Genomic DNA, 57671 nt, shown 5'->3' with positions numbered 1-57671 from the left:
ATTAATAATTTAAGTGAGCGCTACACCGCTGATAAAGCGCATGCAGCGCGTGTTGCTGATACTGCTATTTGGCTCTATAAACAGTTAAAAAATGTATGGCATTTGGATAATAACGACGATATTGCTTTGTTAACGTGGGCAGCAAAATTACACGAAATTGGTTTATCAATTAACTCATCGGGGATTAACAAACACAGCGCTTATATAGTGGCGAATAGTCAATTACCCGGTTTTACGCAGCAAGAGCAACTTATTTTAAGCTCACTTATACGCTTTTATCGTAAAAAAATTAAACTGACTGAGCTGCCAGAGTTTTTAACTATTTCTCAAAAGCACGTGCTTAAACTGATTGTTATTTTACGCTTGGCCATTTTATTTAATCAAAAGCGCCAAGTGAGCTTAAAGCCGGATATGGAAATAAGCGCAAGCAACCTAGGCTTATTTATTAAGTTTAGTAACAGCTATTTGCAAGAGCATACATTGCTACAAGCAGACCTAGAGCAAGAGCAGCTCTATCTTAAAAAAGCAGGGATTCAGTTTGAGTGCGTTTAATTTTATAAGGCTATTAAAAGCCTGTGACATTGTTTGTTCTAAAGTAATGTAATTGCGACACGCGCTTTTTAAAGTGAGCTTGCTGCTTTATTTACACCCATGTAAAGCACACATAATAAAGCGCCCTTGGGGTAAACTCAAGGGCGTTTGAAGCTTTACCGATAAAGATAAAACCAGGTTATTTTATCAGGTTTACATATCCATATGGCGGTTTGAGCTTTGCATCATTTGCTTAACGCCTTGCTTTTCAAGCTCTAAAATTTGCTCGAGCTTTTCTTTACCGTTTTCTGTCTCAGCGCGCTCTAATAAGTACTCGTAAAGTTCGATTACTTTTTTGTGCTGCTCAGAGAGGTAGTTTTGAATCACCTTTTCATCAAATTCTTGGTCTTTGCTAATATCGTTAAACGTAATTAACTCGGGGTTATCTGCAAAGTATTCGTAGCTGTAAGTATCTAAGGTGTTGATCTCTGTAATTGCTTTAAAGCCAACTAAGTCTTCAGCTAACTTTTTTTCATAATCTAAATAATAGTCCACTAGCATCGCGTTACGTTCATCAAGTAACTCCTTAACGCTGTAAAAATTTGCCGCCATTTGTGTGTGAAATAAAACGGTCCAATCGTACACTTCTTTAATTGTTTTAACTTGCATGTGCATTCCTTACTAAGTTGACTGTATAAGGTATAGGTTGCGTAAACCGTGCCAACATAAACTCAATTAAAAACAATGTATTAAAAATAAAAAAACAGCAGCTAGGCGGGTTATTTGGTACAAGTTACAAAATACGGGTAATTTTTATAGGGCAATAAAACAGGTATTGCCCACAGTGTGCTATTAGAGCCTGCTGAAACAGGGGCAGCTATCATACTCACGAGGGTACAAACCGTACACCGCGATTTAACCGCCCCTACATTCAGCAAGTTTTAACTCACAAAGCACAACACCTATTGACTAATATGCTGCTTTTTCCACAGTAAATACACCGCTGGTATAACCAATAACGTAAGTATAATTGCGCTTAGCATCCCACCTACCATCGGCGCAGCTATTCTGCTCATCACTTCGCTACCGGTGCCGGTGCCGTATAAAACGGGTAATAAGCCAGCAATAATGGTAGCCACCGTCATCATTACGGGGCGCACTCTTAACCCTGAACCTTGCATAATAGCGTGTTGTAGCGCTTGTAAGTTAAATGCAGTTCCAGTTTGCTCGCACTGCTGGCGCTGCTCTGTATAAGCTTGGTTTAAATATACAAGCATTATGACGCCTATTTCTACGGCAACACCGGCCAATGCAATAAACCCTACACCCACTGCCACTGAAAAGTTAAACGCTTCAAAGTACATTAGCCAAATGCCGCCCACCATAGCCAAAGGAAGGGTGGCAATAATAATAAGTACTTCGCTTAGGCATTTAAAATTAAGGTATAGCAGTATTACAATAATCGCGAGTGTAAGCGGGATCACATAAGTAAGCTTTGCTTTTGCGCGTTGCATGTATTCGTACTGCCCTGCCCAAGTAATTGAATAACCAGCGGGTAATTGTAGGTTATCGCCAAGTACTTGCTGAGCTTGTGCTACATAGCTGCCAATATCACTGCCTTTAATATCAATTAAGCTCCAGCCATTTAAACGCGCGTTTTCGCTTTTAATACCGGTAGGGCCATCTTCAATAAATACATTAGCAACATCGCCAAGTGCAATATGTTGGCCTGAAGGTGTAATAATAGGTAATAATTTTAAATCTTCAGGCGAAGCACGAAAGCTCTGCGGGTAGCGTAAATTTACCGGGTAACGCTGTTGCCCTTCAATTGTTTCAGTCACGTTTGAGCCGCCAATTGCAGTAGCTACAACCTGTTGTATGTCGGCTATATTTAGATTATACCGTGCTGCTTTTTCGCGGTTTATATCCACTTTAATATAACGCCCTGTGGCTACACGCTCTGAATACACTGAGGCTGTGCCGGGCACATCTTTTAACAATTGCTCAATTTGCTGCCCAATGTTTTGAATTTCTAACAAGCTTGGGCCCGCAATTTTAATACCCACAGGCGTTTTAATACCGGTGGCAAGCATATCAATTCGCGTTTTTATTGGCATAACCCACGCATTTGTAAGGCCCGGTAATGTAACTAAGCTTTCCAGCTCGGCTTTAATTTTTTGCTTCGTCATGCCCTCTCGCCACTGTGATTTGGGCTTAAACTGAATAAAGGTTTCAATCATTGTCAGTGGTGCTGGGTCGGTTGCGGTATCGGCGCGCCCTATTTTACCAAATACAGTTTTCACTTCAGGTACAGAGGCTATGAGCTTATCTGTTTGCTGTAAAATTTTTCGCGCTTCGCCAATAGAGAGCCCAGGGTAAGTTGTAGGCATATACATTAAGTCGCCTTCATCTAGCAAAGGAATAAACTCACTGCCTATTTTATTTACCGGATAAAAGCCTATAACCGTCACTATAAATGCAATAAATAACGTACTTTTTGGAAATTTAAGTACGGTGGCTAACAACGGTTTATACCCTGCAACCAAGGCTCTATTAACAGGGTTTTTATGCTCAGAAATGACCTTACCCCGAATAAAGTAGCCCATTAGCACCGGTACTAAGGTTATAGCTAAACCGGCAGAGGCTGCCATCGCATACGTTTTTGTATAAGCAAGCGGGGCAAACATGCGCCCTTCTTGCGCCTCTAAAATAAATACAGGCATAAAACTTACAGTAATAATGAGCAAACTAAAAAATAACGCAGGGCCTACCTCGGTGGCCGATTTAGTCACTATTTGCCAGCGGTTTTGCTTGGTCAGTGGCGTTTTTTCCATGTGTTTATGCATGTTTTCTATCATTACGATAGCACCATCTGTCATAGCGCCAATAGCAATAGCAATCCCGCCTAACGACATAATATTAGCGTTTACACCTTGCCAATACATCACAATAAAAGCCATTAATATACCCATAGGCAAGGTAATAATAGCCACCAGCGATGAGCGCACATGAAATAAAAATACCACGCACACTAAGGCTACAATAATGAGCTCTTCAAACAATTTATTGCTCAGGTTATCGACCGCGCTTTTTATTAACGTGGAGCGGTCGTAAACCGGAATTATTTCAACCCCTTCGGGTAACCCTTGTTTTAAAGACTCAAGTTTTGCTTTTACCCGAGAAATCGTTTCTTGGGCGTTTTCGCCATAACGCATCACCACAATGCCACCCGCAACCTCGCCTTCGCCATTTAGCTCTGCAATGCCTCTTCGCATTTGAGGACCTAAGCGTACATTTGCTACATCTCGTAATTGTAATGCACTTCCTTGGGCGTTAATTCCTAATGGAATGGCTTCTAAGTCGGCGACACTTTTAATATAACCTGTGCTGGTTACCATGTATTCGGCTTCAGCCATTTCGATTACTGAGGCGCCAGTTTCTTGATTACCTTGGCTAATTGCAGTTTGTATCAAACTAAGAGGAAGGCCATAAGCACGTAACTTAACGGGGTCTACAACCACTTGGTACTGCTTTATCATGCCACCTACAGCGGCTACCTCAGATACACCTTCAACGCTTTGCAGTTCAAATTTTAAAAACCAATCTTGCAAGCTACGAAGCTGGCTTATATTGAGCTGATTTGTTTTATCGACTAACGCATATAAATAAACCCACCCCACTCCTGTGGCATCGGGCCCAAGTTGTGCCTTTGCACTTGCCGGCAAGCGGCTTTCTACCTGACTTAAATACTCTTGTACGCGGCTTCGGGCCCAGTAAATATCGGTATTTTCATCAAAAATAATATACACATACGAGTCGCCAAAAAACGAAAAACCGCGCACCGTTTTAGCACCAGGCACAGACAGCATTGCCGTGGTGAGCGGAAAGGTAACTTGGTCTTGCACTACTTGGGGCGCTTGGCCTCGGTAGCTGGTTTTAACAATTACCTGCACGTCCGATAAATCCGGAAGCGCATCAACGGGTGTCTGTTTTACACTGTAAATACCCGCGCCAAATACAATAATACTCAGTAACAAAACGAGAAAACGATTAACAACCGACCAGCGAATAACAGCAGCTATCATAATGACTCCCCATGCATTGAATGATGAGCTGCGCCTTCGTCAGTAGGGTGCTCAGCAATTTTGCTTACTACAAATTCGCCCTCAATAATGCTAAATGTAAAATGAACCTGCTGATCAGGGGAAAGCGCACTAATATCAAGCTCTTTAGCAAGTATAAAGTCCATAGTAGCAGGGCCTCTGTTCCATTTAGCAATAGCCTCTCTGCTAATATTAATAACCCGCTGCGCTGCGTTTATATTATTTATGGTCCCCATTACTGTAGCTGTTTGAACCGCTTCTGCCTTGTCCATTTCCATGTTAGGCATGTCGCTCATGGCATGAGTGCTCGGTGCACTCATACGCTTAAAGTCCGAGTCTTTACTCGATTCAGAGTCTATTAAAAACTGCGCAGCAGTCACAACACGGTCTTCTTTGGTAATGCCCGATAGAATAGCCACCTCATGTTGGCTAATTTGCCCTACTTTTACCGCCACCGATTTAAAACGCCCATCGCCTAGGGCAAGTACTACTCGGTTTTGTGCACCTGTACGAATAAGCGCTTGCTTAGGTATAACTAATTGCGGTGAATCACTGTGTGTGTGAATACTTACTTGGGCAAACATATTAGGTTTAAGTAGCCCTGCGGTATTTTCAAAACGCAGCCTTACACGTAAAGTGCGATTTTTAGCATTCAGCGCTGGGTAAATGTAATCTACTATGCCCTGCCACTGCTTACCTTGAATGTAATCAAGGGTCATTGTAACGGGAAGCCCTTTGCTCACTAAAGCTGCTTGGCGCTCAAATACTTCTGCCTCTACCCATACTTGATCTAATTTAGCGATGCTCATCATTGAGGTGCCAGGCTTAACATAAAAACCTTCTCGTATATTAAGCTCATCAAGCACCCCACTTTGACGCGCGTAAAATGTAATGTTTTGCATCACTTTTTTATTTTTTTCTAAGCGCTTAATAAAGCCATCAGACACATTTAGCGACTCTAAACGCGCCTTAGCAGCCCGGATCAATACGCTGTTTTTTCTATTTGCTGCGAGTAAAAATTCTTCTTGTGCGTTCACAAGCTGAGGAGAGTAAAGTGTGTAAAGAGGCTCACCGGCACTAACGGGCTCTCCTTGCGCTTTTACAAATAGGGTTTCTATCCACCCTTCTACGCGAGGATGAATATGGGTTAACTGATCTTGATTGTATTGCACATAACCGATTGTTTGAATATCACTTTGCAGTGTTTTAACTTGCACTTTACTGGTTTTAACGCCTAAGTTATTAACCACTTCAGGGGATATTTTTATAGTACCTGGGCTGTCGTTTTCAGCGTTTGCATATACAGGCACCAGCTCCATCCCCATTGGTGATAGCCCTGGTTCATCGCGCCTATAATTACTGTCCATGGGAGCAACCCAATACAGCGGCTTCGTTTTTTTATTATCCGCGGTTGTGGCTAAGTGCTCGGTATTATCAATCAACCAGCGATTAGCAATAAACATTAACGCGGCACCAATAAGCAGCGCTACAAGGTATTTTAAGTTAGTTTTCATTGTTTTATCCTTGTAACTCAGCCATTACTAGCGAGTCTAAACTGGCTGCGTAATAATTTAAGCGAGCAATAGTTATGTGTTTGTCTATTTGAATATTAAGGGCATCTATTTTGGCGTTTAGCTCACTAATACGCGCGCGCATAACATCAGAAAAGTCGCCATCGTCACGGGTATACGCGTTTAAAGTAGCCTGAGCTTGCTGCGACATTTGCGGTAATAACGTGTTTTGATAAAGCGTATTGCGCTGCTCAATTCGCTCAAGCTGACTAACCTCTTTAAAGTACTGTCCTTTTAAGCTTTGTAGCGCCACGCGTTTGTCGGTTTTAATGGCCTCTGCATTAGCAATAGCCGCATTAACTTGCTGATCTTGCCTGTTATCGGTAAATAAAGGTAAGTCAATACTCACCCCCACCGAAAGCAAATCAGCACGCGACTCACCAGCTTGGTTATCAGCGCGGTAGCCATAACCCATATTTACGCCAAGTTGTGGCTTATAACTTTGTTTAGCAAGGCTCACTTGTGTGCGTTTAGAGGCTATACGTTGATCTATAGCCACCATAGAGGGATGCGCCATAAGTAACTTAATGAGCTCATCAAAGTCTAAGCTATTAAATTGGGTAAGCGGGGCTGGCGCTGTAAAAGTTAGGCTTAATGGTTGGCGTAATATGCTCTGTGGTAACCACTGGGCTAACCCTTGTTTAGCGGCATCTAGCTGCTGCGCTAATACAATCAGTTTATCTTCAAGGCGTGTGAGCTCCAATTGTGAGCGAATAATATCTTGCTGACGGGTTTTACCTAAACTACTGGAGTAACTGGCTTCGGTAACTTCAATTAACTGGCTAAACAATGCTTTATCTTGTTCAATTAACGCAATACTTTGCTGTGCTCTGTAGGCATTTAACCACAGCTCCATTACCCTAGCTTTTACTTGCGCCTTTCGCTGCGCCCTAAGCCACGGCTGCTCAAGTGCTTCTTCTTTTATTGCTTGTTGGCTAAGTGCTAGGCTATTACCACGGCTAAAGCTTTGGCTTATACCCAGTTTTAACTGCGTCATGTTTTCTTGATCAAACGCAAAGCCATCTACGGGTAAGCTTTGCAAACCTATGCTTAATACGGGGTCTGGTAGAGTACCTGCAGCAATACTTTGCGCTGTGGCGGCGGCTTGCTTTTGCTCACTGGCGCTCAGCCATGGCTCGTTATTGAGCGCTAGGTTTATGGCATCCGTTAAATTAAGGGTTGATGCTTTTGCTATGGCATCACTATTAAATACAGCACCAAATAAGGTGGCGCTCAGTAATAAAGCTTTAAAAATTACAGTGCGGGTCATTGCCTGCTCCATCTAAAATTAAAAATAAAATCTTAAATTAACAAGCAGAACAGGCGCTTTTAGCGAATATAGCTAAATTTCACTCATACCAATGGTGTTGAGTTATTAGTTATTTATAGCGACAGTTAAATAGAGTGATAACAAGGCATAAATATCGGCATGTAGTTGTTCTACATGAGAGGTTTATAACGCTGTTAACGCTTTATTTGGCACGCTAAATGACTAAATAATCAAGTCGATTGGTATCACACCTATCCTGCGTTTAAGCAAACATAGGAGGGCGATATAAGGTATTACTAGGTGGGGAGGAAATACCGCTATTAAGCTGGGTAACTTTTTCACTCGATAACGAAAAAGCAGTAAATAAGGCCGGGGACGTTAAAATAGAGCTGCTTCCACAGCCATTTATTGGGCAATGACAATCATTTTGAACATCTGCTTCATCACTGCAGCAATCCATTTCCATCATACCTGTATGCAATTTACTCTCGCTCATTACATGTGTGGCATGCTTTGCTGATAGGCTCATATGTGGCATTTCGCACTGCTGATTTACAGACGCAACGGCTTGCCCCACAAACGTGAGTAGCATCACAACAACGAGTAAATTTGAGTAAAAACGCTGCAAAACAAAACCTATTAAGTAAATTACCCAGTAATAATATTTGAGTTATTAAGCTAACTCAAATAATTAATTTTCTTTTTTAGGCGGTTTAATTAAGCTACTCGCTAAAATAGCAAAAATACAATAAGCACTAAAATACCAAAATCCCTCACCAAAAGTGCTATGCATAATTAGTAAATCGCTACTTTGCCCATGTGCATTGCCTGCCAAATAAGTCACTATTAACGCAATAACAAACACATCCACCATGCTCCACTTGCTCAGTGCGCAAATAACCACACCTAACTTATTTTTAAATGCGCTGGCCGACAAGCAGCAATACAGTAATTGCAGCAGTAATTTTAAGCTTGGGATCACAATAGAGAACAACCCAACTAACGCCGCTACAAATAAATTATTATTATTAGCTAGCTCGTTTACGGTTCCCCAAATACTTTGTGTTTTGCTATACGCGTTTATTTCACCCTCTAATTTATCAAGTCCTAACATGCTAGAGAACATCATTAACATACTACGGGTACGGCCATCGCCTTCCTCAGCCAGCATTTCTATGCCAGCTTTGGCGAGTTGCGATTTATCAATGTTGCCCTCAATCGATAATACAGGTTTGGTAACACCAGGAAATAACAGCCCTAATGCAACCACAATACTTAAAATAGATAACCAATTACGCATATTTATTCTGCAATAGCCTCAATAATTTCGTCACTATACAACAGTGCATCAAGAACATAATTAAAAATATGACCTATATGCAAATCACTGTTTATTGCCGGCATTAACACCGCTATTTTATCCATTTCATCTAGTTCAAACGCCCTAATAAGCGCAAGGCTTTGCCCTAAAATGCCCTCATTGTTTAATAATGCCTGAGCAATACTTTCATCTAGCGAAAACTCTTTAACAATCGCTTCAAGGTCTGTATCTAAAATTGCATCCATCACAGAAAACAACCCAACCAAGTAGCCCTGACCAACCAGTTCTGCGTGGTTTTGCCCTAGCAATAGCGCAATAAACTGCGCTCTGGTTAAGGCAAGTTTTGTGAGTTCCGAGGGTTTATCGGCGCCTAATTCGCTCAGCGCCAGCACGCGTACCAGTTGCCTTATGCTGTCCTCTCCTAAATACACAACCGCTTGCGAAATAGAAGTAATGGTTAATTTAGCACTGCCCGAGCGGGCATTTGCCAATTTCAATACACGCGCTGTAATTGCCACATCTCTGGCTACTTGTTTTTGTATTTCATCAAAGCATAAAGATTCTTTTGCCGTAAAGCGCAGTAAATCAAACACAATAACCTTACCCGGCTCCACATCTTTGTAAGTGATCATCTCTGGGCGGGCAAAAAAGTAACCCTGAAATAAATCGCAACAGGCTTGTTTTAACGAGTGAAATTGCGCATGGGTTTCTATGCGCTCAACAATAATTTTTGCATGCGGATTAGCGCGTTTAATTTTTTTTATGCGCATATTGGTTTTAATTATTACATCGTCCATTTCAATTTTTATGTAATCTACATGCGCAAGTAATGGCGCCCATTTATCGTCGCCATCGTAATCATCTAGGGCAAACTTGTATCCCTCTTGCTTGAGCGCTTTCACGCGCTGAGTTACCTCAGCTATTTTGTTCGTACGCTCAACGATTTCTAACACACAATTTTGTGGTACTAACAATTTAGGAAAGTTTTCTAAAATAGTGGCTGAAGAAAGGTTAATAAACGCTAAATGATGCGCTGTAAGTTTGTCTGGCCCTAGCATCATCAGCGTATTAAAAAACAAACGGCTGGTTGCTTGCTCATCAGATGTTCCCACAGGAAATGCATTATGGGCTGAATCACGATAAAGCAGCTCATAAGCAAACACATTCTGCTGCGCATCAAAAATAGGTTGCCTTGCAACAAACTGTGTTCTCTTTTGCCCGTTCTGTAGAATATTTGTGGGATTCACTTAATAAAAGCCTATCTAATTTGACGTTGTTTATTACAATTAGGTTATACACTGTAATTCAACCGCTATGAAGATTCTAGAATCATTACAAGCGGAGTTAAATTACATAACGCTCAAGGTTAAAAGTTTAGCAAAGGTTACGTATTTGTTTTTTTTAAAGTTGTTTTTACCCTTATTTATTTTGCATCTTGCTACGTTTGCTCATGCCCAGCAAAACCAGCCAGAACTAAATTACAATGTCAGTGCGTCAGGTAGTCACTACCCTTTTTACACCGGCAACCCAGAAAAACCCGGCATTTTGCCAGAAATAATCACCGCTTTAATGGCGCAAGCAAATATTACCGCCAATCACGTTGAGCTTCCCACTAAGCGAATTACCAAATACTTAGAAAACGGCATTATTGATTTTGATGTAATTTCTTTAAAATGGTTAGCGCAAAGCGAGCGAGATAACCCTTACTATATTTTTTCAGAGCCGCTGATCCCCGCAACCGAAATGATTGTTGCACTGCCTGATAACGTCGCGCAGTATCAAACTAAGCAAAGTTTATACTCTAAAGAGGTTGGTACAGTACTTGGCTACTACTACCATGATGATGCAAAATTTAACCGCGTCGATTTTCCCTCTGAAAAAGAGCTAATGATTGCATTATCTAAAGCGCGTATTGATGTTGCCATTATGGGTATTCATACCGCAGCGTATTGGTCTAAACAATTAAATATTAATGCTGAGTTTGGCGCCCAGCATTCGCATGGTTATTTAAGAGTGCGTTTACTTGCTAAGCACAAAGCGTTACTGCCTAAAATTAATCAAGCCCTTGCGCACTTACATAGTAGTGGTTACATAAAACGCATAGAAGATAAATACATTAACCCAATACCCGCACAAAATTTAAGGGATTAGTATCGCCGCCCACCTTTGCTAGGGTATAATACGGCCAAATGTAAACCTCTTCCTATATAAGAACGCCTTATGAGTATTGAAAAAGCCTTAATCGAGCGCAGTAATAACCAGTGTGAATTATGCAGCGCAACCGAACACTTATCTGTTTACGAAGTGCCTCCTGTTACCGAAACCCATTCGGACAAATGCATTTACACCTGCCAAACCTGTAAAGATCAAATAGAAAACAACAGCGAGCTTACCCCAACACATTGGCACTGTTTAAACGACAGCATGTGGAGCCAAACACCTGCCGTACAAGTAGTGGCTTACAGAATGCTAACGCGCTTAGCTGTTGATAATGGCTGGGCACAAGATGCGCTCGACATGATTTACCTAGAAGAAGACACCCTTACTTGGGCCAAAAAAGCCCTTGCTGAAGATGACGATATAAAACACGTAGACAGTAACGGCGTAGTGCTACAAGCTGGCGATACGGTTACTTTAATTAAAGACTTAGACGTTAAAGGTAGTAGCTTGACCGCCAAACGCGGCACAGCAGTACGCAATATAGGCTTAACAAATAACCCTGAACATATTGAAGGGCGAGTAGATGGCCAACGTATTGTTATTTTAACAAAGTTTGTAAAAAAATAGCGTTAAAGCATTATGTTAAGGCGCATTAGCGCCTTTTTGTGCCTTAAAAAATTAAGCCATGATTAAGCTCCTCCCCCCTACACTTACCAGCAATATAGGAATAAGGAGCGCAAGCATGGCAAAGCAGCAATTTAGGTTTCAAAAACGTACATTTACTGGCTTAGGTTTATTAGCCCTAAGTGCACTCACATTAGCGGGCTGTGAAAAACCAGCTAACGAATCACAATCCACAGTACAAGAAAAAAGCGTTATGGGTTTAACCACGCAAGTGAGCTATAAAGATCGCAGTATGCCACGCCCTGGCTCACAACTAATTGTAACGCTATCTGATGTGTCAAAAGCAGATGTAAAAGCCGAAATAATTACGCAACAAGTAATTGATATAAATAAAGCGCCGCCGTATACCGTGGAGCTAGCTTATGATGACAACAACATTGTTGATAAACACCGCTATAACCTCACCGCTAGAATCATTAATAAAGACAAGGTTCTTTATACCAGCACAATGCAGTACGACCCTTTTAAAAATGCAAACTCGGGGATTCTTCACGAAATTGAGCTTGAAAAAGTCGCCTCACCTAAAAACGATGTTACCCTTACAAATACATACTGGAAAGCCGTTACAATTAATGCGCAAACAGTCAGTGTAAGAACAAAAGAGCCATTTATACAATTTGATAAAGATAACCGCGTTAACGGCTTTTTAGGGTGTAATAATGTCAGTGGTAGCTATAGCACAGAGCAACATTCAATTTCGTTTAGCCAATTGGCAAGTACAAAAAAAATGTGCTCACAAAGCATGGAGCAAGAAGCGGCTATGTTAAATATGCTCAATAACACGCAAAAGTGGGCTATAGAAGGCGAGTCTTTAGAATTAAAAGATAGCAGTGGCAACACGCTTGCCACCTTTAATGCGGTTTATTTTAATTAAATAAAAGCCCAGCAGGGCTTTTACTTTACATAATGGCAGGCAGTTATTCGTCGACTAACTGCTCGCTTCTATAAAACCCGCTAGGCTCACTTAAAAGTTCAACTAACTCAGGTAATATGCTGTCCATAGTTTGTTTTAATTTCCACGGTGGGTTAATAACAATCATGCCTGATGCCGTCATACCGTGTACGTCAGTATCCGCTTGCGTGCCTAACTCAAATAATTGAATATTACGCATTCCCGACTCAATCAGCCCTTGCTCCATTGTATTGATTCGCTCTCTATCAACAACGGGATACCAAATCATATATGTGCCGGTAGCAAAGCGCTGGTGCGCCTTAACTAATGTACTTACTACAGTATCGTAATCGTCTTTTATCTCATAAGGTGGGTCAATAAGCACACATGCACGGCGCGAAGCTGGCGGAAGTAGCCCTATTAATCCGGCAAAACCGTTTTCGCCACGTACGCGAATAGAGCGCTTACCTTGCATGTTTTGCTCAAGTAACTGCAAATCGCGCGGGTGTAATTCAAAAAACCAGCCTTTGTCTTGACGACGTAAGTAATGCTCAGCAATTTTTGGCGAACCGGGGTAAAACGCCAGTTCATCCCCATCATTAAACGATTTAATTAATGCAATATAATCGTTTAGCGCCTCGTGTTTACTGATATGTTGCCAAAGCTTAGCAATGCCCTCTTTGTATTCTTGTGTTTTTTGGGCATCAGATGAACTTAACTCAAAAAATCCCGCACCTGAGTGGGTATCAATATAATCGAGGGGTTTATCTTTAATGGTTTGATATTGAAGTACCTGTGCAAGTACTAAATGTTTAAGCACATCGGCAGGGTTACCTGCATGAAAAGAGTGTCTGTAACTAAGCATTGTTAATTTTCGCTATACGCAATTTAATATCGGCAGTGAACCATAAGCTCTGTATTTTGGCAACCTATACACCGCTTTGCGAGCAGTTAAGTGAACCATTTATGAACAAAAAAGCCGCCACCCTGAATTATCACTTAATAAACAATAAAATTGTGCTAAAACCACCGTAAATGCTGGCAAAACAACACACTTTGCTTTACATTTGCATGACATTAATTACAGTTATATGAGCGCCTTTATGAACAACACAACTCTTCAACAACTCGAACAACTGATTGACTCGCTTATCGAGCGCAACAACCAATTACAAACAGATGTTGCTAGCTTAAAAGAGCAAAATGCAAAACTAAGTGACGAAAACGAAATTTTACAACTAGAAGCCCTTGAAAACGAAGAAAAGCAAAAAGATGCCAGCTCTACGTTAACAGGCTTACTTGATAAACTACAAAGCGCACAACAGGCAAGCTAATGTCTGAGCTGCAAAACCAGCGGGTCACAGTTGAGTTGCTAGGTAAAGAGCAGCAGTTTGCATGCCCGGTTGGGCAAGAAGATGCATTAATAGCAGCAGCACAAAATTTAAATGACTTGGTTGAGCAAACAAAGCAACGCTCATCAGTTCGCAACGAACAACAGGCGATACTTTTAGCAGCACTTACACTTAGCCATGAGTTGCTAGAAGCTAAAACGCATGCCAGTGTAGAGCAACAGCAGCAAGATCAACTCATTGATAAACTCAGCCAATGCTTGGCGAGTGACCCAATAAAAAAATAAAAAGCGCCCCGTGCGCTTTTTGTTTATTATGAGGGTAAATAAATGCTGCGCAGAGACACACAATGACATTAAAACCACTTTTAGTAACTGTAATCCCCGCCCTTTTTATTACCCTTAGCCTATTTTCTCACTCTAGTAAGGCAGCGGTTACTTGGCAGCAAATAAACGAGAATGTGCAATTTTTAAAACAACAAGATAAGTTACGTTTTTACGATTCCAACCAAGTGCTCCTAGAGGGCGAGCAATGCGCACTAATGGTTGATGCAAGCGGAAACTTTGCAGCCGTAGAAGCACTGGCAAAACAGTTAAAAAAACACCTTAAAACCCCGCTCTGTTATTTAGTTGCGACTCACTTTCATGACGACCATTTACTCGGCATGGCCGTATTACAAAATGCCTTCCCAAAAGCGCAGCTAATAGTACATCAACAGGTAGCCGATAATTTTGCCACATACCAACAGGCTTACGATGATAAGTTAGCAGGCTATGAAAAAAGTATAGAGCTGAGCTATCAGCGCTTAGCCACATTGCCCGAGCAACAGCAAACACAGTGGCGCGAAAAGCTCTCTTTAGCTAAACAACGTTTTTTACGTTGGAAAAACTATCACTTAAAATCACCTAGCACCGTAATCAGCGAGCAACAAAGTATTGATTTAGGTAACTTTGCGGTACAAATAACGCCCGAAAAAGCCCACACAAACGGCGATTTAACACTTAGCACCAATAATGGCACGCTGCTAATAGGCGGCGATATTGTTGACTGGCTACCCTACCCAGGCCACGGCCAGTTACAAAATTGGCAAGCCTTGCTCAAACGCTATATTAATCAGCCTAATTTGCGTACAATACTTCCCGGCCACGGCGGGGCGCTTGAAAAAGCGCAACTTAAGCAGCCTTTATTGTTTTTAACAAATTTAATAACCCATGTGAAAAACAATAAAAAACAAACGCTTGAGCAACTTACTGAGAGTTTCCCTGCGGATGTTTTAGCACCATATAAACAAGAAGCGTTAAATACAAAGTCGAGCCAGTTATTTTTACAGGCTGGGCTTAAGCGCGCCCAGTTAATTGAGCACGCGCAGTAGTGTTATAAAATAAAGGATTGTAGATAAGAGATGAAGATGCGTGGATTGCTTGTCATTTGTGTAATTATTTTTTTGTATGGCTGTAACAGCACACAAACACAACCCGAAACAGACGCACCACAAATTTTTACTCACTTTGAGCCAAGCTACGAAAACCAAATAGAGCTTGAGCCTGTACAGCCAAAACAATTACAGCAAGCCAATACTGCGCCGCCAGTAAAGGCAAAAAAAACAATTGTAAAAAAGCGCCCCGCCAAAGCTAAAAACCTATGGGCGCATATTGCCAACAACCTACATTTTACGGTGTATCAAAATCGCGCCTTAAAAAAGCGTATTAACTGGTATTTAAAACAACCTAACTATTTACCCACGGTAAATAAACGCGCCGCGCCTTATTTGTATCATATCGTAAAAAAAATTGAGCAAAAGCGCCTGCCTATGGAGCTGGCTTTACTGCCCTTTGTAGAAAGTGATTTTAGACCCACCATTGCCTCATCGCAGCAAGCAGTAGGTGTTTGGCAATTAGTGGCCGCCACAGCGCATCATTTTGGCATTAAATCCGATCAGTGGTATGACGGACGACAAGATGTACTTGCCTCCACCGATGCCGCACTTGAATACCTCAGCTATTTACACAAACGCTTTGATGGCGACTGGCTACACGCCCTAGCGGCTTATAATAGTGGTGAGGGGCGTGTTAAACGAGCCATTGAGCGAAATAAAAAACGCGGTAAAAGTACCGATTACTTTTCTCTAAAGCTGCCAAAAGAAACGGCCGACTACGTACCTAAACTGTTAGCGCTAAGCTACTTAGTTAAACACCCGCAAAAAGGCTTTAAGCGTCCTAAACTGGCTAATAAACCAATAACAACGCAAATGAATGTTGGCCAACAGTTTGATTTTTCGGTCATCGCTAAGCTCTCTGGGGTTGGCTCAAAACAGTTGCACGCGCTTAACCAGGGCTATTTAAAAAATCAAAGCTCACCTAATGGTCCCCACTCATTGCTTTTACCTATCGGCCAAGAGGCACTGTTAAAAAGTCAGTTTTTTAAGTCTAATTTTGCTGGCGAATACATCGTTAAAAAAAATGATACGCTATACAGCATTGCAAGGCGCTTCAGCATGTCGGTAAGCGCATTAAAGCAGCTCAATGGCAAACAAAATAATATGATAGGCATAGGTGAAAAACTGCTGGTTGGACAGCCTAAAACGCTCCCCAAATCGCTCACTATAGATTATCAAATTAGTCCTTATTTAGAGCCACAAGAAGTCGTGATCCCTACTCTTGAAATAGACTATGAAGTAAAACAAGGCGATAGCTTGTGGAGCATTAGTCAGCTTTACGAAGTACCGCACAGTGATTTAGCTAAATGGAACAACTTAAGTGCCTCAAGCATTTTAAAGCCCGGTACGCAATTAACGCTATTTATTCCCCAGGCAGAAAAACCCAAACAGCCGCAGCAAAAACAAGATTTACTGCAAGATCTACAAAAATCACTTATTCAACCACGCTGAGTTTATAAAGCTCGGTATTTCGCGTAAAATCGGCTTTTAACTTAGTCAAAAACTTAAAGAGACAAGCATGCAAATTAGCAAAAATTCAGCAGTTGAATTTCATTACACATTAAGCGAAGCGGGCGAGCAACTAGAAAGCAGTGTAAACCACGCGCCTCTTAGCTATATTCATGGCAGCGAAGGCATGCTTCCTGGCTTAGAAAAAGCCCTTGAAGGCAAAGCCGCAGGCGATAAGTTTAGCGTAACACTTGAGCCTAGCGAGTCATACGGTGAGCGCGTTGACGATTTAATTCAGCGTATTCCGCTTAAGCACCTACAAGGTGACGTAAAAGTGTGGAAACCAGGTATGACTGCGATGGTGCACTCAAACCAAGGCCAACACCAGGTAACATTAGTTAAAGTAGGCCGCTTTAATGCAGATTGCGATTTAAACCACCCGTTTGCAGGCAAAACGCTAACGTTTGATTTAGAAGTGGTATCGGTTCGTGAAGCAACCAGTGAAGAGATTTCGCATGGCCATGTTCACGCTGAAGGCGGCTGTGGTCACTCTCACTAATCACACACCTTAAATTAGGAGCAAGTATGTCTAAGGTTGCTATTGTTACAGGCGGTACAAAAGGCATTGGATTAGCGGTTGTAAAACGCTTTATTGAAAATGGCTACACGGTGCACAATCTGGATATTGAGTACAGCGAGCTGGGGGTTTTTCACCAATGCGATGTGAGTAATGTTAGTGCTGTAAAAGCCTGTATTACGGCCATTTGTAAACAAAGCTCACGCATAGATGTACTTGTTTCTAACGCTGGTAAACACCTCAGTGCTAGCATTGAGGATACCGATGAGCATACTTTCGATGCATTATTTGCATTGAACGTTAAAGGGGCCTATGCGGCTGTACAAAGTGTACTACCCAGCATGAAAGCGCAAAACAATGGCGCCATTATTTTAATAGCCTCAGATCAGGCAATAATTGGTAAACCTAACTCGTTTGCCTACAACCTGACAAAGCATGCTCTTGCTTCTATGGCAAAAACTACAGCACTTGATTACGCCCAATTTAATATTCGCGCGAATGCGGTATGCCCAGGGACAATAGAAACCCCTCTATTTCATAACGCGATAGATGCTTATTGTAAAAAAAGTGGGGCTAACAAGGCCGATATAGTGGCAGAAGAGGCAAGCCTTCAACCGCTAAACCGCTTAGGACAAGCTGATGAAGTTGCCGCGTTAGTTAGCTTTTTAGCAAGTGATGATGCAAGCTTTATAACCGGTAGCCTACAACATATTGATGGCGGATATACCACACAATGAGCACATGCCGATGAGCCTGAAAATTATTGACCCCCACGTGCATTTTTTTAACCTTGCCGAGGGGCAATATACTTGGCTGCAAGGCGAAAACCCACCAGCATGGCCAAATTTAGAGTTAATAAAACAACCTATTAGCGAAAAAGAGCTACTAGAGAGCAGCGACTTTACCCTCGCCGGCATAGTACATGTAGAGGCTGGTTTTGATAACAACGCCCCCATTAACGAACTTAATTGGCTAACGGCGCATTTAAAAAAGCTTCCCTTTAAAGCCATTAGTTACGCTCAGTTAGATTGCGCACCTGTGCAATTTGCAAAAGCAATAAACGCCCTTGCCCACCCCCATTTAATAGGCATACGGGATATCACCGAAGGCGCAGACGCACAGCGATTATTAAACCCAGTGTGCTTTAGTAATTTGCAAACCCTTTGCCAGCAAGGGCTGCATTATGAAGCCCAGTTTGAGCTTGAAAATACTGCAATAGCTGCTCAGCTTGCTAGTTACGCTAAGGCGCTGCCTCAGCTAAAAATAATAATAAACCATGGCGGCCTACCTAATAATATTGATAACTGGCAGCAAAGCATTCGCATGCTAAGTGCGCACAATAATATAGCGATTAAGTTTTCGGGTTTTGAGCTTTTAGCGTTGAATTTACAACAGCAACAAGATTGTTTTGAAACTATGTTCTCTTACTTTGGCGAGCAGCGCATTATGTTTGCGAGTAACTTTCCGGTTTGCCAAATTAACGCAAGCTATAATGATGTTTGGCATAGCCATCAAGCTTTGTGTAAAACAAATAAAATATGGCACAACCTTAGCTACGCAAATGCTAAGCATTTTTATAACATATCCTAGATAAGCTATATTAAATTTAACCACTTACGTAAATGCGGCAATGACTATGACATTACATTCGCAATTATCAGCCCTTGGCATCTTAACTATTTTAAGTGGTTGCGCATCTAACACGCAGCCTACTCCTAAGCTGCACCACGCCTTACTTACCGAGCCAAATAGCCAAGCGGTAGAGCGTGTTATAGAGCGCTTAATGCATATAAAAAACGTAACGCTTGCTGACGATATCTTTATTCACACCAGTACCTTTACTCTTAAAAACACAAACCGTAGCGATATAACAGCCAATCAACAGCTTAACTTTCCCGATCAATTTGAGTTAATGATAAACAATAATCGCTGCTATATACGCCACCTTGATAGTAAAGCCACCGCTGAGATAAAAGGCGTTACGTGTACAATCAATCTTGCCAATTAAACCCACTAACTATTCAAATGGTATTGCTCATCGGTATTAGAGAAACACAGCTATAAAAAAGCCGGTAAGTGAGCTATCACTTACCGGCTTTTACTTTAAACAATAGTATTTAAATAACGCTCTTTAAATAAAGCTTAAATTATTTAATTTCTACACGCTGCGAACGCATAACAATCTCATCATTTAATTCAATGCCTAAGCCTGGCTCTTCTGATACTTCAAAAAAGCCATTTTTTGGTTGTGGATCTTGTAAGCACAGCTCTCGGTTCCACTTTTTAATGGCATATGTATGATGCTCATGAATCAAAAAGTTAGGAATAGCGGTTTCTAAATGTAACGACGCGGCAGTAGCAACAGGCCCACCACATACATGCGCCTGAATACGCACATCAAAAATATCAGCGTAGTCACATACTTTTTTAGTTTCAGTAAAGCCACCACATAAACCGATATCGGGTTGAAGTACATCAATGCTTTGATCTTCTAAATAAGGGCGCACACCCCAGCGGTTGTATAAACGCTCACCGCCTGCAATCGGCACTGCCACTTTATCAGCTACTTTTGCATGTAAAGAATGGTTTAAGTAGTTAACTGGCTCCTCGTAGTACATGCAATCAAACTCTTCGGCTATTTCACCAATTTGTATAGCAGAGGTCGCGCCAGGTAAGCTGTGGCATTCAAAAATAATATCCACTTCATCACCAACTGCTTCACGTATAGCTTGCATACGAGCACGGTATAGCTTCATTTCAGCGCGAGAAATTATTTTAGTACGGTCGTAATACGTATTGCCGTCTTTATCGTATTGGATAGGGTCAACTTTTACTGCATCATAACCTTCGCCAATCGCTTTTAACGCAGCTTCTGCGTATTCTTGCGGTTGTACTAACGCTTTAAATTCGCTGTCCCAATCAAACTGTAACTGCGATGCGTAAGTACGCAGCTTATCGTTTACTTTACCGCCTAGTAATTGGTATACCGGTAAACCAAGTGCTTTACCTTTTATATCCCAAAGTGCTGTATCTATGGCGCTCATTGCTGCATAAACAACAGGGCCGCCACCTAAACCCCAAAAGCTTTCGCGTAACATACGCGACCATAGCTTTTCGGTTTGAAACGGGTCGTGCCCAATTAAAAAAGCATCAGCCATTTCTTTTATCATTGCTGCTGCTGCGCTGTGGCCTAAATCGTAAGCTAAGCCAGCCTCACCCACACCACTAATACCTTCATCGGTATGAATACGTACAAAAACCGGCGTCCAAGCTGGACGCTCTGGGCAATGAATATCAAATACTTCTACGCGATTTACTTTCATTAAAATTCCTTATTAGCCACGCAGGCTATTGTGCAAAACTGGGATCAAGTCGGTACGCTTTTCGCAGCATGGCAGGCCACGCTAATTGCCCACCTGTGCTGCCGCTATGTACCACATTAGCTTGGTTATAAATATTGTCGATAATTGGCTGCGGCACCGGAATAACCTCTTGTGAGCTGGCTTGTAATGCAAGCTGAATTTCGCAGGCACGTTGCAAGTCATAAAAACGCATAAAGGCATCGCCTACGGTTGGGCCTACGGTTAAGCCACCATGATTTACCAATAGCATATGATTGGTATTGCCTAAATCATCTTGTAATACTTTGCGCTCGTCATCATTTACAGCCAGCCCTTCATAGCCGTGGTACGACAGTGAAGGGAGCGAAAACATAGAGTATTGGCTTAGTGGCAATAGGCCATTTTTTTGTGTAGCAACGGCAATGGTTTCTTTTGTATGTAAGTGAATAACGCAATGAGCATCTTCACGCACTTCGTGAATTGCGCTATGAATAGTAAAACCTGCCGGGTTAATGCTAAAGGGGGTGTCGTCAATAATATTGCCGTGCAAATCAACCTTTACCAGGTTTGATGCAGTTACTTCGTCAAATGTTAAGCCAAACGCATTTACAAGGTAGTGATCAGTGCCAGGTAAACGTGCCGATAAATGCGTGTATATTAAATCCCCCCAACGAAAATGCTCTACTAATCGGTAGCAAGCTGCTAAATCTACACGCAATTGCCACTCTTGCTCCGACACTTTATTTTTTAAATCTAGTTGGGGTAAATCAATCATAATCAGCCTTTTAAAATACGTACAACAACACAAGTACGAATAGATGTTTAGAAGTCTAAAGCAGTATTAATTTTATAGCAAACACAAACAAAACAGCCACACAATTGTGTGGCTGTTTACGCTGCGCTTTAATTTAAAACGATAATACGTTTTTAAACGCGGTGCTTTATTTTACCTTTGAAAGGTAGTCAGCAATTGCTTCAAACTCTTCGTCCGTTACCGTTGCAACCATTGCTTTCATTGCGGCAGTCATACCATTGCTACGCGCGCCCGATTTAATATCTTTCATTTGGGCCACTAAATAGTCTTTGTTTTGACCATTAATTTTAGGGTATGCGCCCATAATAGGTGCTTTACCTTCTGCACCGTGACATGTTTGACACATTTTTTGGGTGTAAAGGGCTTCGCCATCAGCAGCGGCGGCGTTAAACGAAAAACTTGCGGCTAAACTAATACCCGCGCCTACTATTAGTGCTTTCATCTTGCTCATTATATTCACTCTTCTTTTTGACGGTTAGAAAATAGTCTATTGATTGTAGTAAACAATCTAGTAAAAAGCATACGTATCAATTTACGTTAGGCGATCAAACAAACATGACTACGTTTTCAGCCATTGTTGTTAACTTTAGCAAACAATACTGAACAGACACTTACCATACTAAATCATCTGGTACTTCAAAGTCTGCATATGGGTCGTCTTCATCTTTTGGTTTGTTTTCAGGTTCAACATGAAAAACAATGTACTTTTCATCAACTTCTGCGACTTTACGCGCCGGCTCATCATCGAGTACGTAAAACTGCCCTTCCAGTACACAAATAGCTAAACGACCACCCGATAACGCTTTTTGGGTTTTCTCGTTTACGTCTATCCCTTTTACTTTGTTATCGTAAGTAAAATTAAAGGTACGCTCACCGCGGATAGAGTCTTGGTTATGGTGCTCAAGTATTTGCTTAACACGAGCAACTTGCTCACGTTGCTTAAGCTCTTCTTGGCGCGACTGGTTAAGTTCTTCAGCCTTTTTTTGCTGCTCTAATTTAGTTTGCTGTATGTGCTTTTGCAGATCGCTTGGGTTACTGGTAGCCCCTTTTTTTTGCTTTTTTTGTTGCTTACGTTTTTCTGACTTAGCAACTTTAGCTTTGTGCGATGTTGTTAACCCTGCTTGCAGCAATTGGTCTTGTAATGAACCCATGGCTTTGTTCCACTAAAAACTTATATTAGGTTTATTTTAATCACCAACGAGTACAAATAACAGTGCTATTAGCATTAATCTAGCAAAGGGCTGAATATACACTTTGATTTAGCGCAATTGTTGATGATTTAACCTATGAAATATAAGCCATTTTTCATATACTTCGGCTAACTTATCAGCTTATGTTTTAAGCCCTACAATGCGTTTTGCTCATTTACTTATTTGCTCGGTGTTTATATTTTTTGTACTGTACGCACCTCAGCCTTTATTGAGCTTATTTGCTAGCGAATTTAACGTCTCCCCAGCGCTTGCCGGCAGCTTAATGAGCGTAACCATGGTGCCTTTAGCAATTGCACCTTTGGTTTATGGGCTATTTTTAGCCAAGCAAAACCCGCTTATTATTTTACGTATCGCTATGTTTATTTTAGGGGTTAGCTGCATACTGTTTACAGTAGCGCCAAGTTTTGAGCTATTACTTTTGGTGCGCTTTATACAAGGCTTAACCTTACCTGCCGCGCTTACCGCGATGACAAGCTTTATTGGTATACGTTACAGCGCAGATGCCTTACAAAAAAATATGACCTTATACATAGGCAGTACCATAGCTGGCGGCTACTTTGGCCGAGTATTAGCCGCTTTATTTAGTGATGTATGGCATTGGCAAAGTTTTTATTATGTTATTTCGATTGTGCTTATTGGCCTGGCTATAAGTATAAAGCCCACGGGCTTTGTGGTATCTAATCAATCAGCGCTTACGCCGTTAACGTATATTAAGCAGCTAAAAGATGCGGCAGTACTAAAATTGTATGGCGCCGTTTTTTGTATGTTTTTTTGCTTTGCAGCCTTATTAAATTACCTACCATTTATTTTGCAAAACACCTTTTTAATTACAAACACACGCGATATTGGCTTAGTGTACAGCGGCTACTTAATCGGTGCTTTAGCATCTATTGCAACACCTTGGCTTGCTAAAAAAGTGCCTTCAGCTTGGCATTTACTTGCTGCGGTTTTTATCGTGTATAACTTAAGCATTGTATTACTTATAAGCCAGCAACTGAGTGTATTTTTAATCGCGTTTACGTTATTTTGTGCTGCTATGTTTGTTATACACTCAAGCGCTGCTCCGCTTGTTAACAAGATTAGCAAAGCGCCTGCAAGTGTAACAAATGGCGGGTATGTATCGTTTTATTATAGTGGCGGGGCACTGGGCTCGTTATTGCCTGGTATTGTTTATCAACACTCAGGGCAAACTGCATTTATGCTTTGCTTACTGAGTGTGTGTTTTATTGGTTTAGTCTTAGTCACTTTAGGCTATCGAGAAGGTAAAAACATTACCCGAGGCTGATGCCCTGTATGCTCAAAAAAGGTATTTAAATCATTTTTTGAAAGCAGCCAAGTTTGGGTGTTTTCAAACGGGTGACAATGAAACAGCTCGTTAAACCAAATATCTTGATCAAGCCACAAAGTAACATTGCTTTGTTTATCGTTTGCTAAAGCAAGCATAGACACACACCCGGGCGCCACTTTTAAATAACGTGCTAACCGCTCGCTAGAGGCAAACCCCAACCGAGAAAGCCCCTGTTGCTTAGATAGGGTTTTTAAATCGAGCTGTTTGTCGTGTGCGGTAATTACTAAAAAGTGCTTTTTGCCCTCGTTATCACGCAAAAACAAGTTTTTAAGTCGCGTACCTGGGCGCTCCACCATAAATGCATCAGCATCTAAACTGGTATGTAACGCAGGGTGTTCTATTACATCGTAATTTATACCTAATTGCGCTAACAACTGCGCAAGCTTTGCTTTATCGGCCAACATACTACAAACAACGCCCTCTTAGCTGCACACTTAAGTCACGCCATAGTACTTGTGTAATTTCGTGTTTATTTTCACAATAGTTATTTTCACTGAGGGTTTCGTTTAAAAACCTGACGGCTTCATCCTCAAGCTTAAGTTTTAACACACTAGAGTCTTCGAAGTGTTCTTGTTCTATGTAACGTTTTACATCAGAGCGGCTCGGTCTTTTTTCGCCTCGCCCGCCGTTATTTAAGTTTATGTTACTGCGATGCTCAGCCTTTACCGATACAACATAAGCAAATATTTTGTTACCTTGCTCATCCACGTTCTCATAAAACTGCTTGTTATTTATTTCATAAGGAGGCGCTTCATTACTGGCACACCCTGCAAGTAGCAAAGCAAGTATACAGATACTTTTTTTCATTGTTTTTGTCGTTTCGCGAGGTATTTTTCTCGAGTCTATCAAAAATAAACGATAACAGTTAAATATTGCTAAAAAATACTTGACCAAATTTATAAAAATATTTAAAGTTCACCCCGCTTGGAACTCAGCAGCCAAGTAATTACAACTATGTAATTTAGGAATGTGGGGCTATAGCTCAGCTGGGAGAGCGCCTGCCTTGCACGCAGGAGGTCAGCAGTTCGATCCTGCTTAGCTCCACCACTTTCCTACTCTTCTATTACTTCCTATTTTTCATCGTCTTATTATTCTTTTATCTTCTACACAATAACTTTTATATTTGCCCATTCCTTGTTTGTTTAGTCTTTGTTGGCTATAAATTATCTCATCTGTAGCAATCATACTTTTGGCTTAAACAATGGATACCCCTAAACGCACCACGTTAAAAAAGCTCGCTGTCATCGGTTTAACCGCGGGTGTAGTTACACATGTACCATATGTGTTTGCCCGAAAAAAAGTAACCCTAAGAGTCTTAGGAACACATGTAACGCTACAAGAAGCCATTCGTAAACAAGCAATGCTTGATTTAGGCATAAATATAGAATTTTCCCCTGCAGGTAGTGCTGCCGTATTACAAAAAGCCTCCATGGACCCTGGCTCATTTGATTTATATGAGCAATGGTCAAACAGTATAAATGTGCTTTGGCGGGCGGGGTCTATTCAGCCCATAGAAAAAAAACGGCTAACCTACTTTAATGAAATAAATTCTCTTACCAAAACAGGGAAACTCACTCCCGATGCAAAATTAGGTGCAGGCGACGCCCCTTATAAATTACTCAACGTACAAGAGGACGGCACACTAAGCGCAAACGAAAGGGATTACATTAGCTTTTTACCTTATGTACATAATGTTGACTCTTTTGGCTATAACACCGCCAAAATAAAACCTGGTATTGCCTACGAAACTGAAAGCTGGGGCTGGTTACTTGATGATGCCCACCGAGGTAAAGTAGGTATTGTAAATGCACCCACAATTGGCTTATTTGACCTTGCCTTGGCAGCACAAAGCAAAGGGTTAATAACATTTAAAGATATTGGTGCGATTACTCGCTCCGAGCTTGACCGTTTATTTAGTATTTTAATTGACTATAAACGCCAAGGGCATTTTGCAGGTTATTGGAACTCGGTGCCAGAGTCTGTTGAATTTATGAAAAGCCAACGCGTGCACATAGAAAGTATGTTTTCCCCCGCTGTGTCCGCGCTCAATAGTCAAAATGTTAACGTGCGATTTGCCGCCCCAAAAGAGGGCTATCGTGGCTGGCATGGGGTAATGTGCTTATCGTCACAGGTTAATAATAACCAAAAAGATGCCGCATACGATTACATGAACTGGTGGCTTTCCGGGTGGGCCGGCGCATTTATTGCTCGCCAAGGGTATTACATTAGTAATCCACAGCGCTCAAAAGCAATGCTTTCACCAAGTGAATGGGATTACTGGTACTTAGGCAAGCCCACTACGGTTGACTTACTAAACACCCAAAAACAAGTCGCAGTAAAAGCCGGCGAGCAGCGAAATGGTGGTAGCTATTTAAAACGCTTAAGCAATGTAGCTGTTTGGAATAGCGTTATGCCGACTTACGATTACAGCTTGCAAAAATGGTATGAGTTAATAAGCAGATAATGATAACCCGTTCAATAAAATCAAAAATAATAATTGCCCTATGCGTATTAATTACTTTATTAATTTTGCAAAGTTACCTATTCAATTATTCGCAAAAATCACTTTTTGAGCTGCAAAATGCGCAGCACAAAGCTTTATTACAAAGCGAGTCTGTTACCCGTTTAGAAAACGATGTGATTTCTTTACAAAGCCAAGCTATTGCTTATCTAGATCATGCTAATAGCAATACCATTGAAAAGTTTAATGTGCACTTAAATGCTGCAAAAATGGATTTAGATACGCTAAGTACACATTTAAATGAGTATGATGAAAACTATCAAAACAATATAAAGCGCCTTAACGAGTACTTAAATAATTACCAAGATACATTTAATCGCGTAGTCGTTAACAGAACCAAACGAGAGCAGCTGTACATTACACAGTTCAAACAACCTATTGAAGCGCTAAAAGCACAACTTAATGAGCTTAAAAAAAACACGCTAACCAGCAAGCAAAATAAAATAGTGAATACCCTTTTAACTATTAGCAATATAGAACAAGCAACAACCAATTATTTACACAAGCCAAATTATGATGAAGCACAAAATGTGCAAGATAACCTAGCACACTTAAATACCCTACTGGCGAGTATTGAAACCGCTAATGTTAACCTACTTAATAATACTGACGAGCTTGAGCAAGCGTATAGCCAATTAGTTATTTTAACCCGTAGCTACACGTTTTCGATAAATGTAGTTTTAACAGGAATAGAAAACGAGCTGCTTTACCTAGCCGAAAAAATTAGGGATGTAGAGAAGCAAAAGCTCACCCAGACCGAGCAGCAGCTAAGAGACCACGTATTAAAAAGTACCGAAATGGCCAACCTTTTTGCCGCGCTGATCACTGTTATCATAATAGTAATTACCTTTTTTATATTTAACTCTGTCATTAAGCCCATTGCGAAATTAACTAAGCTGTTAAATGATATGAGTAATGAAAAGCAAGTAACACTAAATAGTGATGAGCATCATCAAAATGAAATTAACTCGGTTATTACCGCGGCTAATGCGCTGTATTTAAAAAACAAACAAACAAAAGAGCTACTAGCAGAAACCCAAGCGCTTAATTCTAAAATGGAATTAATGAATAAAGAGCTTACACTTGCCATCACCCAAGCAAAAAATGCCAACCAAGCGAAAGGTGACTTTGTAGCTAATATGAGCCATGAGCTTCGCACTCCAATGAACGGTATTTTAGGCATGCTGCAGCTATTACAAAGCAGTGCTCTTCCAGCAAAACAAAAACACTATGCAGATAAAGCGTTTTCTAGTGCTCAAAACTTACTGCAAATACTTAATAACGTACTCGACTTTTCAAAGCTTGAGTCTGACAAAGTAAAGCTTGAATCAATCCCTTTTACTTTGCATACCGTGGTTTCTAATGTAAAAAATTTATTTTCGGTAAATGCGAAACAAAAAGGGTTGCGCCTTAATTTTGTATTGCATGTTGATGCAGGGCTTGAGCTGATGGGCGATCCACTGCACTTGAGTCAAATTATTAATAACTGTGTAGGTAATGCCATTAAATTTACAGAGCGCGGTGAAGTAACTGTAACAATTGAGGCCACAACACAAGATGAGCAGCAAATACAGTTACGCTTTGGTATTAAAGACACAGGCATAGGCATGACGCCAGAGCAAACCGCCTCAATTTTTGACTCGTTCTACCAAGGCGATTCCAGTACAACACGTAAATATGGCGGCACCGGATTAGGTTTAACTATTTGTAAGCAACTAACCAAGTTACTAGGCGGCGAAATACAAGTACGCAGCACACCCCACGTCGGGAGTGAGTTTTATTTTACACTACCGTTTAAAATGACGAGCAAAGAAGCGCTTAAAAAGCATGCCTTACTAATTAGTCCCGATACTGAGCAAATAAAATCACTCACTAAGTTATTAAGTAACGCTGATATTACTGCAGAAATTACCCAAGAGCCGCTACGTGCAATTGCAAAAATGTCTCAACCGAGTAACCCTTTTAATATTGTGATCATGACGTTGTCACACAAAGAACTAAAAGATAATTTTATTTTGCAGCAACTGTACTTACAAAAACAAAAAAATAAACACAAACTGCTGCTTATTTTACTCATTAACGATCAAGAGCACCCGCAGGCAGTCCCCGATAGCGATCATATTGATATTATAACAATAGGTAATACTCACACTGATTCTCAGTTAATGCGTTTATTATTACCCGACTCAACACAGCTTAAAGAAGGAGAGTCTTACCCACAGTTTACCGGTTACACCGCACTTGCAGTAGATGATAACCCTGTAAACCAAGAGATTCTTGAAGCACTATTAACTAAAATGAATATGACTGTTATCTCTGCAAGTAATGGCGAGGAAGCACTCATTAAAGTAGAAGAAAACGCAATTGATATTATTTTTATGGATATTCAAATGCCAGTGATGGATGGCCTAGAAGCGACGCGAATACTGCGTCAAAGGGGATATACAACGCCTATTGTTGCTGTAACTGCAGCTGTATTTTCTAATGATAAGAAAGCCGCCATTCGAGCAGGCATGGATGACTATTTAGTCAAGCCGTTATTATTTGGTCTGCTTTGTGACAGCATAGAAAAGCATCTAACAAAAACCCATACGTTAAGTACATTAAACCTCAATGTAGCACGCTCTAATCTTGAAGATAATAATGAACTCATTAATTCAATATTCACTAAGTTTAATACCGATTACAGCCACTTTATGGAGGTAGCTGTAAAGCACTTGAAAAATAATGAGCATAAAACATTAGCTAGAGCGATGCATAACTTAAAAGGCTTAGCCGGCACCCTAGGGTTAGAGCTACTAGAGCAAAGCGCTAAAAAAGCAGAGTTAGAACTGAGCAGTAACGCATGCACCGATCTTAGTGTTTTTAATGAACAATTGACCTTAGCACTTTATGCAGTAAGACAGCTACTGGTAACAAACTCTTATAATCATCAGCCAGAAGCTATGAGCTCTGGGCAAAATCCAGATACATTAATTGATGAAATCTATTCTTTAGCGTTATCTGCCCGTCCTATTCCTAGTAAATTAGTTAGAGAAATTGCGCTTCAAAAATTCGATCATTCCCATCCATTATTCAAGCTAAAAGAGGCAATAGATAACTTTAACTACGCTTTAGTGATTAAACTTATCAACGATTACAGAAATAACTATAAAAACTAGACAATTATGGCAACTATAAACTAACTTTAAGAAGTAATTAAAGAATAAGGATTTAGTGTGCATTCAACCTTTCTAGCTGGCAACAATGAACCTGCAGTAGCTCAACCGCGAAAGCCTTTGATACTCATTGTTGATGACGAACCTAGCAACCTACATGTATTAGTTGAAGGCCTACTTGCAGACTACGATGTACGCATTTCAACAAGTGGTGAACAAGCGCTTGTATTTGTTGAATCCACACGCCCAGATTTAATTTTACTCGATATTATGATGCCAGGCATGGATGGCTATGAAGTATGTAAAATATTAAAAGCAAAGCAAAACACCAAAGGTATTCCCATCATTTTTGTTACCGCACTTACCGAAGAGGAATCGGAAGAAAAGGGCTTTACAATGGGGGCCATTGACTACATTCATAAACCCTACAAATTAGCTTTGGTTAGAGCACGCATACGCACACATATTACTGCGCAAGGCATGCTAGACAGACTCATTGAAAAAAACTTTGACTTACACGACAAATTACTAGAAATAGAAGCTCTTGCCAAAGAGTTAAGCCAGCGTGAGGAAGAGCTAAAGCAGCTGTCATCTAAGCAAAAGTTATTTTACCAAGCGCTTACCAGCACGGCCGACGGTGTTGTAATTACTAATAGCGAAGGAAAAATTATCGCTGTTAATCCATCGTTTTGTAGAATTACCGGCTATTGCGAGGCCGAATCGCTGGAAATGGATCTAAAAGATATTAAAAAGAATAACCACCCTAATATCAGCTTTGACAAGGTCTGGAAACACGCAAACGAAGCAGGCTACTGGAGTGGTGAGCTTGTCACCAGAAGAAAAAATGGTGAGTTATACCCTGAGCTATTAACACTAAGCATGGTAAAGGGCGAGCAAGACACCAACATTCACTACATTGGCGTTTTTAGTGATATTTCAAGCGTAAAAGTAACGCAAGAACGCATAGATTACCTAACTTGGCATGATGAGCTTACTAAGCTGCCAAACCGTAACGGTTTTTTAAAGCAATTAGAACAACAACTACAAGATTGTAGTAGCGACAAGACCTATGCCTACATTTATATTATCGACATTGATAGCTTCCATTCTATTAATGATGGTTTAGGGCTATTAGCAGGGGATAATATTTTAAAGGAGCTTGCTCAGCGTATTCATGCCAATGTAGATAAAAAAGATATTATTGCACGCTTAGGCAGTGATGAATTTGCCGCCTTATGTAGCGTAGATAAAGGAATTGGGCGTACACGCGCTCAATCAATCGCTGAAAACAAAGCGCAAGAGCTTTTAAACGCAGTCAACCGCCCTTTTGACGTTGATGGGCAAGAGGTTAGCTTAACAATTAGTATAGGCACTTATATTTTCCCGCGAGACGATGTATGGGAAAGTGCTATTGAGACAATAAGAAATTGTGAAGCAGCCTGCTATAAAGCCAAAGAAAAAGGCGGAAACAGAGTTACTTTTTTTGATACCTCATTTGGCGAGCAAGCTAAACGACGCTTTGAAATTGAACAAGACTTAAGAAAAGCCATTCCGCATAATGAGCTATCCATATTTTTGCAGTCGCAATTTGATAGTAAGCAAACGTTAAAAGGCGCAGAAATACTGCTGCGCTGGGATCACCCTCAAAAAGGCTTCATAAGCCCATGTGAATTTATATCAATAGCTGAAGAATCTGATGTTATTTTTGAATTAGACTGCTGGGTTACGACTAATGCACTTAATTTACTTACCAAGCTTAAATACAGCCACCCAAGTTTGAATATTTCAGTAAATATAAGCGGTCGACATTTTCATGAACCGCGATTTTTAAACTTTATAAGCCAACAAATTAAAAGTGTTGATATTAATCCTCAGCAACTCACTATAGAGATAATAGAGGGGACGCTACTTAATCACATGGAAGCGGCCATTGAAGCCGTGCACTACCTTAAAAAGCTGGGCGTACGCGTATCAATAGATGACTTTGGCACGGGCTACTCAAGTTTAACCTACTTAAAACAGTTACCTATTCATGAGCTAAAAATAGATCGCTCATTTGTACTTGAAGCCCCCACTGATAACAACGATAAATTAATTATTGATATGATTGTCAGCCTTGGTAGGTTGTTTCAATTAGAAGTGGTAGCGGAGGGGGTCGAGAATCAATCGCACTTTGACTTATTACAAGAGTACCCTGAGGTTATCCTACAAGGATACCATCTGCACCGGCCTGAGCCATTAGAAAGCTGGCTAGAAAAACTAAACCATACTTTGCAAAATGCATAAAAAACGCCGATTAAACAATCGGCGTTTTTTATATGTGAAGTATATTACTTACGTACTTGGCCTTCGCCATTAACTAAATACTTTTCAGTTGTAAGTGACTCAAGCCCCATAGGACCATAAGCATGTAGCTTAGTTGTAGCTATACCAATTTCAGCACCTAAACCTAATTGCGAGCCATCTGAGAAACGCGATGATGCATTTACCATCACTACCGATGCATCAACACTGCGTTGGAAAAGCTCAGCCGCAGTATCGTTTTTAGTACAAATAACCTCAGTGTGGTTTGAACCAAATTGAGCAATATGCTCCACTGCAGCACTAAAGCTTGGTACCACACGAATAGCAATTTCTAAATCTAAGTATTCTTCACCAAATTCATTATCAGCAAGTACTGTAGCATTATCGAAGTATTTTGCGGCTTGCTCATCTGCATTAATTTTCACACCTTCTTGGCGCAATACAACGGCACATAAATTTAAAAATTCATCAGCAACGTCTTGGTGAACCACTAGCCCTTCAAGCGCATTACATACGCCTGTGCGCTGTGTTTTACCATTTAATAGTAAATTAAGTGCAACCTCTAAGTCGGCATCTTTATCTACGTATAAATGACACACCCCTTTAAAGTGCTGAATAACAGGAATAGTACTGTTTTCTGTAACAAAGTTAATTAAGCCTTCGCCACCTCGTGGGATGATTAAATCAATACTTTCGCGTTGCTGCATTAGCTCCATAAGCAACGCACGGTCTGGATCAGGAATAACTGAGATCAGCGCTTTAGGTAAGTTATGTTTTTCAAGTACACCGTGCATTACACTCGCAATGGCTTGCGAGCTTTTAAGGGCTTCTTTACCGCCGCGTAAAATAACACCATTACCCGATTTAAAACACAATGCGCCTGCATCCGCAGTTACATTAGGACGCGCTTCGTAAATCATACATACAACACCTAATGGCACACGCATTTTACGTATTTTAATGCCATTTGGGCGCTCTGTAATGTCGCGTAGCTGACCGACTGGATCATCTAAACTTACAATAACTTCAATACCCTCTGCCATTGCTTCAATGCGCTCTTCGTTAAGCGTTAGGCGGTCGATCATCGAAGCGGCTAAGTTATTATCGCGTGCTGCGCTTAAATCACTTTCGTTTTCTTTAATTATAAATGCTTTTTCTGCGCGTAATGCTGCCGCCATTTCGGTTAACACTTGGTTTTTGGTCTCGGTGTCGAGTAAAGCAAGTGTGTTTGCAGCTTTTGCTGCCTGGCGTGAAATATCCGTAATCAAACTCATGACTTCTCCAATAATGCGATATCTTTTTCTGAAATAACAGGACCAATAGAATCCTGCATTTTTTCGCTAAATTCACTTTGCTCGTTATCTGCAATAAAGCTTAACAAGCAACTACTATAATTTGCGGTGGCTTTTGCTAAACGTGTGCCATCCTCGCTTCTAACTAAAATGGTATCGCCAATGGCAAACTCACCATGAACTTCCATTATTTCGTCGCCACGTATGCAACCGTTTTCACCTTCAAGAGACTCATCAAACGAGCCATCTACAACTACTTCACCTTGCTCATTGGCTGTATGCGTCATCCAGTGCACAGCTTCTTGCATTGGTTTTTCATAAGGAAGGAAAACACTACCAGGGTTGTCACCTGCCAATAATCTATTAAAGGTTTCTTCTTTAAAGCCATTAATAATATAAGTAGCAATACCGTGAGACGTTGCTTTTTCGGCAGCTTCAATTTTGGTTTTCATGCCACCGGTTCCTACAGAGCTTGTAGCACATCCTGCCATAGCATAAATAGACTCATCAATTGATTTTATTTCAGGCAGTAAAACTGCATCGTCGTGCAAATTTGGGTTTTTATCATACAGCCCATCCACATCAGAAAAAATCATTAATGCATCGGCATCAGCGGCCGCGGCTACCATGGCCGATAAGTTATCGTTGTCACCTACTTTTAAGTCATCAGTTGTTACAGCATCATTTTCGTTAATGATAGGCAATACACCATGCTCTAACAAAGTAAAAATAGTTTCGCGAATACTTTCATAGCGCTCACGGTCACGCAAATCACCATGGGTTAATAATAATTGCGCTGAAGGAAAATCGAAAAAGCGATCCCACATGGCCATCATTTCAGTTTGACCTGCCGCTGCCATCGCTTTTTTCATCACAACTGAACGTGGAATGTCAGATGGGAATAAGTGTGAGCCTGCAGCTACTGAGCCTGAAGATACTAAAATAACTTCAATACCACGAGCACGACAGCGAACAATAAATTGCGCAATGGTTAATAAGTAGCGTGAACGGCACCCATCTTGATCTGGAGCAATTAATGCACTACCTACTTTTAAAACAATACGACGCCAATTTAACTTTTGCATAAAATCTCAACTTTCCATTTTATCTGCATTCACATAGTGTGAACTAAAACTAGGTAATTGCGAAAAAAACACGCAATTTCGAATAGGTTGTTTGTTTATACACTTTTTAAACGCACGCAAATACACGACCTAAAATTGCTTTTAGATTTGTAAAGACATGAAACAGCACCAACCAAATTAAATGGAGGTCTATTAAATATAAAAATAAAAAGTGTTGTTTATGTATCGCTGTAAAAAGCTGTGTGCGGCCTTTTTGTTAACAACATACATAGAGCCTCTAAAGTCAGATACACCAACAGATAGGGTGATGACTTAAGGACCGAGATTTAGCCGCCACGATGGGAGCTAAACATTGAAAGTAATAGTTCAACTCAAACATTTATTTACTTAATTGCTTAAATAAACTTGTTTGAAAAAACCATACCAAGATATTCAATAATACAATAGCTACTAATTAATGGTAAAAATAGCGTACAAATCTATTATTACAGGGCAAATATGACGCTAGTATTAATACATACCGTTATTTTGCAAAATTATATTTAGATGACTAATTGTTTGAACTCTAAATATAATACGACATTTCAAGGGGTAAGATCAAGGCTAAAAATCACTCTAATGTAGAGCTACGCCTCACTTCTAAGCGGTTAATCATTTAAAATCAAGGGGTTATATTTATTTTTGAGTTTTAATTCAATTTTTATAAATAAATCAATAAGTTTAACCTACAATTTTTGTATTAAGCGCTAAAATTTTATTAGCAAATTAAACATTTCACGTGTATACCCCTGTATTAATATTTAACAAAAGTTATACTTTTCACATTGTGATAAATAAGGAATTCTTAATTTATGTCAGCAATTTATATAGCCGGTATCGCACTTTGTTCGGTGCTTGCCCAATGGGTAGCGTGGGCGTTTAAAGTACCCGCTATCTTGTTCTTATTGCTTACCGGTTTATTGCTAGGGCCGTTTAGTGGTGTATTAGACCCTGATGCTTTACTGGGTGATTTATTATTTCCTGTTGTGTCACTGAGCGTGGCTGTCATTTTATTTGAAGGCTCCCTTACTTTGCACTTTAGAGAATTAAAAGGCATAAGTAAGGTCGTACGTAACCTGTGCTCTATCGGCATGATCACCACCTGTGTGGTAATAAGCTTAAGTGCCTATTGGTTACTTGAGCTTAACTGGCGGGTGGCTGCAGTATTAGGCGCTGTGCTAGTAGTAACAGGGCCTACGGTAATCGCCCCTTTACTTAATTCGATGCGCCCAACACAAGATATTGACCGTATATTACGATGGGAAGGCATTGTAATTGACCCAATCGGCGCTCTTTTTGCTGTGCTTGTATTTGAAGCAGTCATGCTGGTAGGCCAAGGAGAAGTGCTTAGCCACACTATTGTTGCACTTGTTAAAACAGTCGGCGTAGGGCTTTCTATCGGTGTTGTTGCGGGGTGGATCACCACACAGCTTATGCGCCGTGAATGGCTACCGTTTGAACTACATAAATTTGGCATACTTGCCTTGGTGCTTATTAGCTTTTCGGTATCTAATCACTTAAGTCATGAATCGGGATTATTGGCTGTTACCGTATTTGGTATTTGGCTTGCCAATCAAAATGATTTAGAAATCGATTCTGTACTTGAGTTTAAAGAAGACTTATCGATGATTTTAATATCATCACTGTTTATTTTACTTGCTGCGCGGCTACAGCTTTCTGACTTGATGATGTTAGACAGCGACGTATTTATATTCCTTGCAGTGGTGTTATTTATAGCGCGTCCATTGTGTATTGCCATATCTACTTTTGGAACTGACTTGCCAATGAAATCGCGCTTGGTGCTATCGTGGATAGCCCCTAGAGGTATTGTTGCAGCTGCTGTTGGGTCGGTGTTTGCGCTAAGTATGATGGAAGCTGGCGTAGCTGATGCAGAAAAAATGGTGCCGTTAATATTTACCGTTATTATCATCACTGTGGTATTGCAAAGCTTAACTGCTATTCCTGTTGCTAAACTATTGGGCGTGCGCCAACCTTCTCCAAATACCATACTGATTATTGGTGCAAACCATGTATCTCGCGCTATAGGTAAAGGTTTACAAGAGCAAAGCATTCCTGTTCATCTATCAGACCCCGCATGGGAGAACTGTAAAATGGCTCGTATGGACGGCCTTGCCTGTTATTATGGTAACCCACAATCAGAGCATGCTGAGCGTTACTTGCCGCTCACAACAATAAGAACGGTATTAGCACTTTCACCAAACCGCCACCATAATGCGCTTGGTGTACAATATTTTTCTCACTTGTTGAATGAAAAAAATGTATTTTCACTGCGCTCATCTACCTCGCATGCTAAAGCGAATAAAGACAGTGCAACATTCCTATCTAGACAAATTTTGTTTGGTGAAGATGGCTCTTACGCTCGCCTAAGCAGTATTATTGCTAAAGGCGGTAAAGTAAGTGCAACGCGTATTTCAGAAGAATTTGATTGGGAAAAATACCAAGAGATGAACCCTGAAGCGATCCCGTTGTTTATTTTAAAAGGTGATAAAGACAACGACGACGATACGCCAGTAAAGCTTCGCCCATTTACCAGTAATATGGAAAAGCCACCGCAGGAGGGCGAGCGTATCTTTGCACTTCAGCCGCCAAAAATGTCGGTCTTAAAAGACCCCGCTAAAACAAAAAATAAAGAAGAGAGCTAACCTCTTTTTAGTTATTGCAAAAAAGCCCTAATTAAATATTAGGGCTTTTTTATTTTATAAAAATAGCGTGCATTATCGACACTTACATGGGTAATCTCGCGCGGGCAACAACACTATCGGGCATTTTTTGAGCGAGTAAGCTAAGCGCACGCTCAATTTTTTTATGCGTTGCTTTATCTGCCACCATGGCATTGAATAACCAGCGATACGCATCTTCAAAGTCACGTGGGCTTCCGTAGCCTGCATTAAAAAGCTTAACCAGCCTTAGCTGTGCTTTTAAGTTCCCTTGCGCTGAGGCCTCTCGTAAGTAGGTAATGGCCATCGCTTTATCTTGCTGCACTAAGCGACCCGTGTCGTAATAACGTCCAAGCTGCTCTAATGCAGCCGCTAAGCCTTGTTCAGCCGCTTTACGCATGTAGTACACACCTAATTCCACATTGCGTTCAACACACACGTTATATGCCAGCATATCGCCATATAAAAATTGGTAAGATGGCAGCGCCATTTTATTGGCCCTTGCCTCTATATCTTGTACTAATTGGCAATCATCTGCCTTTACACGCTGCAAATGTGTATTTTTATTTATTAGTGCAATCAGCTCCGGTTCGGTATAAAGCGGCACCGCAGCGGGCGTTTCTTCAGCTAACACATTGCTACTTATAGATAAAAGTAACGGAGTGAGCAAAGACGCTAGAAAAGTGTTACAGGTAGATAGGCGCATGTTTACCACGTATAAAATAAAACTTATCAAATAATATACAAAGATCGTTCCAAGGTGAATTTTAGGCATAAAAAAAGCTGCAAAAAGCAGCTTTTTTTTAAACTAATGGTGATTAAGCAAACGGGTTGCGAAGTACCATTGTTTCTACACGATCTGGGCCGGTAGAAATAATATCAACAGGTACACCTGTGATTTCTTCGATACGCTTGATGTAGTCAATCGCAGCTTTTGGTAAGCCTTCAAGGCTAGTTACACCAACTGTGTTTTCAGACCAACCTGGCATCTCTTCATATACTGGTGTTACTTTCTCGTAACCCTCAGCAGCTAATGGCGTTACATTAGTCACTGTGCCATCTTCAAGCTGGTAACCAGTACAGATTTTAAGCGTTTCTAAACCATCTAAAACATCTAACTTAGTTAAACAAAAACCAGAGATGCTGTTGATTTGAACTGCGCGGCGCATTGCCACAGCATCTAACCAACCAGTACGGCGTAAACGACCTGTTGTCGCGCCAAACTCATGACCTTTATCACCTAAGTGCTTACCCACTGGGTCTTGTTTTTCAAGGCCATCGTAAAGCTCTGTAGGGAAAGGACCAGAACCAACACGTGTAGTGTACGCTTTAATAATACCTAACACGTAGTCAAGGTTTAATGGACCAAAACCAGCACCAGTCGCAACGCCACCAGCTGTGGTGTTTGAAGAAGTTACATAAGGGTAAGTACCGTGATCGATATCAAGTAATGTACCTTGTGCACCTTCAAATAAAATGTGTTCGCCCGCTAAACGTGTTTGATCTAAAAGCTCAGTTACATCAACAACCATTGCTTTTAAGATGTCTGCAACAGCCATTGCATCATCAAACGTTTTTTGGAAATCAACAGCATCTACTTTGTAGTAGTTAACTAAAGTGAAGTTATGGTATTCAAGTACTTCTTTTAGTTTAGCTGCGAATAATTCTGGATTGAATAAGTCACCTACGCGTAAACCGCGACGGGCTACTTTATCTTCGTACGCAGGACCGATACCACGGCCAGTTGTACCAATTGGCTTGTCGCCGCGAGCAGTTTCGCGAGCTACATCTAATGCAACATGGAAAGGCAGAATTAACGGACATGCTTCACTAATTAAAAGACGCTCACGTACAGGTACGCCACGCTCTTCTAACATGCCAATTTCTTTCATTAGCGCTTCTGGCGATAAAACCACACCATTACCAATCACACATTTAACATTGTCACGTAATACACCCGATGGAATAAGGTGTAGAACTGTCTTTTCACCGTCAATAACTAAAGTATGACCCGCATTGTGGCCACCTTGGTATCGAACTACTAAAGATGCTTTGTCTGTAAGGAGATCAACAACCTTACCCTTACCTTCGTCACCCCATTGGGTGCCTAATACAACAACGTTTTTACCCATTGTAAATTCACTTCGAGAAAATTAGGACGAGATTTTACCAGAAAACGGAAGTAAAGATCACCCCTGTTCAGCTTATTTTTTCTGCGCGTATTTTTTAGGCCATCACACTTTTTAAATAACCACATATATAACAGTAATTTAAAGTTTTAAATTATGCTTAACAAAAAGCCCCGCATAGGCGGGGCTTTATAACTTTTTAAATGATTAAGGCATTGCTTATTGCGCTGCAGCGCCTTTCATATATTTAAAGAAGTCACTATCTGGTGAAAGTACCATAACATCTTGTTTATCTTTAAAGGTCTTTTTATACGCCTCTAAAGAACGAACAAAACCAAAGAACTCTGGATCTTTGTTGTATGCTTTAGCATAAATAGCGGCAGCTTCTGCATCACCTTGACCACGTACTGAGCGCGCATTACGCTCTGCATCAGCAAGCATTACCGTTACACGGCGGTCAACATTAGCACGAATAGTTTCTGCTTTTTCTTGACCTTCCGAGCGGTGCTCTTTTGCAACAGCAGTACGCTCAGCGCGCATACGTTGGTAAATAGAGCTACTCACTTCTTGTGGTAAGTTAATTTGCTTAACACGCACGTCAAGTACTTCAATACCTAACTCGCGCGCACTTTCAGAAGCTTGTACTAACGCCTCTTCCATTAGCTCACTACGCTCACCCGATACAATCTCGCGAATAGTACGCGTACCAAAGTTAGTACGCAGACCATTATTAACTTTTTGCTTTAGTAGTGTTTCAGCGTATTGCTTATCACCACGAGCACGAAGGTAAAATGCGCTAAAGTCGTTTACGCGCCATTTAACAAACGAATCAACAATTAAGTCTTTTTTCTCGCTTGTTACAAAGCGGTCTGGCGTGCCATCTAGCGTTTGAATACGTGCATCAATACGACGTACTTGGCTAAAAAATGGTACTTTTAAGTGAAGGCCTGGGCTGTATACAACGGCTTTGTCTTCACTGTCTTTTTCAACTTTGCTAAATAGCAACACAATCGCTTTTTGCCCTTCAGGTACTACAAATACCGCAGAGAAAGACATAACAATGGCAGCTAATAGTATGACTAAACTAAAGTTTTTCATTACGCTTATCTCCCGTTATTGTTAAAGCGATCACTGTTAAAACGGTCATTACCGCTATTCACAGTGCTATTTCGTGATGTATTTACTTTATTGCGTAAATCTTGAATATCACTTGAGCTTGGTAAAGCTACACGTGTTGCAGTGCCTTGCTTTTCCATAATTTTATCAAGTGGTAAGTACATCATGTTGTTACCGCCTTTAACATCAACAATGACTTTAGAACTGCTGCTAAGCACCTCTTCCATAGCATCAATGTATAAACGTTCGCGCGTTACTTCTTTAGCTGCTTGATACTCAGGTAATAGCTTTTCAAAACGAGCCACTTCACCTTGTGCTTCAAGTGTAATGCGTTCTTGATAACCTTCTGCTTCTTGCGTCATACGTGTTACTTGACCACGCGCGCGCGGTTCAATTTCACGTGCATACGCTTCTGCTTCACGGATGAAACGCTCTTCATCTTCTTGTGCGGCAATAGCGTCATCAAATGCATCTTTTACTTCAGTTGGTGGACGCGAATCTTTAAAGTTCACATCGGTCACAATTAAACCTAAGTTATACGGTTCGATGATTTTATTAAGCTCATCCCACGTATTTTGACGAACAACTTCACGGCCATTAGTCAGTACTTGGTCCATTTTTGCATGGCCAACAACGTAACGTAACGCGCTATCAAGTGCTTCTTCTAAGCTGTTATCAGCATTAGTTACGCTAAACTTGTAAAGGTACGGGTCAATAACACGGTATTGCACTTCAAACTCAACGCTTACTACGTTTTCATCTTCCGTTAGCATAAACCCAGATGCAGATAATGAGCGTACAGCTTCAATATCTACGGGAATAACCGTTTCAATAAAGGTCATTTTCCAGCGTAAGCCTGGCTCTGCAATACGGTCATACTTACCAAATTGCAGTACCACACCACGTTCGGCTTCTTTAACCGTATAAATACCACTTAACGCCCACACAATTGCGGCGATAATGAGGATAAATGAAATACCGGCTCCGCCAAGTCCACCGCCACTATTATTGCCGGATTTTTTTCCGCCAAATATGCCGCCTAACTTGTTGCTAAACTTACGGAACACCTCGTCTAAATCAGGTGGGCCTTGATCACGTCCGCCTTTATTGTTCCACGGATCTTTGTCATTGCCATTATTACCCGGTTCATTCCAGGCCATAGCTATACTCCATTGTTATCTAAATAAATTAGGAAATTGTGTTAAATCTATCAAATCTACCGCGTTTCTCATACAAAAACCGACATTTATATGCCAATTTTTAATCGCGATTGATAAAACCCTCAATTTCAGGACCAAACTCTTTAATTAATCGGTTCCATTCAACCATAGGTAAACGTACATCCAACAACCAGTTACCATGTTCATCAAAGCGCTCTTCATGGACTGCACTTAAGCTAAACAAAGACGCTCTTAACCGGCCATATTGAGGGGCAAGTAATAACGTACCACTAAGCATTTTCTTAGCAAGCAGGTCACTTATTGCTTCGCTAAGTAGCTCACACCCTTCGCCGGTTTGTGCAGATAACCATACTCTTATAGGCTGTCCTTGGTCATCCCGATCAATTCGTGGGCTTACATCATCAAGCGCATCAATTTTGTTATAAACTAATAATTGCGGTACTTCATCAGCTTCAATCTCTTTTAAAACCGACTGTACTTCCTCTATGTTTTCGCGTCTGCGCGGGTCTGCCACATCAATTACATGTAATTGTAGGTCGGCTTCACGCGTTTCTGTTAATGTTGCTTTAAAGGCTGCCACTAAGTCATGTGGTAAGTGGCGAATAAATCCTACTGTATCGGCCAAAATAACCGAACCAACATCACCTATATCAAGTTTACGTAGTGTTGGGTCAAGCGTGGCAAAAAGCTGATCCGCTGCGTATACATCTGAGTCTGTTATACGGTTAAACAGGGTTGATTTACCCGCATTGGTATACCCTACAAGCGACACGGTAGGAATTTCGTTACGCGTACGCGCACGTCTACCTTGCTCACGTTGTACAGCAACTTTGGCTAATCGGGCACGAATATTTTTAATGCGCGCGCGCAATAAACGTCTATCGGTTTCAAGCTGTGTTTCGCCTGGGCCTCGTAAACCTATTCCCCCTTTTTGGCGCTCAAGGTGAGTCCACCCTCGGATTAATCGAGTAGACATATGCCTAAGCTGAGCAAGCTCTACTTGTAGCTTACCTTCGTGGGTACGGGCTCTTTGGGCAAAAATATCAAGAATAAGTGTTGTTCTATCAAGTACACGACATTGGCAAACGCGCTCTAAATTACGTTCTTGAGACGGACTTAATTGATGATTAAAGATGACAACATCTGCATTGTGGATTTTGACAATCTCAGCTATTTCTTCTGCTTTACCGGTACCGACGAATAGTTTCGGATGTGGTGCTTGGCGGCTGCCTTGCACAACCGCCAAACTACTAACACCAGCAGAAGATACCAACAACTCTAATTCATGAAGATCTTCACGATCGCCATCTTTAGGTAAGTCGATATGAACTAAGACTGCCTGTTCGCCGGATTCATAGCGGTCAAACAAGCATTACGCTCCTAATTAAATATTTCCTGGTTCTTGCTCTTCAGTGTCATCGCTCCCTTGAACACCTTGGAAGTTGACTGCACGAGCAGGTACAACTGTTGAAATTGCGTGTTTATACACCATTTGGTTTACAGTGTTTTCAAGTAAAATAACAAATTGGTCAAATGACTGAATTTTACCTTGTAATTTTATGCCATTTACCAAAAAGATTGATACTGGAATGCGCTCACGACGTAGTGCATTCAAAAATGGGTCTTGTAACGATTGGCCTTTTGCCATGTTATTGTTCCTTCGTTCTAGGTGTTATTATAATTTAAGTAGCTGAACTTATTTAATTAAATAATTCGCAACTACTACTAGCTTAGCGAACTTACTACGCGATGCAAGTTTTCTTCATCGTCTGTTGTTAACCAAGTAACATCAGGCCAACTCCGTAACCACGTTAGCTGACGTTTTGCCAGTTGACGCGTTGCAGCAATGCCGCGAAAAACCATCTCATCATGGTCTACTTCACCCGCAAGATAATCCCACATTTGTCTATAACCTACACAACGAATAGAAGGCATATTGGGGTGTAAATCCTTACGTAGATATAGGGTCGAAACTTCTTTTTCAAACCCCTGTTCTATCATTATTTTAAACCTTTTTTCAATTCGCTGATGTAATTCACTGCGATCATCAGGCGCAATCGCAAATTGATGAAAAGTATAAGGTAACGTTGGCTGCTTTTGCTTTTGCAATTCAGTCATTGTTTTACCACTAATACGGTAAACTTCCAAAGCTCGATTTATTCTTTGTGAATCATTTTCACTTATTTTGTCGGCCGCTTGCGGATCTACTTTAGCCAGCTCTTGATGTAAATGTGGCCAGCCAAATTGTTTTGCTTGCGATTCAAGCTCTGCTCTAACTACTGAGCAGGCTTCTGGCAGTGGCGATAATCCATCAATTAAAGATTTAAAGTACATCATGGTGCCACCCACTAATATTGGTACTTTACCTTGTTGATGGAATTCATCAATTTTTTTTATCGCATCACGTCTAAAATCGGCGACCGAATAGGTTTCGCTCGGATCGAGTAAATCAATTAAATGATGCGGAGCACGAGCAAGCTCTTCTGCATCGGGCTTTGCCGTACCTATGTCCATACCTTTATACACTAACGCTGAATCAACGCTGATTATTTCTGTATTTAAGTGCTCACACAGTGAAATTGCCAACGCCGTTTTACCAGCTGCGGTTGGGCCCATTAAAAATATGACCGGTAAATTGCTCAACACGGGTACCTTAATTTAATTGCGTTAAATAGTGTTCTAGGTCTATTTTAACTGCTTTTTCTTTTAAACGTTCAATTGTTTGCGGATTATTTTGTAAGCTAATTTGTAATTCAATAAATGCATTACTTTCATAAAAGCGTTCTGGTACACAACTAAGCTGCCATGTGAGCCACGCTTGTAACTCGTTGAGCTGTGTTTTACATGCGCCAAGCAAGCTTTCAACCGCAGCTGATACTTCAAGTAAATATAAACACGTGGGTAGCTTTTTAACCATCACAAACTGTTTTTCAATAACTAGCTCAAAGCCTAATAAAGTAAACCACGATTGCTGCTGAGCTATTAGTTCGCAGTCAGCTTTTTCAAGGTTAACCCTTACGGGTAGTAGCAAGGCTTTACCCTCTAAATTACCCAGCTCTTTTATTTCTGCATGCCAGTAATCAACAAGTGCATACTTATAGTGTGAGCAAAATAGCTGCTGCTGCTGAGTAAATACACACACACCTTTATTTACATTTAATACCTGCACACTTTTTAATGCGTGTGCAGCGCTTTCATCAGTATCGGGCTGCGCTGATACACTATGCTCAAAATGAGCGGCTTGTTGCTCACTCACCCCTTGATAAAATGCATTTACATCGTGATGATTTGCACCATGTTTTTGAGACGGTGAAGCATACCCCGCAGCGCCACCCCCTGACCCTGCACGATTAGAGGGGGCACGACTAGTAAAACCACCGTTTTGTGAATCTATTGGCTGCAACTGTGACTTAGGGTAATCATACCCCTGCTGAACTGGCTGGTTATTAGCCGCATGACTTGGCTGCTCAATAAACGCCGAGGATTGGTAATCGTCTGTGGGCGCTTGATTAGTTGCAAATTCGCCTTGTAGAGGCACAACTACTTGCTTAATCGCCTGTAATATAAAGTCGTGCACTAACCGGCCTTGATGAAAACGCACCTCGTGCTTTGCAGGATGAACATTTACATCCACTTGCCTTGGGTCAATATCAATATAAATAACAAAACCTGGGAGTTCTTGCGCTCCACTTACCTCTTCAAATGCCTGACGAATAGCATGTAAAATTAGCTTATCGCGCATCATGCGATTATTTACATATGTATATTGCGTGGTATTAGCTGATCCCACTGGCAATACCCAACCATGTAGCTGTAAACCACTTTCGCCAGATTGAATATGCAATCCTTGCTCAGCAAAGGCTTTACCTGCAACTTGCGCAACCCGAGTAATCGCTTGATTTGGGTCCGTTTTAGCACGGTACTGCCTAACTACCTTTTGGTTATGCGTCAGTGTAATCGACACATCAAAACGACTCAGTGCAATACGCTTTATAAGCTCATCAATGTGGCTAAATTCGGTTTTTTCGGTGCGTAAAAACTTGCGCCTTGCTGGGGTGTTAAAAAATAAATCTTTAACTTCTATCGTTGTGCCATCTGGGTGGGCTACCGGCTTTACTTGCACGTCCATATCGCGGCCCTGTGCAAACGCTTGCCACGCGGCATCTTGTGCTTTGGGCTTTGAGCTAAGCGTTAAACGCGATACCGAACTAATAGATGCAAGCGCTTCCCCTCTAAAGCCTAAAGAACAAATGTTTTCTAAATCATCGAGTGATTTAAGTTTACTTGTTGCATGGCGAGAAAGCGCTAAAGTGAGCTCATTTTTGCCAATACCTGAGCCATTATCACGAATACGAATAAGCTTGTGACCGCCACGCTCTATGTCTATTTGCACACGCGTTGCGCCCGCATCTAAGCTATTTTCTACCAGTTCTTTAACCACTGAAGCCGGGCGTTCAACCACTTCACCTGCCGCTATTTGGTTAGCTAATCGTGCAGGTAATATTTCAATACTCATGAGGCCCCTAATACGTGTACAGGTTTAATAAACATCAACTCTGCGGTATGTCCAGCTCTTGACCTATAAACAAGGTGTTTGAGCGTAGTTGATTAACTTGCTTTAATTTGGCTACCGATACGCCATACCGACTCGCTAATAGACTTAGCGATTCACCTGGGCGAACTTTATGCTTAGTTGGGTACTGCGATTTAAGCTTTGCAAATAACGAATCATCAGGTGGGTTTTTTAAGTAATAATTTTTTATAGACGTAAACATCGCTTTAGCTAAGCGTTCCTGATGATTAGCGCTTTTTAACATGCGCTCTTCACGGGGGTTTGAAATAAAACCTGTCTCAACCAAAATGGAAGGAATATCTGGCGACTTTAATACGGCAAGACTTGCATGTTGTGGATCTTTTTTATGTAATTTAGCGACCTTTTTTAGCTCTTTTACTACTTCTTCGGCCACACTAAGCCCTGTTTTCATTGAATGGTCCATAGACATATCGAGTAGCGCTTGCGCGAGGTACTTTTCGTTAGCAGCATCTTTAATTACATCAGCTGCACCACCTAAAAGCTCTGAGTGTTTTTCTTTATCTTCTATCCATTTACCAATCTCAGAATTAGCGCGACCAAGCGATAACACCCACACCGAAGCACCATTTGGCCCAGGGCTGGTAAATGCATCAGCATGAATTGACACTAAAAAGTCGGCTTTTTTCTGGCGTGCTCGGTTGGTACGGGTATTAAGCTTAACAAAGTAGTCGCCACTTCTTACCATGCGCGAAATCATGCCACGTTCGCCGTCAATCATACGCTCTAAACGTTTAGCTATTTGTAGAGTAATGGTTTTTTCATACGTACCAGAGGGGCCAATAGAACCTGGGTCTTCTCCGCCATGGCCCGCATCAATTGCAATAACAATGTCTCGCTCTTGGCTTAACTGGCGCTTTTTAGCTGCTTTTTGGGCAGGTGTAGTGCTTACTGCGGGTTCACTTTTATTATATAAATCCACAACCAGCCTGTTTTTGTACGGGCCAGTAGGTGCCAGCGAAAAAATAACCGGCTTAATAGGCGCGGTTAGCTCAAATACAAAACGTACACTTTGTTTATTTTTAGGCTTTGAATAGCGCAGCTTGCTAACAATTTTGTGTTTAGAAGGAATACTCGGTAATACTTTTAACCCTTTGGTGTTTTCAAGGTCGACCACTAAGCGACTCGGGTTTTTAAGCATAAAATAGCTGAAATCGGGCTTATCATCTAAATCAAATACCACCCGCGTGCTATCTGGCGAGGGCCATACTCGTACACTATTTATGGTATTTTTTGCCCACAACGGTAAGCTCACAGCGAAAACTATGAAACAAATAAAAAGTTTAACTACACCTCGATTCATTATAACTACCATTGCCTTAACTATTTATTATTATGAGAGCGGGCGCCTTAACCCGCTATTAGCTTATTAACCTAAACGTTGGATAGTAAATCTACCTTAAGCCGCTATTTTGTACGCCAACTAAAAAGGTAACTTTGATGCTTTTATATTTCAATGTGTTAGTAAGTATATTAACTCGGGTTTGGGTTAGTAAGTTTTTCGACAATTGCTATTCCGCGCTCGCTGGCACTATTAATAACAATTTTGCGTTCATCGCCAACGTAACTTAAGGTAATGTCTAAATCGGGAACTGGTATAAACTCTCCCCCTTTTTCTGGCCACTCAACAATACAAATAGCCTGCTCAGAAAAGTAATCTCTTATACCCATGTACTCAAGCTCTTCAGGATCGCCCAACCGGTATAGGTCAAAATGATATACATTAGCACGTGTCAGTTCGTATGGCTCTACCAACGTATAGGTTGGGCTTTTTACCTTACCAGTGTGGCCAAAGCCTTGCACTACACCACGCGTAAATGTTGTTTTACCTGCGCCTAAATCACCGTGTAAATAAATTACTGCACCTTGCTCTATAATAGCAGCCACTTTGTTACCCATTGCTACTGTGGCTATTTCATCATTTAGGTGAGCTTCAAAACTACGCGTCATTGTTACCTCAAAAATTTACTAAAAGCGCATCTTTGCTAATCATACCAGAATATTTCTTGAAGGCGATAAATTGGCGTTTTAGGCATAAAAAAACCGGCCTAAGCCGGTTTTAATTAACTGGGGCTTTATAGCCCTAGTTTTTTCTCAAGGTAGTGGATATTTGTACCACCACTTTGGAAGTTTTCGTCTGCAAGAATTTTCTTATGTAATGGCGTGTTTGTTTTGATGCCATCAATAACTAATTCGTTCAACGCATTACGAGCACGGGCAATAGCCACATCACGGTTTTCACCGTAAGTAATAAGCTTACCAATCATCGAATCGTAATGTGGGGGTACTGTATAGTCAGCATAAATATGGCTATCCCAACGAATACCTAAACCACCTGCAGGGTGGAAACGTGTAATTTTACCCGGCGACGGGATAAACGTTTCTGGGTCTTCTGCGTTAATACGACATTCAATTGCATGGCCGCGGATAACCACGTCATCTTGCGTGAAAGATAGCGGTTGCCCAGCAGCAATTTTTAGCTGTTCTTTAATTAAATCAACACCGCTTACCATTTCAGTCACTGGGTGCTCAACTTGAATACGGGTGTTCATTTCGATGAAGTAAAATTCGCCGTTTTCGTATAAAAACTCAAACGTACCTGCACCACGGTAACCAATTTCGATACATGCACGTGTACAGCGCTCACCAATAAATTTACGCACTTCTGCCGTTATACCTGGAGCAGGCGCTTCTTCAACTACTTTTTGGTGACGACGTTGCATAGAACAGTCACGCTCACCTAAATGAACAGCATTACCTTGTCCATCAGCAAGTACCTGAATTTCAATATGGCGAGGGTTTTCAAGGAATTTTTCCATGTAAACCATGCTATTACCAAAAAACTGTTTCGCTTCTTGTTGAGTAAGTGCGATTGAATCAATTAATTCAGCTTCGCTACGTACTACACGCATACCACGGCCACCACCGCCACCAGCGGCTTTAATAATTACCGGGTAACCAATGCGCTTTGCAATTTGCATGTTGCGTTCTTTGTCATCCGATACTGGACCGTCAGAACCTGGTACACATGGTACACCGGCTTTACGCATTGCATTGATTGCCGATACTTTATCGCCCATAAGACGAATGGTGTCGCCTTTTGGACCAATAAATACAAAGCCACTTTGCTCAACTTGGTCAGCAAAATCTGCATTTTCTGAAAGAAAACCATATCCTGGGTGAATCGCTACAGCGTCTGTTACTTCAGCAGCCGCAATAATGCGCGGAATATCTAAGTAACTTTCAGTGGCTGGAGGTCTACCGATACAAATGGTTTCATCTGCAAGTAATACGTGCTTAAGATCGCGATCCGCCGTTGAATGCACAGCAACCGTTTTGATCCCAAGCTCTTTGCAGGCGCGCAATACGCGAAGTGCTATTTCACCTCGGTTTGCAATGACTACTTTATCTAACATAAGAGTTGGCCTTTAGGTTACTAAATTATTCAATGATGAATAGAGGTTGATCAAATTCTACTGGTTCGCCATTTTCAACTAAAATAGCTGTAACTGTACCCGCTTTATCTGACTCAATTTGGTTCATCATTTTCATTGCTTCAACGATGCATAAAGTATCACCTACTTTAACTTGAGAACCTACTTCTACGTATGCTGGCGCTTCTGGAGAAGCCGCTGAGTAAAATGAACCAACCATAGGTGATTTAACTTGATGGCCTGCAGGCGCTGCTGGTGTAGCATCGGCTTCAACGGCTGGTGCAGCTTGTGCTGGTGCCGCAGGCGCTGGAGCAGCAAATTGCTGTGGTGCGTACTGAGCGTAAGCCGGACCTGCACTCATGTTGTTACGGTTAATACGTACTGATTCTTCACCTTCAGTGATTTCTAGCTCAGCAATACCTGATTCTTCTACTAATTCGATTAGCTTTTTGATCTTGCGAATATCCATGAACGACCCGCCTATAAGTTTGTTAGTTTAAATTAATTCGAGTTTTGCAACCGGCTCACTGCAGCGTTCAATGCTGCGTGGTAACCCATTGCACCTAATCCACATACCACACCTTGCGCCACATCAGAAAAATACGAATGATGACGAAATGCTTCACGTGCATGCACATTACTTAAGTGCACCTCAAAAAAAGGAATATCAACGCTTAACAATGCATCACGTAAAGCGACGCTAGTATGCGTAAATGCAGCAGGATTAATAATTATGTAATCAACTGCCTGCCAAGCATCGTGTATTCTTTCAATAAGGGCTTGCTCACTATTACTTTGAAAATGCGTAAGCTGAACATCTAGCCCCTCTGCGGCAGTCGTTAGTTCGCTCATAATTTCACCAAGAGTGTGCAAACCGTACTTTTCTGGCTCACGCTTTCCTAGCATGTTTAAATTTGGACCATTTATAACTAAAAGTTTAAATTTTGCAGCCATAATACGCGATATATCCTCTAAGTAATGAGTTAAGCCGTTGCGAGCTAATTTTGTACACTAAAGTAAGTATAAAAAACAAAAATTGCAACAAATTCTCACGTTAGCCAACTATTATAGTCAGTTCGATGTAAATAGCAGCAAAATACTGGTCTAATCTCTGGAGGTGTAATAAATATGACGTAATTGAAGGCAAGCCACTTGGTAAGCCCAAGCGGCTAAATTGCACTATTATTGTGCGCTGGCGCGCACTGCAGCTAGGTGGGTGGCAAAATCATCGGCGTTTAAAAACCCTGTAACGCGCTCTGAACTTAGCTCTTGCCCTTGTGTGTTAAAAAACAAAATACTGGGTAAACCAAACACGGTGAACTCTTCCATTAGCTCAATGGTGGTGTCATCACTTTGCGTTAAATCGATTTGAATTAACTGATAGTGACTAAACTCGCTCTGTACTTTGGCATCTGGAAATGTGTAATGCTCAAACTCTTTACATGCCACACACCAATCGGCGTATAAATCAACCATCACCAGTTTGCCTTGTTGATTAGCTTCAGCAACAGCGTTTTTTAGCTCGGTTAAATTAACCACTTGTTTAAACTCATTACTTTGCTGACTAACCTGCTCAACCTGTTGCTGCGGCCAAATAACGTTTTTAGCTAATGTAAAACCAGTAAGTACTAAAAATGTAGCACTAAACCAAAGCGCTGTTTTAAGCTTGCTTTGTGGCTGAGCACTCTGCCAATAGTGTAAATAAACAGCCGTTGCCAGTGCTAAAATACCCGCCATAAGTAAAATAATGTCGGCGCTAATTATGCGCTCCAATAAAATAAGTGGCACAACAAGCATAATAAAACCAAATAACGTTTTAACTTGCTCCATCCAACCGCCAGCTTTAGGAAGCAATTTGCCACCAGACGTACCGAGTAATAAAAGCGGTAGGCCCATTCCTAAACTTAATACATACAGGGTTAAACCACCGACAAGGTAGTCACCACTTTGCGCTACAAATAATAGCGCAGCAGACAACGGAGCTGTGGTACAAGGTGATGCAATTAACCCCGACAACACCCCCATTAAAAACACACCTAGGTAATTGCCGCCTTTTTGGTTATTACTGACTTGCGTTAGCTTGCTCATCATGGCGCTGGGTAACTTAATTTCGTACCAGCCAAACATCGACATTGCCAGCAATACAAACAGTAAACTAAAACTAATAAGTACATAAGGGTGTTGTAAATACCCCTGCACTTGCCCGCCTAAGGCCGCCACTACTAACCCTAATGCAGCATAAGTAAGCGCCATACCTTGTATATATACAAACGACAACGCAAACGCTTTTTTAGTAGATAGATTTTGCTGCCCTGCAATTAAACTCGATAAAATAGGAAACATAGGGAACACACAGGGTGTAAACGCAAGCCCCACCCCAACAGCAAAAAATATGAGTAAATTGGTTACTAAACTTTGACTTGCTAATCGCTCTGTAAAACTTAAATCTTGAGTGGTTGTATTACTTTGGCTAGGCGTTGAGTCTACAGGAGGAGTTAATGCGTTTAATGTATCAGCGGCATCAGCAGATGAGTTATTACCTTGCGCTTGCTCTGAGGCAATAACGCTTAAAGGAATACTAATAACCTCAGGCGGATAACATAGCCCTGCTTTGGCACAGCCCTGATAGCGCACCTTTACAACAGCACCGTCTGTAACATTACTGAGCTTACTTATAACACTCACACTACTGAAAAAAACTTCGGTTTTGCCAAAAAACTCGTCTTCAATTATTTCGCCAGTACCGGCATCGCCTACCTTTATGTTGGCGCCTTTGGCGATAATTTCTATTTTCTTTTTATAAAGGTAATAGTCAGGGGCTATATCCCATCCCACAAATAAAGTGCTACCTTGCTGATCAAAATCAAATACAAACGCTTGGTCTACGGGTAAAAAGGTTTGCTGTGGCGGGGCAAGTAAATCACCTAGCACATTATTGGTGTTTGCCTTTGCCGGAAGCGCCAGCAAGCTAACCAATAATAAAAAGAAAAACCGCATTAATTTAATACCTCATCCATCCAATGAAAATAAGCCAAATTACCAGTGGCCACATCAACCACTTGAATTTCGGGTACTTCGTAACTGTGTAAACTTTTGATGGTTTCAAAAACATCATTCATTTTTTCTGATTTTGTTTTAATCAGTAGCTTTGCTTCTATCTCTTGGGCAACATCGCCTTCCCACATATAAACTGAGGTCATATTTGGTAAAATATTTACACACGCCGCTAATTTTTGCGCTACAAGTGCTTTTGCTAAAGTGCGTGCTTCAGCCTCATCTTTGCACGTGGTAAATATCAATTTAAATTGCGTAGTCATAATTAACCTTTACTAATTTATAGGGAACTAATGCAATAGTATCTGATAGCTAGTGTAATGTGTAGGCGATGAATAATTGTAGATATTAAGCAATTATTAATCACTTTAAGCTCAACCTTGAAAATAGACCCTTTCACCCTCACTTATATTTCACCCACTCTTTTGAGTGCCATTATTTAGAGAGCCCTATGTTTAGATTTTTATTTGTGTTGTTTATTATCATTCCTATCATCGAAATTGCGCTACTAATACAGGTTAGCGATGTAATTGGTGGATTTGCGACTATAGCCCTAGTGATTGTTACGGCTATTTTGGGCGCCAGAATGGTTAAACAACAAGGTATGGGTGCATTACAAAATGCACAAAGCCAAATGGCCCAAGGGCAAATGCCAGCTAAAGAATTATTTACCGGTATTTGCGTGATCATTGCGGGTGTTTTATTGCTAACCCCAGGCATTATGACCGATGTATTCGGCCTACTATTATTAACCCCCTCAATACGCAACAAACTTGCTGCAGGCCTTGCAAGTCAAGCAACGGTACGCATGAGTACAAGTGCACAGCAAGGCTCTTCAGCCTTTACACAACACGCACACTCGCAGCAAGAACAACAGCATGTAAATAAACCAACTACCATTGATGGCGAGTATGAGAGAAAAGATTAAAAATTTATCGATTTTTCTCTTGGAATTTTACACTCTACCCCCATTAATGAATGCAAATTAGAAAAGCTTTTTTCTGTACTGTTCAGAAACTGTTAGGAGAACTAAAAAAATGAACATTCGTCCTTTACAAGATCGCGTAATCGTTAAGCGTCTAGAAGAAGAAACCAAGTCTGCTGGCGGTATTGTATTAACTGGCTCTGCAGCTGAAAAATCAACTCGCGGAGAAGTTATTGCTGTTGGCAATGGTCGCGTTCTAGATAACGGTGACGTTAGAGCTTTAGAAGTAAAAGCCGGTGACACTGTGTTATTTGGCTCATATGTTGAAAAAACTGAAAAGATCGAAGGTCAAGAGTACCTGATCATGCGTGAAGACAACATTTTAGGCATTGTAGGCTAACCCTACTTTTCGTTTAACAAACATTTAAGAATTTAGAGGAAATTAAAGATGGCAGCAAAAGAAGTACTTTTTGCAGGTGACGCACGCGGTAAAATGCTAACAGGCGTAAATATCCTAGCAAACGCAGTAAAAGTGACCTTAGGCCCTAAAGGCCGTAACGTAGTACTAGATAAATCATTTGGCTCTCCAGTGATCACTAAAGATGGTGTATCTGTAGCAAAAGAAATCGAACTTGAAGACAAGTTTGAAAACATGGGTGCACAAATGGTGAAAGAAGTTGCATCTAAAGCAAATGATGCAGCGGGTGACGGTACTACTACCGCAACTGTACTTGCGCAATCTATTGTAAATGAAGGTCTTAAAGCGGTTGCTGCGGGTATGAACCCAATGGATCTTAAGCGCGGTATTGATAAAGCAATTATCGCTGCTGTAGAAGAGCTTAAAGCGCTATCTGTACCATGTGCTGATACTAAAGCTATTGCACAAGTAGGTACTATTTCAGCTAACTCTGATAAAGAAATTGGCGACATCATTGCACAAGCAATGGAAAAAGTAGGCCGTAACACAGGTGTTATTACTGTAGAAGAAGGTCAATCACTAGAGAACGAACTAGATGTTGTAGAAGGCATGCAGTTTGACCGTGGTTACCTATCTCCGTACTTTATCAATAACGCTGAAAAAGGCGCTGTTGAGCTAGACAACCCGTTCATTCTACTTGTAGATAAAAAAGTATCTAACATTCGTGAGCTACTACCTACATTAGAAGCCGTTGCTAAAGCAAGCAAGCCACTATTAATCATTGCTGAAGACCTAGAAGGCGAAGCTCTTGCAACGCTTGTAGTTAACAACATGCGCGGTATTGTTAAAGTATCAGCAGTTAAAGCCCCTGGTTTTGGCGACCGTCGTAAAGCAATGCTACAAGATATTGCCGTATTAACTGGCGGTACTGTTATCTCTGAAGAAATTGGTTTAGAGCTTGAAAAAGCAACTATCGAAGACCTAGGTACTGCTAAGCGTGTAGTAATCACTAAAGATGATACAACTATCATTGATGGTGCGGGTGAAGAAGATGGCATTAACGGCCGTGTTGCTCAAATTAAAGCACAGATTGAAGAAGCAACGTCTGACTACGATAAAGAAAAACTACAAGAGCGTATGGCTAAACTTGCCGGCGGTGTTGCAGTAATTAAAGTAGGCGCAGCGACTGAAATTGAAATGAAAGAGAAAAAAGACCGTGTTGAAGATGCATTACATGCAACTCGTGCAGCGGTTGAAGAAGGCGTAGTACCTGGTGGTGGTGTTGCTCTTGTACGTGCTGCTAGCAAGCTAGTTGAGCTACTTGGCGACAACGAAGACCAAAACCACGGTATTAAAGTTGCACTTCGTGCGATGGAAGCACCACTTCGTCAAATCGTAACAAATGCAGGCGACGAAGCGTCAGTAGTAATAAACGCTGTTAAAGGTGGCGAAGGTAACTACGGTTACAACGCAGCCTCTGGCGAATACAACGACATGCTTGAAATGGGTATCCTAGATCCAACTAAAGTAACGCGCTCTGCACTACAATTTGCAGGTTCGATTGCGGGTCTAATGATCACTACCGAAGCAATGGTTGCTGAAATCCCTAAAGAAGAAGCTGCTGGTGCCCCTGATATGGGTGGCATGGGCGGAATGGGTGGCATGGGCGGCATGATGTAATCTTCCTCCTATCGAATTCATAAGAGTTCATTAAGTTTTATAAGGCCCGCAAAGCACTGCTTTGCGGGTTTTTTTATAACTTTGATAAGTTCATTAGGTTTCATTGGCGCTTTTTAAATTTCAAAGGTTTAAGGGGTAAATGTGGGGTAACTCACATACATAGGAGTAAAAATAGATCCATTTTTAAATAAAATACCCCAAATAAATTTAAAAAGAGTATCAAAAATGAAACTGAATAACGAAAAGATTAAAGCACTGAAGCCCAAAGAAAATGGTAAAAATTTTAAAAAATATGATGGTAACAACTTGTTTTTATTAGTAACTAGTCATGGTTCTAAGCTTTGGCGCTTTAAGTATAAGTTTGGTGGTAAATATAAAGAAATGGCCTTAGGAAAATACCCCACAGTACCCCTAAAACTAGCTCGCACTAAAGCAGATAAGGCCCGTCAGCTTCTCAGTGATTCTATTGATCCGATGGCTCAACGCAAGCTTCTTAAACTTCAAAGTACATGCAAAGGTTTAAATTTCGGTGAGATTGCGTTGCAATGGTTCGAACTTAATAAAAAAGAATGGAGCAATGCCTACCAAGAAAAATTATTGCGTTGGCTTAAAAGCGATCTTAAGGGGATTTGTGAACTACAGATTGACCATATTACTAAGAATCACATTATTAATATCGTAGACTCTCTAGTTGAAGCTAATACCGTGAAAAAAGTTCCCCCATTATTGTCCATGCTAAATCGTATTTTTCGTTATGCGATTACAAAAGATCTCACTAACAATAGCCCATTAACTAATTTCGACTACATAGCATTGACTGGAAAAATTTCAGATCCAAAAAATCATGCAGCTATTACTAACTCGAAAGAACTGGGACAGCTCATTTTAACTATTGAGAATAACAACTCAGGCTCTTACTGCTCTCAGGAAGCATTGAAACTACTACCTCATCTATTTTTACGCCCTAGCGAACTTCGTTGCTTAAGATGGGAACATGTAGATTTTGAAAATAAATATATTAAAATACCCGGCGAATTAATGAAAGCAGGTAAAACTCATATCGTTCCTCTTTCAGTTCAAACTCTATCTAAATTTCGAGATATTTATAAATACACTAATTACTCAAAGTACGTTTTTCCCTCAGAGATGAGTTCTTCTAAACCATTTAGCAAAAACGTACTGAATAATCGTCTACGTGCATTGGGCTACTCGGCTAATGATATCGTTTCACACGGCTTTCGAGGAACAGCTTCAACATTACTAAACGAACAAGAAGAAAACTATCAGCATATTGAAATGCAACTTGCCCATAAAGTGGGCAACTCCACAGCTCTTGCATATAACCACGCTGAATATCTTACTCAAAGACGTGCGATGATGCAGCGATGGTCTAATTATTTAAATAAACTGTGTAGTGATGCTGAGCTTTGCAATGCCACAGAACAATCTGGTTAGGTAGAAGCTGAAGTCCAATCTCGCATTTTAGAAAGAACATAATCTTGTGCCTTCCGTGAGTCGCGCTGTTAACTGTCATGATAATGCGGTTGCAGAAAGCTTTTTTGCGACAATTAAAAAGCGCCATTCACACACATGCAGTGTTTACCTGATAAGTTTGAAGATGCGTACTATTCTGAGTTAAAAACTGTCTAGTGAAAGCTGGGAGCCCACCGAGTTCTTTCCGTTATAGCGCGGTAGACCGTGGTATTACCGGTAAATTAAGTTAAAAGGTGATCTAAAAGTCATATTTAGAGCCCAGTTATTACTGTTATAGCACGGTAGGTCGTGGCCTAACCGGTAAATTAAGTTAAAAGGTGATCAGTTTCCCACACGCCACATACTGTGGTGCTCTACGAAAGGTGATCTAAAAGTCATATTTGGAACCCAGTTCTTACCGTTATAGTGCGGTATGCAGTGGGATAACCGGTAAATTAAATTAAAAGGTGATCAGTTTCCCACACGCCACATACTGTGGTGCTCTACGAAAGGTGATCTAAAAGTCATATTTGGAAC

Annotated in this window: 52 protein-coding genes and 1 tRNA gene (1 of these 53 running past the window's edge); 22 read left to right on the top strand and 31 right to left on the bottom strand. The window is 40.9% G+C overall.

Annotated elements, in window-relative coordinates; translation table 11 throughout:
* Nucleotides 1-552 carry the 3' end of an exopolyphosphatase gene (gene ppx, locus MTN96_RS00275; RefSeq protein WP_096740225.1) on the top strand. Its footprint begins 936 nt before the window's first position, so the window shows 552 of its 1488 coding nt (coding positions 937-1488); the start codon falls outside the window, past its left edge; its stop codon occupies nt 550-552.
* Between the two features lie 192 nt (nt 553-744).
* Here the strand turns inward: ppx and MTN96_RS00270 are convergent, their stop codons facing one another.
* The 7 genes from MTN96_RS00270 to MTN96_RS00240 form a co-directional block, all read right to left on the bottom strand.
* A complete protein-coding gene (locus MTN96_RS00270) occupies nt 745-1200 on the bottom strand; it encodes a hypothetical protein (RefSeq protein WP_004587628.1) in 456 nt (151 codons plus the stop codon).
* A 293-nt stretch (nt 1201-1493) separates the two neighbouring features.
* Nucleotides 1494-4616, bottom strand: a complete 3123-nt coding sequence (locus tag MTN96_RS00265) for an efflux RND transporter permease subunit (protein WP_248530483.1) — start codon at nt 4614-4616, stop codon at nt 1494-1496.
* Nucleotides 4613-6148, bottom strand: coding sequence for an efflux RND transporter periplasmic adaptor subunit (locus tag MTN96_RS00260; RefSeq protein ID WP_248530482.1), 1536 nt, complete (start codon nt 6146-6148; stop codon nt 4613-4615). Before MTN96_RS00260 ends, MTN96_RS00265 begins: the two co-directional genes overlap by 4 nt.
* Nucleotides 6149-6152: 4 nt before the next feature.
* Complete coding sequence (locus MTN96_RS00255) at nt 6153-7475, bottom strand: TolC family protein (RefSeq protein WP_248530481.1); 1323 nt, start codon at nt 7473-7475, stop codon at nt 6153-6155.
* A gap of 262 nt (nt 7476-7737) precedes the next feature.
* Nucleotides 7738-8103: a hypothetical protein gene (locus MTN96_RS00250; RefSeq protein WP_024031447.1), complete on the bottom strand. Its 366-nt coding sequence runs from the start codon at nt 8101-8103 to the stop codon at nt 7738-7740.
* Nucleotides 8104-8166: 63 nt separating this feature from the next.
* The gene (locus MTN96_RS00245) at nt 8167-8775 is read right to left on the bottom strand and encodes a paraquat-inducible protein A (protein WP_248530480.1); all 609 of its coding nucleotides are present in this window, start codon (nt 8773-8775) and stop codon (nt 8167-8169) included.
* Between the two features lie 2 nt (nt 8776-8777).
* Nucleotides 8778-10043, bottom strand: a complete 1266-nt coding sequence (locus MTN96_RS00240) for an EAL domain-containing protein (protein ID WP_248530479.1) — start codon at nt 10041-10043, stop codon at nt 8778-8780.
* Between the two features lie 145 nt (nt 10044-10188).
* On the opposite strand from MTN96_RS00240, the gene MTN96_RS00235 reads away from it, so the two are divergent.
* The 3 genes from MTN96_RS00235 (at nt 10189) to MTN96_RS00225 (ending at nt 12514) form a co-directional block, all read left to right on the top strand.
* Complete coding sequence (locus MTN96_RS00235; RefSeq protein WP_248530478.1) at nt 10189-10947, top strand: ABC transporter substrate-binding protein; 759 nt, start codon at nt 10189-10191, stop codon at nt 10945-10947.
* Between the two features lie 69 nt (nt 10948-11016).
* Nucleotides 11017-11583: an alkylphosphonate utilization protein gene (locus MTN96_RS00230; protein WP_055252603.1), complete on the top strand. Its 567-nt coding sequence runs from the start codon at nt 11017-11019 to the stop codon at nt 11581-11583.
* Between the two features lie 115 nt (nt 11584-11698).
* Complete coding sequence (locus MTN96_RS00225; RefSeq protein WP_248530476.1) at nt 11699-12514, top strand: META domain-containing protein; 816 nt, start codon at nt 11699-11701, stop codon at nt 12512-12514.
* A 43-nt stretch (nt 12515-12557) separates the two neighbouring features.
* Here the strand turns inward: MTN96_RS00225 and MTN96_RS00220 are convergent, their stop codons facing one another.
* Nucleotides 12558-13397 carry a 23S rRNA (adenine(2030)-N(6))-methyltransferase RlmJ gene (locus MTN96_RS00220; protein WP_248530474.1) on the bottom strand — a complete coding sequence of 280 codons (840 nt, stop codon included), beginning with the start codon at nt 13395-13397 and terminating at the stop codon, nt 12558-12560.
* A gap of 238 nt (nt 13398-13635) precedes the next feature.
* Between MTN96_RS00220 and zapB the strand changes: the two genes are divergently transcribed.
* The 8 genes from zapB (at nt 13636) to MTN96_RS00180 (ending at nt 19350) form a co-directional block, all read left to right on the top strand.
* The gene (gene zapB / locus MTN96_RS00215) at nt 13636-13866 is read left to right on the top strand and encodes a cell division protein ZapB (protein ID WP_024031454.1); all 231 of its coding nucleotides are present in this window, start codon (nt 13636-13638) and stop codon (nt 13864-13866) included.
* Entirely contained in the window at nt 13866-14168 is a 303-nt protein-coding gene (locus MTN96_RS00210) for a cell division protein ZapA (RefSeq protein ID WP_004587640.1), read from the top strand. Before zapB ends, MTN96_RS00210 begins: the two co-directional genes overlap by 1 nt.
* Nucleotides 14169-14230: 62 nt before the next feature.
* The gene (locus MTN96_RS00205) at nt 14231-15253 is read left to right on the top strand and encodes an MBL fold metallo-hydrolase (protein ID WP_248530472.1); all 1023 of its coding nucleotides are present in this window, start codon (nt 14231-14233) and stop codon (nt 15251-15253) included.
* A 36-nt stretch (nt 15254-15289) separates the two neighbouring features.
* Entirely contained in the window at nt 15290-16768 is a 1479-nt protein-coding gene (locus MTN96_RS00200) for a LysM peptidoglycan-binding domain-containing protein (RefSeq protein WP_248530470.1), read from the top strand.
* A gap of 67 nt (nt 16769-16835) precedes the next feature.
* Nucleotides 16836-17324 (top strand): peptidylprolyl isomerase, encoded by a 489-nt coding sequence (locus tag MTN96_RS00195; protein WP_024031457.1) that lies wholly within the window; start codon nt 16836-16838, stop codon nt 17322-17324.
* Nucleotides 17325-17350: 26 nt separating this feature from the next.
* Nucleotides 17351-18079 carry an SDR family NAD(P)-dependent oxidoreductase gene (locus MTN96_RS00190; RefSeq protein ID WP_121638058.1) on the top strand — a complete coding sequence of 243 codons (729 nt, stop codon included), beginning with the start codon at nt 17351-17353 and terminating at the stop codon, nt 18077-18079.
* 10 nt (nt 18080-18089) lie between these two features.
* Nucleotides 18090-18932, top strand: coding sequence for an amidohydrolase (locus MTN96_RS00185; RefSeq protein ID WP_248530469.1), 843 nt, complete (start codon nt 18090-18092; stop codon nt 18930-18932).
* Nucleotides 18933-18978: 46 nt separating this feature from the next.
* Nucleotides 18979-19350 (top strand): hypothetical protein, encoded by a 372-nt coding sequence (locus tag MTN96_RS00180; protein WP_029772597.1) that lies wholly within the window; start codon nt 18979-18981, stop codon nt 19348-19350.
* A 139-nt stretch (nt 19351-19489) separates the two neighbouring features.
* Here the strand turns inward: MTN96_RS00180 and MTN96_RS00175 are convergent, their stop codons facing one another.
* The 4 genes from MTN96_RS00175 to MTN96_RS00160 form a co-directional block, all read right to left on the bottom strand.
* Nucleotides 19490-20665 carry a mandelate racemase/muconate lactonizing enzyme family protein gene (locus MTN96_RS00175; protein WP_054983246.1) on the bottom strand — a complete coding sequence of 392 codons (1176 nt, stop codon included), beginning with the start codon at nt 20663-20665 and terminating at the stop codon, nt 19490-19492.
* Between the two features lie 25 nt (nt 20666-20690).
* On the bottom strand, nt 20691-21458 hold the full coding sequence (locus MTN96_RS00170; protein ID WP_024031462.1) for a class II aldolase/adducin family protein: 768 nt from the start codon (nt 21456-21458) through the stop codon (nt 20691-20693).
* 166 nt (nt 21459-21624) lie between these two features.
* Nucleotides 21625-21948: a c-type cytochrome gene (locus MTN96_RS00165; RefSeq protein WP_004587649.1), complete on the bottom strand. Its 324-nt coding sequence runs from the start codon at nt 21946-21948 to the stop codon at nt 21625-21627.
* A 160-nt stretch (nt 21949-22108) separates the two neighbouring features.
* Nucleotides 22109-22648 carry a DUF2058 domain-containing protein gene (locus tag MTN96_RS00160; RefSeq protein WP_004587650.1) on the bottom strand — a complete coding sequence of 180 codons (540 nt, stop codon included), beginning with the start codon at nt 22646-22648 and terminating at the stop codon, nt 22109-22111.
* A 199-nt stretch (nt 22649-22847) separates the two neighbouring features.
* Between MTN96_RS00160 and MTN96_RS00155 the strand changes: the two genes are divergently transcribed.
* Nucleotides 22848-23993, top strand: coding sequence for an MFS transporter (locus MTN96_RS00155; RefSeq protein WP_248530467.1), 1146 nt, complete (start codon nt 22848-22850; stop codon nt 23991-23993).
* Here the strand turns inward: MTN96_RS00155 and MTN96_RS00150 are convergent.
* Both MTN96_RS00150 and MTN96_RS00145 read right to left on the bottom strand, forming a co-directional pair.
* Complete coding sequence (locus MTN96_RS00150; RefSeq protein WP_004587652.1) at nt 23960-24460, bottom strand: prolyl-tRNA synthetase associated domain-containing protein; 501 nt, start codon at nt 24458-24460, stop codon at nt 23960-23962. The genes MTN96_RS00155 and MTN96_RS00150 overlap by 34 nt on opposite strands.
* 1 nt (nt 24461) lies before the next feature.
* A complete protein-coding gene (locus MTN96_RS00145) occupies nt 24462-24863 on the bottom strand; it encodes a hypothetical protein (protein WP_024031465.1) in 402 nt (133 codons plus the stop codon).
* Between the two features lie 164 nt (nt 24864-25027).
* On the opposite strand from MTN96_RS00145, the gene MTN96_RS00140 reads away from it, so the two are divergent.
* The 4 genes from MTN96_RS00140 (at nt 25028) to MTN96_RS00125 (ending at nt 32021) form a co-directional block, all read left to right on the top strand.
* A tRNA-Ala gene (locus MTN96_RS00140) sits at nt 25028-25103 on the top strand.
* A 154-nt stretch (nt 25104-25257) separates the two neighbouring features.
* Nucleotides 25258-26520, top strand: a complete 1263-nt coding sequence (locus MTN96_RS00135) for a PotD/PotF family extracellular solute-binding protein (protein ID WP_248530465.1) — start codon at nt 25258-25260, stop codon at nt 26518-26520.
* Nucleotides 26520-29738: an ATP-binding protein gene (locus MTN96_RS00130; protein ID WP_248530464.1), complete on the top strand. Its 3219-nt coding sequence runs from the start codon at nt 26520-26522 to the stop codon at nt 29736-29738. The genes MTN96_RS00135 and MTN96_RS00130 overlap by 1 nt, the downstream gene beginning before the upstream one ends.
* A 57-nt stretch (nt 29739-29795) precedes the next feature.
* Nucleotides 29796-32021, top strand: a complete 2226-nt coding sequence (locus tag MTN96_RS00125) for an EAL domain-containing protein (RefSeq protein ID WP_248530462.1) — start codon at nt 29796-29798, stop codon at nt 32019-32021.
* A 44-nt stretch (nt 32022-32065) separates the two neighbouring features.
* Here MTN96_RS00125 and MTN96_RS00120 read toward each other — a convergent pair whose 3' ends face one another.
* Both MTN96_RS00120 and proB read right to left on the bottom strand, forming a co-directional pair.
* Nucleotides 32066-33313: a glutamate-5-semialdehyde dehydrogenase gene (locus MTN96_RS00120; protein ID WP_004587657.1), complete on the bottom strand. Its 1248-nt coding sequence runs from the start codon at nt 33311-33313 to the stop codon at nt 32066-32068.
* Nucleotides 33310-34416, bottom strand: a complete 1107-nt coding sequence (gene proB, locus MTN96_RS00115) for a glutamate 5-kinase (RefSeq protein ID WP_004587658.1) — start codon at nt 34414-34416, stop codon at nt 33310-33312. The genes MTN96_RS00120 and proB overlap by 4 nt, the downstream gene beginning before the upstream one ends.
* An 851-nt stretch (nt 34417-35267) precedes the next feature.
* Here proB and MTN96_RS00110 point away from each other — a divergent pair.
* On the top strand, nt 35268-37118 hold the full coding sequence (locus MTN96_RS00110) for a sodium:proton antiporter (protein ID WP_024031470.1): 1851 nt from the start codon (nt 35268-35270) through the stop codon (nt 37116-37118).
* Nucleotides 37119-37200: 82 nt separating this feature from the next.
* Here the strand turns inward: MTN96_RS00110 and MTN96_RS00105 are convergent, their stop codons facing one another.
* From MTN96_RS00105 to cutA, 15 genes are all read right to left on the bottom strand, one after another.
* Nucleotides 37201-37839, bottom strand: coding sequence for a tetratricopeptide repeat protein (locus tag MTN96_RS00105; protein WP_248443967.1), 639 nt, complete (start codon nt 37837-37839; stop codon nt 37201-37203).
* 112 nt (nt 37840-37951) lie between these two features.
* Nucleotides 37952-39265: an adenylosuccinate synthase gene (locus tag MTN96_RS00100; RefSeq protein WP_004587661.1), complete on the bottom strand. Its 1314-nt coding sequence runs from the start codon at nt 39263-39265 to the stop codon at nt 37952-37954.
* Between the two features lie 216 nt (nt 39266-39481).
* A complete protein-coding gene (gene hflC / locus MTN96_RS00095) occupies nt 39482-40360 on the bottom strand; it encodes a protease modulator HflC (protein WP_004587662.1) in 879 nt (292 codons plus the stop codon).
* A 5-nt stretch (nt 40361-40365) separates the two neighbouring features.
* Nucleotides 40366-41538, bottom strand: a complete 1173-nt coding sequence (hflK, locus tag MTN96_RS00090; protein WP_004587663.1) for an FtsH protease activity modulator HflK — start codon at nt 41536-41538, stop codon at nt 40366-40368.
* Nucleotides 41539-41638: 100 nt separating this feature from the next.
* Nucleotides 41639-42928, bottom strand: a complete 1290-nt coding sequence (hflX, locus tag MTN96_RS00085) for a ribosome rescue GTPase HflX (RefSeq protein WP_024031472.1) — start codon at nt 42926-42928, stop codon at nt 41639-41641.
* A gap of 15 nt (nt 42929-42943) precedes the next feature.
* Complete coding sequence (gene hfq / locus MTN96_RS00080) at nt 42944-43207, bottom strand: RNA chaperone Hfq (RefSeq protein ID WP_004587665.1); 264 nt, start codon at nt 43205-43207, stop codon at nt 42944-42946.
* Between the two features lie 77 nt (nt 43208-43284).
* Nucleotides 43285-44202, bottom strand: a complete 918-nt coding sequence (miaA, locus tag MTN96_RS00075; protein ID WP_095206660.1) for a tRNA (adenosine(37)-N6)-dimethylallyltransferase MiaA — start codon at nt 44200-44202, stop codon at nt 43285-43287.
* A 10-nt stretch (nt 44203-44212) separates the two neighbouring features.
* Nucleotides 44213-46075 carry a DNA mismatch repair endonuclease MutL gene (mutL, locus tag MTN96_RS00070; protein WP_248530460.1) on the bottom strand — a complete coding sequence of 621 codons (1863 nt, stop codon included), beginning with the start codon at nt 46073-46075 and terminating at the stop codon, nt 44213-44215.
* Between the two features lie 34 nt (nt 46076-46109).
* Entirely contained in the window at nt 46110-47453 is a 1344-nt protein-coding gene (locus tag MTN96_RS00065; protein ID WP_248530459.1) for an N-acetylmuramoyl-L-alanine amidase, read from the bottom strand.
* Between the two features lie 170 nt (nt 47454-47623).
* A complete protein-coding gene (gene tsaE / locus MTN96_RS00060; RefSeq protein ID WP_096042394.1) occupies nt 47624-48100 on the bottom strand; it encodes a tRNA (adenosine(37)-N6)-threonylcarbamoyltransferase complex ATPase subunit type 1 TsaE in 477 nt (158 codons plus the stop codon).
* 125 nt (nt 48101-48225) lie between these two features.
* A complete protein-coding gene (gene accC, locus MTN96_RS00055) occupies nt 48226-49566 on the bottom strand; it encodes an acetyl-CoA carboxylase biotin carboxylase subunit (RefSeq protein ID WP_024031477.1) in 1341 nt (446 codons plus the stop codon).
* A gap of 25 nt (nt 49567-49591) precedes the next feature.
* Nucleotides 49592-50053 carry an acetyl-CoA carboxylase biotin carboxyl carrier protein gene (gene accB, locus MTN96_RS00050; RefSeq protein WP_004587671.1) on the bottom strand — a complete coding sequence of 154 codons (462 nt, stop codon included), beginning with the start codon at nt 50051-50053 and terminating at the stop codon, nt 49592-49594.
* A 32-nt stretch (nt 50054-50085) separates the two neighbouring features.
* Complete coding sequence (gene aroQ, locus MTN96_RS00045) at nt 50086-50538, bottom strand: type II 3-dehydroquinate dehydratase (protein WP_024031479.1); 453 nt, start codon at nt 50536-50538, stop codon at nt 50086-50088.
* Nucleotides 50539-50766: 228 nt separating this feature from the next.
* On the bottom strand, nt 50767-52581 hold the full coding sequence (locus MTN96_RS00040; RefSeq protein ID WP_248530457.1) for a protein-disulfide reductase DsbD: 1815 nt from the start codon (nt 52579-52581) through the stop codon (nt 50767-50769).
* On the bottom strand, nt 52581-52901 hold the full coding sequence (gene cutA, locus MTN96_RS00035) for a divalent-cation tolerance protein CutA (RefSeq protein ID WP_029772613.1): 321 nt from the start codon (nt 52899-52901) through the stop codon (nt 52581-52583). The genes MTN96_RS00040 and cutA overlap by 1 nt, the downstream gene beginning before the upstream one ends.
* A 188-nt stretch (nt 52902-53089) precedes the next feature.
* On the opposite strand from cutA, the gene MTN96_RS00030 reads away from it, so the two are divergent.
* From MTN96_RS00030 to MTN96_RS00015, 4 genes are all read left to right on the top strand, one after another.
* Entirely contained in the window at nt 53090-53566 is a 477-nt protein-coding gene (locus MTN96_RS00030) for an FxsA family protein (RefSeq protein WP_248530455.1), read from the top strand.
* Between the two features lie 109 nt (nt 53567-53675).
* On the top strand, nt 53676-53963 hold the full coding sequence (locus MTN96_RS00025) for a co-chaperone GroES (protein ID WP_004587676.1): 288 nt from the start codon (nt 53676-53678) through the stop codon (nt 53961-53963).
* Between the two features lie 48 nt (nt 53964-54011).
* A complete protein-coding gene (gene groL, locus MTN96_RS00020) occupies nt 54012-55661 on the top strand; it encodes a chaperonin GroEL (RefSeq protein WP_029772614.1) in 1650 nt (549 codons plus the stop codon).
* A 225-nt stretch (nt 55662-55886) separates the two neighbouring features.
* Entirely contained in the window at nt 55887-57116 is a 1230-nt protein-coding gene (locus MTN96_RS00015) for a tyrosine-type recombinase/integrase (RefSeq protein WP_138611313.1), read from the top strand.
* Nucleotides 57117-57671: the final 555 nt, after the last annotated feature.

Source organism: Pseudoalteromonas sp. 2CM28B, assembly GCF_023161935.1.
Note: the sequence above shows the minus strand (reverse complement) of the source record. Positions and strands in the feature narration are given on the sequence as shown.

Bases quoted from the DNA above. Each gene is read 5' to 3' on its own strand.
- MTN96_RS00270 (WP_004587628.1), bottom strand. From the start codon at position 1,200: ATGCAAGTTAAAACAATTAAAGAAGTGTACGATTGGACCGTTTTATTT.
- MTN96_RS00265 (WP_248530483.1), bottom strand. From the start codon at position 4,616: ATGATAGCTGCTGTTATTCGCTGGTCGGTTGTTAATCGTTTTCTCGTT.
- MTN96_RS00260 (WP_248530482.1), bottom strand. From the start codon at position 6,148: ATGAAAACTAACTTAAAATACCTTGTAGCGCTGCTTATTGGTGCCGCG.
- MTN96_RS00255 (WP_248530481.1), bottom strand. From the start codon at position 7,475: ATGACCCGCACTGTAATTTTTAAAGCTTTATTACTGAGCGCCACCTTA.
- MTN96_RS00245 (WP_248530480.1), bottom strand. From the start codon at position 8,775: ATGCGTAATTGGTTATCTATTTTAAGTATTGTGGTTGCATTAGGGCTG.
- MTN96_RS00230 (WP_055252603.1), top strand. From the start codon at position 11,017: ATGAGTATTGAAAAAGCCTTAATCGAGCGCAGTAATAACCAGTGTGAA.
- MTN96_RS00225 (WP_248530476.1), top strand. From the start codon at position 11,699: ATGGCAAAGCAGCAATTTAGGTTTCAAAAACGTACATTTACTGGCTTA.
- MTN96_RS00220 (WP_248530474.1), bottom strand. From the start codon at position 13,397: ATGCTTAGTTACAGACACTCTTTTCATGCAGGTAACCCTGCCGATGTG.
- zapB (WP_024031454.1), top strand. From the start codon at position 13,636: ATGAACAACACAACTCTTCAACAACTCGAACAACTGATTGACTCGCTT.
- MTN96_RS00210 (WP_004587640.1), top strand. From the start codon at position 13,866: ATGTCTGAGCTGCAAAACCAGCGGGTCACAGTTGAGTTGCTAGGTAAA.
- MTN96_RS00205 (WP_248530472.1), top strand. From the start codon at position 14,231: ATGACATTAAAACCACTTTTAGTAACTGTAATCCCCGCCCTTTTTATT.
- MTN96_RS00200 (WP_248530470.1), top strand. From the start codon at position 15,290: ATGCGTGGATTGCTTGTCATTTGTGTAATTATTTTTTTGTATGGCTGT.
- MTN96_RS00195 (WP_024031457.1), top strand. From the start codon at position 16,836: ATGCAAATTAGCAAAAATTCAGCAGTTGAATTTCATTACACATTAAGC.
- MTN96_RS00190 (WP_121638058.1), top strand. From the start codon at position 17,351: ATGTCTAAGGTTGCTATTGTTACAGGCGGTACAAAAGGCATTGGATTA.
- MTN96_RS00185 (WP_248530469.1), top strand. From the start codon at position 18,090: ATGAGCCTGAAAATTATTGACCCCCACGTGCATTTTTTTAACCTTGCC.
- MTN96_RS00180 (WP_029772597.1), top strand. From the start codon at position 18,979: ATGACATTACATTCGCAATTATCAGCCCTTGGCATCTTAACTATTTTA.
- MTN96_RS00175 (WP_054983246.1), bottom strand. From the start codon at position 20,665: ATGAAAGTAAATCGCGTAGAAGTATTTGATATTCATTGCCCAGAGCGT.
- MTN96_RS00170 (WP_024031462.1), bottom strand. From the start codon at position 21,458: ATGATTGATTTACCCCAACTAGATTTAAAAAATAAAGTGTCGGAGCAA.
- MTN96_RS00165 (WP_004587649.1), bottom strand. From the start codon at position 21,948: ATGAGCAAGATGAAAGCACTAATAGTAGGCGCGGGTATTAGTTTAGCC.
- MTN96_RS00160 (WP_004587650.1), bottom strand. From the start codon at position 22,648: ATGGGTTCATTACAAGACCAATTGCTGCAAGCAGGGTTAACAACATCG.
- MTN96_RS00155 (WP_248530467.1), top strand. From the start codon at position 22,848: ATGCGTTTTGCTCATTTACTTATTTGCTCGGTGTTTATATTTTTTGTA.
- MTN96_RS00150 (WP_004587652.1), bottom strand. From the start codon at position 24,460: ATGTTGGCCGATAAAGCAAAGCTTGCGCAGTTGTTAGCGCAATTAGGT.
- MTN96_RS00145 (WP_024031465.1), bottom strand. From the start codon at position 24,863: ATGAAAAAAAGTATCTGTATACTTGCTTTGCTACTTGCAGGGTGTGCC.
- MTN96_RS00135 (WP_248530465.1), top strand. From the start codon at position 25,258: ATGGATACCCCTAAACGCACCACGTTAAAAAAGCTCGCTGTCATCGGT.
- MTN96_RS00130 (WP_248530464.1), top strand. From the start codon at position 26,520: ATGATAACCCGTTCAATAAAATCAAAAATAATAATTGCCCTATGCGTA.
- MTN96_RS00120 (WP_004587657.1), bottom strand. From the start codon at position 33,313: ATGAGTTTGATTACGGATATTTCACGCCAGGCAGCAAAAGCTGCAAAC.
- proB (WP_004587658.1), bottom strand. From the start codon at position 34,416: ATGCAAAAGTTAAATTGGCGTCGTATTGTTTTAAAAGTAGGTAGTGCA.
- MTN96_RS00110 (WP_024031470.1), top strand. From the start codon at position 35,268: ATGTCAGCAATTTATATAGCCGGTATCGCACTTTGTTCGGTGCTTGCC.
- MTN96_RS00105 (WP_248443967.1), bottom strand. From the start codon at position 37,839: ATGCGCCTATCTACCTGTAACACTTTTCTAGCGTCTTTGCTCACTCCG.
- MTN96_RS00100 (WP_004587661.1), bottom strand. From the start codon at position 39,265: ATGGGTAAAAACGTTGTTGTATTAGGCACCCAATGGGGTGACGAAGGT.
- hflC (WP_004587662.1), bottom strand. From the start codon at position 40,360: ATGAAAAACTTTAGTTTAGTCATACTATTAGCTGCCATTGTTATGTCT.
- hflK (WP_004587663.1), bottom strand. From the start codon at position 41,538: ATGGCCTGGAATGAACCGGGTAATAATGGCAATGACAAAGATCCGTGG.
- hfq (WP_004587665.1), bottom strand. From the start codon at position 43,207: ATGGCAAAAGGCCAATCGTTACAAGACCCATTTTTGAATGCACTACGT.
- mutL (WP_248530460.1), bottom strand. From the start codon at position 46,075: ATGAGTATTGAAATATTACCTGCACGATTAGCTAACCAAATAGCGGCA.
- MTN96_RS00065 (WP_248530459.1), bottom strand. From the start codon at position 47,453: ATGAATCGAGGTGTAGTTAAACTTTTTATTTGTTTCATAGTTTTCGCT.
- tsaE (WP_096042394.1), bottom strand. From the start codon at position 48,100: ATGACGCGTAGTTTTGAAGCTCACCTAAATGATGAAATAGCCACAGTA.
- accC (WP_024031477.1), bottom strand. From the start codon at position 49,566: ATGTTAGATAAAGTAGTCATTGCAAACCGAGGTGAAATAGCACTTCGC.
- accB (WP_004587671.1), bottom strand. From the start codon at position 50,053: ATGGATATTCGCAAGATCAAAAAGCTAATCGAATTAGTAGAAGAATCA.
- aroQ (WP_024031479.1), bottom strand. From the start codon at position 50,538: ATGGCTGCAAAATTTAAACTTTTAGTTATAAATGGTCCAAATTTAAAC.
- MTN96_RS00040 (WP_248530457.1), bottom strand. From the start codon at position 52,581: ATGCGGTTTTTCTTTTTATTATTGGTTAGCTTGCTGGCGCTTCCGGCA.
- cutA (WP_029772613.1), bottom strand. From the start codon at position 52,901: ATGACTACGCAATTTAAATTGATATTTACCACGTGCAAAGATGAGGCT.
- MTN96_RS00030 (WP_248530455.1), top strand. From the start codon at position 53,090: ATGTTTAGATTTTTATTTGTGTTGTTTATTATCATTCCTATCATCGAA.
- MTN96_RS00025 (WP_004587676.1), top strand. From the start codon at position 53,676: ATGAACATTCGTCCTTTACAAGATCGCGTAATCGTTAAGCGTCTAGAA.
- groL (WP_029772614.1), top strand. From the start codon at position 54,012: ATGGCAGCAAAAGAAGTACTTTTTGCAGGTGACGCACGCGGTAAAATG.
- MTN96_RS00015 (WP_138611313.1), top strand. From the start codon at position 55,887: ATGAAACTGAATAACGAAAAGATTAAAGCACTGAAGCCCAAAGAAAAT.